The following is a 56,180-nucleotide window of genomic DNA, read 5'->3' on the forward strand; positions in this document are numbered from 1 at the left end:
GCGGTCGGGCCGCTACCGGTGGACGGTGGTGGTGGACGAGGGGAAGTCCGCGCACGGGTGGGCGGAGACGGAGGCGGAGGGGTGGTGGTTCGTGAAGGAGGCGGTGAACCGGCCGTTCCGCGGCACCCACCACCGCAGGCCCCGCGGGTTGTGGGCCCGGCCTCCCCAGTAGGAACCTGCGGAATGCCGCTCCCGAGGCCGCAGTTGGTTGAACCGTGAAGAAGATTGGCTTCCTGTCCTTCGGGCACTGGTCGGACTCGCCGCACTCGATGGTGCGGTCGGCCGCCGACGCCCTGCAGCAGTCGATCGAGCTCGCCGTGGCCGCGGAGGAGGTGGGCGCCGACGGCGCCTACTTCCGGGTCCACCACTTCGCCCAGCAGCTCGCCTCCCCGTTCCCGCTGCTGGCCGCGGCCGGCGCCCGCACCAGCCGGATCGAGCTGGGCACGGCCGTGATCGACATGCGCTACGAGAACCCGCTCTACATGGCCGAGGACGCGGGTGCGGCCGACCTCATCTCCGGTGGGCGGCTCCAGCTGGGGATCAGCCGGGGGTCGCCGGAGCAGGTGATCGACGGCTTCCGCTACTTCGGCTACGCACCGGCGGAGGGCCAGACCGACGCCGACATGGCCCGCGAGCACGCCCGGGTGTTCCTCGAGGTCATCAAGGGTGAGGGGTTCGCCCGCCCCAACCCGCGGCCGATGTTCCCCAACCCGCCGGGCCTGCTGCGGATCGAGCCGCACTCGCCGGGCCTGCGCGACCGGATCTGGTGGGGCGCGGGCACCAGGGCGACCGCCGAGTGGACGGCCGAGCAGGGGTTGAACCTGATGAGCTCGACGCTGCTCACCGAGGACACCGGCGTGCCGTTCCACCAGCTGCAGGCCGAGCAGATCCAGCGGTTCCGCGACGCGTGGAAGGCCGCCGGGCACACCCGCGAGCCGCGCGTCTCGGTCAGCCGCAGCATCTTCCCGATCGTCAACGACCTCGACCGCCGGCTGTTCTGGCGGGAGCGCGACAGCACCGACCAGGTCGGCTTCCTCGACGGCGGCACCGCCCGGTTCGGCCGCACCTACGCGGGCGAGCCGGACAAGCTGGTGAAGGAGCTGGCCGAGGACGAGGCGATCGCCGCCGCCGACACGCTGCTGCTCACGGTGCCCAACCAGCTGGGCGTGGACTACAACGCCCACGTCCTCGAGGCCGTGCTGACCCACGTCGCCCCGGAGCTCGGCTGGCGGTGACCCGCCTGCAGACCGCGGGCACGCACCTGCGGTTCACCAGCCGCCGGTCGGACTCGCCGCGGATCGACGTCGTGTGGACGTGCACGAGCGAGCAGGTCGACGAGAGGACGTCGGTGGCGGGAACCCGGTGCGGGCTGGTCTTCTCGGAGCAGGACGGGCGGCACCGGGCGGTCACCGGCCCCGAGACCGCCGCGGGCACGGCCCCCGTCCCGAAGGAGGCCGTGTTCGTCGGCATCGAGTTCGCGATCGGCACCACGCTGCGCGGCCTGCCGATCGCCTCCCTGGTCGACGGCGAGGTGGAGCTGCCGGACACGACGGCGAGGTCGTTCCACCTCGCCGGTCCCGGGTGGGAGATGCCGCACCCCGGCGACGCGGAGGCCCTCGTCGAGCGCCTGGTCCGGTCCGGCGCCGCGGCCAGGGAGCCGATCGTCGCCGAGGTGCTGCACGGCGGCCGCACCGACCTGTCGGAACGCACGCTGGAGCGCAGGGGGCTCGCGCGGGCGCTGCGCCGCTACGTCGGGCGGACGGCCACGCAGCTGCGGTCGCGCCGCGGTGGCGCGCTCGCGCTGGACCTCGCTCAGCCCACCACGTCGTACAGCAGCTTCACGACGCCGTTGGGGTCGCTCTGCGATTCGCGCGGCCGCAGGTTCTGCTCGTCCCGGTCGGCGGCGCTGAACGGGCTCTTGCCCGCACCGGGCAGCACCGGGAAGACCAGCGGGTGGTAGCGGTCGAGCAGGCGTGCGTCGGAGAGCCTGCGGGCACGCTCGGCGCCGCCGCGGACGAAGATCGCTGCGCCGTCGCCCTCCTCGAGCTTCGCGACCTCGTCGGTGGAGCGCAGGATCGTCGTCTCCCCAGCCGTCGACGAGCGCGTCCTCACAAGAGCGTCGACGAGACGACGTACTTCGCCGCGTGGTCCTGCGAGTCGCGCCACGTCGGGGCGAACGCCTCGGGCACGAACCCGGCGTCCGCGAACACCCATCCACCGCTGCGGTGCTCCTCGCCCGGCCCGCGCCGCCGGGGGAGTCCACGACGCCGTCGAGCGACGTGAACGCGGTGTAGACCAACGTCGTCTGCCCGCGCACGGTGAGCGGCCCCGGGGCCGCCCGTCGTGGCCAGAACCGACACCCTCAACCGGCGAGGCGGGCGAAGCTGTCGAGCATGGCGCTGACCCCGAGCTCGAAGTGCCCGCAGGCGCCCGCGTCGTCGGCTCCCCGGGCGAGCAGGTTGTACTCCGGCGAGTCCGGTGGCGGCTTCCGGCTGCGCCGCTCGCCGCCGAGCCGGAGCGCGGCCAGGGTGAGGGCGTGGCCGACGGCGAACTCGCGCAGGCAGCGCAGGACGCGCACGGCGTCGCCCGGGGTGAAGCCCGCCTCGGTCATCACCGTGATCATGCGGTTGCCGGTCTCGATGGCCGCCGGTGAGCGGACGGGACGGGTGGCGAAGATGGTCACGGCGTGCGGGTGGGCGAGCAGCACGTCCCGCAGGCGGTGGGTGTACTGCTCGGCCAGGTCGCGCCACGGCCCGTCCCAGGGCAGCGACTCGACGTCGAGCTCGTCGAAGAGGACCTCGGCGATGCCGTCGAACAGCGCCTCCTGATCGGCGAAGTACCGGTAGACGGCCATCGGGTCGACACCGAGCTCGGCGCCGAGCTTGCGCATCGAGAACCGGTCCCGCCCGATGTCGTCGACCAGCGCGAGGGCCGTCGCCGCGATGTACTCACGGCTCAGCGTCGGCCGCATCGGCCGCCGGCGGGGGTGCGCGTCGTCGCTCACGGGGCCAGGAGCTCGGTCAGACGGCGGGCGAACTCCGCGGGGTGCCGCTGGTACGCGGTGTGCCCGCCGGGGAACTCGACGCAGGCCACGCCGAGCCGCTCGGCCAGCACGTGGGCGGGCCGGTGGTAGGGGCGGCCCACGCTGTCCCGGCCGGTGGCGAACCACCACCGCACCCCGCTCGATCCGAGCGCGGCGAGGTCGGGTTCGTAGTCGTAGCAGAAGGCGGGCAGCTCACGACGGAAGAGGATCTCGGCGTTGCCGAGGAGGCGCTGCATCCCGCCCGGCGCGCGCCCGGTCAGCCGGCGCGACACCGCGCCGACGGACAGCACGCCCCGCAGCACCCCGGCCAGCGCCGCGCGGCCCGGGCGGGTCCGGACCCACCGCGGCGGGCGGGGCATGGTCATCGCCGCGAAGGCGACGAACCCCCGCACCGGTCCTTCGGTCTCGGCGATGCGGCGCAGTTCGTCCAGTTCGCGGTGCTCCGGGCTGCCCGGCAGGACCTGCACCAGCGGCGGCTCGTGCACCACCGCGCCCAGCAGCCGGTCGCTGTGCCTCGCCAGGACCTCCAGCGCGATGACCGCCCCGCCGCTGCTGCCGAAGACGTGGGCTCGCTCGATCCCGTGGTGGTCCAGCACGGCCACCACGTCGGCCGCCTGGTCGGCGACCGCGACGGGGACGCGAGCGTCGTCGAGCCTGCTGCGGGAGTTGCCCCGGCGGTCGTAGGTGATCACCGTGAACCGCGTCGCCAGCAACGGTACGACCTCGGCGTACATCTCGGCGTCACCGCCACCGCCGGGGACCAGCACCAGCGGCGGGCCGGTACCGGTCGTCTCCGTGTGCAACCACGCACCGGCGGACCGGACGGCGTCTACGCTGTAGACCACGTCTACAGCGTAGACGACCCGTGCCCGGCAGCGACCGACGCGGCTTTCGCCGCGGGCGAACCCGGGGCTCGGAGCCCGGTCAGACGTTGAAGCGGAACTCCACCACGTCGCCGTCGGCCATGACGTAGTCCTTGCCCTCCATGCGGACCTTGCCCGCCGCCTTGGCCGCCGCCATCGACCCGGCCTCGACGAGGTCGTCGTAGGAGACGATCTCGGCCTTGATGAACCCGCGCTCGAAGTCGGTGTGGATCACGCCGGCGGCCTGGGGCGCGGTGGCGCCCTTCTTGATCGTCCAGGCGCGGGCCTCCTTGGGTCCGGCCGTGAGGAACGTCTGCAGGCCGAGGGTGTGGAAGCCGGCGCGGGCGAGCGCGTGCAGGCCGGGCTCCTCCTGGCCGATCGACTCCAGCAGCTCCCGGGCCGACTCCTCGTCCAGCTCGAGCAGCTCGGCCTCGACCTTCGCGTCGAGGAAGACGGCGTCGGCGGGGGCGACGAGCGAGGCGAGCTCCTTGCGACGGGCCTCGTCGGAGAGCACGTCCTCGTCGGCGTTGAAGACGTAGAGGAACGGCTTCGTCGTGAGCAGCGACAGCTCGCGCAGCGGCGCCCGGTCGACGCCGGCCGCGAACAGCGTCCTGCCCCCGTTGAGGATCTCGACGGCCTGCTCGGCGGCCTCCAACGCCGGGCGGCGGTCCTTGTGGGTGCGCGCCTCCTTCTGCAGGCGCGGCAGGGCCTTCTCCAGGGTCTGCAGGTCGGCGAGGATCAGCTCGGTGGAGATCGTCTCGATGTCGCCCGCTGCGTCGATGCGGCCCTCGACGTGGACGACGTCCGGGTCGTCGAACACGCGCACGACCTGGCAGATGGCGTCCGACTCGCGGATGTTCGCGAGGAACTTGTTGCCCAGCCCCGCGCCCTCGGACGCGCCCTTGACGATGCCCGCGATGTCGACGAACGACACGGTGGCCGGCACGGTCCGGGCCGACGAGAACATCTTCGCCAGCACGTCGAGGCGGGGGTCGGGAAGCGGCACCACCCCGACGTTCGGCTCGATCGTGGCGAACGGGTAGTTCGCGGCGAGCACGTCGTTGCGGGTCAGGGCGTTGAACAGCGTCGATTTGCCGACGTTGGGCAGCCCGACGATGCCGAGGGTGAGTGACACGGGACTCCAGCGTAGTCCCGACGCTGATGAGGGTTCTCCCGTCGGGGGCTACCCCGTCTCGCGGGGCCGCGGCGAACCGGGCACGACGCTCGCCGCCACCGCCGGGGCCCGCATCGCCGAGAGGCCGCGGTGCTCGCCGGGCCAGGCGTGCGGGTCGGGCTGCGGCGGGGCACCGCTCGTCGCGCCTGTTCGCCCGTTCGCGGACCCCGCCATAACGCGTCCGGAGCCGGATCGATGGTCTGGGTGGAGCTGTCGCCGGTGTGGAAAGGTGATCTTGTGCGGTTCCCACCCCGACTCGCGCTCGCAGCCTCGGCGCTCGGCATGGTCGTCGCGAGCAGCGGCGCCGTGCTGTTGATGCCCGACCAGGACGAGGCCGTGGCCGTGCCGGTCCCCGAGATCACGTCCCCGCCGCAGCCGCAGGCGCCCGCCCCCGTCGAGCCGGTGGCGGCGCCCGCGCCCGGGATCACGGGCGCCCAGATCGCCGAGATCGCCCTCGCCCCCGCGCGCGAGCGCGCCGCCGCGATCATCGAGGAACAAGCCCGCGCCGAGCAGCGCGAGCGCGAGGAGGTGCGGGAGCGCGCGAGGCGGGGCGACGACGGCGACCGCTGGGACGAGCTGCGCGAACGGATCCGCGAGGCCTGCGAGGACGGGCGTATCCGCGGCCAGATCTGCCGCGCCGGCTAGCGCTCCCCTCCGCCCACGACCCTTCCGGCGGGCCGCGTCCGATTTCCGCCAGTGCGGGCGCGTCGGCGGTGGCAGAGTCCATGTCGTGCTGCTGGACCAGGACGTCTGCTACCGCGCCGTCGCCTCGCGCGACGCCCGTTTCGACGGGCGCTTCATCACGGCCGTGCGCACGACCGGCATCTACTGCAGGCCGTCGTGCCCCGCCGTCACGCCGAAGCGGCACAACGTCGAGTTCCTGCCGACGGCGGGCGCGGCGCAGCAGCGCGGGTACCGCGCGTGCCGGCGCTGCCAGCCCGACGCCGTGCCGGGCTCGCCCGACTGGAACCTGCGCGCCGACCTCGCCGCCCGCGCGATGCGGCTCATCGCCGACGGCGTCGTCGAGCGGCAGGGCGTGCCGGGGCTCGCGGCCCGGCTCGGCTACTCGGAGCGGCACCTCAACCGGGTGCTGACCGCGGAGCTCGGGGCGGGGCCGCTGGCGCTCGCGCGGGCGCACCGGGCCCACACGGCCCGGCTGCTGGTCGAGACGACGCCGATGGCGATGGCCGACATCGCGTTCGCGGCCGGCTTCTCCAGCGTGCGCCAGTTCAACGACACCGTGCGCGAGGTGTACGGCGTGCCCCCGTCGACGCTGCGCGCAGAGGCGCGGCGGCGCCGGGGCGGGGCCGTGCCCACCGCAGCCGGCACGCTCGTGCTGCGACTGCCGTACCGCCCACCGTTCGACGCCGAGGGGCTGCTCGCGTACTTCGCCGCCCGCGCGATCGAGGGCGTCGAGGCGGTCGAGGGCTCCACGTACCGGCGCACGCTGCGGCTGCCGCACGGCGCGGCCACGGTGGCGCTCGATCTCACGCCCGCGCCGCGCAACGGGCACGTCGTCGCCACGCTGCGGCTCGCGGACCCGCGCGACCTCGGGCCCGCGGTCGCCCGGCTGCGCAGGCTGCTCGACCTCGACGCCGACCCGGTCGCGGTCGACGCCGTCCTCGGCGCCGACCCGGACCTCGGGCGGTCCGTCGCCGCGGTGCCGGGGATCCGGCTGCCGGGCACCGTCGACGGCGTCGAGACGGCGCTGCGCGCGGTGCTCGGGCAACAGGTGTCCGTGGCCGCGGCCCGCACCGCGGCGGGCAGGCTCGCCGCCGCGCTCGGGGACCGGCTCCCGGACACGCTCGCGGGTGACGGCCCCGCCCTGCTGTTCCCCTCGCCCGAGGCGATCGCCGAGCGCGGCGCCGAGGTGCTCACCGGGCCGCGGCGGCGGATCGAGACCGTCCGGCGGCTGGCGGGGGCGGTGGCCGACGGCGCGCTGCTGCTCGACCCCGGCTGCGACCCCGCCGAGTTGCGCGCCACGCTGTGCGCGCTGCCCGGCGTCGGGCCGTGGACGGCGGGCTACCTCGCGATGCGGCTGCTCGGCGACCCCGACGAGCTGCTCGCCACCGACCTCGGCGTGCGCCGCGGCGCCGCCGCGCTGGGCCTCCCGTCCGACCTCCCCGGGCTCACGGCCCGGGGCGCCGGCTGGGCGCCGTGGCGCTCCTACGCCGCCACCCACCTCTGGCGGGCCGCGCCCGCCACCACCTCGAACCGGAGGACGTCATGAGCACCGCCACCTGGGCCACGATCGACACGGGGATCGGCCCGTTCACCGCCGTCGTCGCCACGGACGGGGCCGTGCTGGCCTCGGGCTGGACGCGCAGGCTCGACGAGCTGCTCCCGCAGGTCCACCCGACGCTGCGGCCCACCGAGCTGGTCGAGGGCGACCTCGGTCCCGTGGCCGACGCGATCGTGCGCTACCACGACGGCGACCTCGGCGCGATCGACGACGTGCCCGTCCGGCAGCGGTCGGGCGCGTTCCTCGAGCACGCGTGGGAGGTGCTGCGCACGGTGCCGCCGGGCGCGCCGGTGACCTACACCGAGTACGCCGCCAAGTCCGGCCGCCCCGCCGCCGTGCGCGCGGCCGCGTCGGCCTGCGCCCGCAACGCGGCGGCGCTGTTCGTGCCGTGCCACCGGGTGCTGCGCACCGACGGCAGCCTCGGCGGCTTCCGCTGGGGGGTGGACGTGAAGCGGGCGCTGCTGGCCCACGAGTCGGGGCGAGGCTGACCCCACCCCGGCGAGTCGCGCTCTCGGTGCGCGCGAGTCGCGCGCTGAGTGTGCGCGAGTCGCGCGCTGGGTGTCGGCGAGTCGCGCGCTCGGTGTCGGCGAGTCGCAGCTCGGGGCGCAGCGGCGCTGCGCGTCAGTCGAACAGCGCGTAGCTCACGAAGCCGTACCGGGCGACGGTGCGCGCGAGCGGCTGGTAGGTGGAGGCCCTGCCGAGCAGGGGGAACTCGTGCGCGAAGCGGTCGATCACCCCGGCGAGCCGGGTGCAGACCGACGACGGTTCGTCGCGCAGAACCGATCCGATCGGCTCGTCGGGCTCGGCCCGCAGGATGCGCTCCAGCAGGCCGCGCGCCTCCGAGGGGCAGCTGACGATCCCGGCGATGAGCAACGCCGCGGCCTGGAACCGCCCGCCGCGCTCGTCGCCGAGGAACGCGTCGAGCTCGTCGTCGGGGATCCCCGCGCGCAGCAGGACGTAGAGGTTCACGGCCTTCTTCACGGCCCGCGGCGTGTCCAGGAGCGAGGCGATGCGCGGGAGGAACTCGGCCTCTTCCGGCCGGATGCGCAGCTGCTGGGGAGCGACCCCCTCCACCGACGGCGCGTCGTCCCGAGGCTCGGCTGCCACCGCCGCCGGTTCGCTCCGCTCGATCTCGGGGTGCTCGGCCGGCGCGGGCTCGCTCGCACCGTCCCCCGAGGGCGGGGCCGGCGGCGCGGCGGCGTCCGGTTCGACGTCCGGGAGCAACGAACGGAGGTACTCCCCGGCCCGGTCGTTCATCGGCCGCACCGCGAACGGCACGTGGAAGATCTTGTCGAGGTAGTCCAGCGCCCGGACCCGACCGTCGAGCGGCTTGCCGTAGTGCTCCTCCAACGCGGCGAGCAGCCAGCGCGGGTCGACGGCCACGACGACGATGAACAGCGACGTGCTCAGCAGCAGGTTCACCGCCTGCAGCACGTGGACGACGCGATCGGACGTGCACCGGTCGAGGTCGTCGACGTAGAGGACGATCCGTGGGCGGGTGCGCTCGTCGAGCTTGCTCATCTGCTCGTCGAGCCGGCTGAGGTCCTGGTGGATCTGGCCGGTGAGCCCGCGGAACGGCTTGTACCGGTCGCCCGCGTTGAGCTCGTCGACGACCGCTTTCAGGCCGCGCACCGGGTCGGCGTGCTGGAGCTCGGCCTCGAGCGCGGCGATCTCCTCGGTCAGCCGCTCCTTGTCCGCGACGAGCTTGCGGTGCGCGGACGTCGTGATCTCGTTCGCCCTGCGCCAGACCGACACGACCGGCGCGACCAGCCCGGCCACCACCGGTACCGCCGCGAACCACGTGACCACCGTCGACCCGAGCGCCGTCCCGGCGACGAACACGACCGCGGCGAGGGCCGCCCACGCGGCCGCGTACCGAACCGCGCGCCACCGGACGCCGTGGACGGCCTGTCGGCTCGCCGCCCGCGCGATCAGGGCGAGGCGCCGCGGCTGCCACAGCCAGCCCCACCAGCCGCGCTCGGGCTCCAGCTCGTCGATCTGCCGCAGCTCGCCCGCCAGCCGGTCCCGTTTGCTCCGCGCGGCGTCGAGCCGGGCTTCGAGCTCGACCACCGACGGCGCCTCCTCCGAGCGGTTCGGCGCCTCCTCGCGCAGCGCCCGGAACAGGTGCTCGACGAGGCCGACCCAGACGTGGTCGTCGCTGTAGTGCCACGCGTTGAACCGGACCTGGCGGATCGTCGGCGAGTACGGGCTGTCCGGATCGGCCGCGGCGTGCCCGCACAACACGGCGACCCGCCGGCTCACGAGGTTCATGAACGTCGACTTGCCGCTGCCCCAGTCGCCCAACAGCGCCACCGACAGCGGCGGCGACGTGGTCGTCGACGCCAGCAGTGCCGCCATCGCGTTGACGTCCGCGGTGACGCCGAGCCGGTCCTCCGCGCTCTCGGCATCGCTCCGCACGTCGGCGTACCGGACGCCCGACGGCGTCGACCTGACGGCCCGTCCCCCGCCGGTCCACACCGCGGCCCACGCCTCGGCCGACTCGTCCCGCCGATGGCGTTCGACGCCGTCGCGCAGGGCGTCCCGCAACTCCTGCCGGCTCGCCCCCAGCGCGTCGAGCACCGGCCCGGGGATCTCCGCGTCGACGGCGACGACCGCGACGTGGTGCGGGCGCACCTCGCTGCTGCCGACCTGCCGAGCGATCCGCTCGGCGGCGCCGACCACGTCGGCCAGCTCCGGCGCGTCCGCCACCGGGGCGGGTACGGCATCGGAGTCGAGGCCGACCGCACCCGCACGGGTGAGCGCGCGGGTGATCCGCTCGGCCGGCTCGTCCGGAAGCGCCCGCACCAGTGCGGCGGTGACGTCCTGGTTCGGCGCGCGGCGGCCGGCCGAGAGGACCCCGAGCAGGACGTCGAGGGCGGTCGCCCGGGGCGCGTACCTCGCCCGCGTGACGGTGAGGACGGCGCGAAGCAGCCGCTCGGCGGCCGGTGACACGGGCAGCCTTCGCCCGACGGGATCCCAGAGGTCCCACGCCTGGCGGATCGCGCGTTCGGCGACGTCGTCCCGGCACACGAAGACGACCGACCGCAGGTTCGCCACGTCGCGGACGACGGCGCGAACCCGGGCCACGACCGCGGCGGCGACCTCCTCGACCGGCAGCCCGGCCGCCTCGCCGCCGAGCAGCGGCAGCCCCAGCGCACCCACCGGCCGCGCATCCGCCATCCGCACCACGGCCGCAGCCGCCCGCACCGCGGCCTCGACCGTCGCGCGCCCGCCCCGGGAACCCCCGCCCGGTTCCCGGACCGTCGCGACCGCGATGCTGCGCAGCCGGGTTCGCAGCGTCCGCGCGTACGGCTCGGGGACGGGCAGCTCGACGGGCGTGTCGGGGGTGAGGGCGCCGTAGTCGATGTCCGCCCAGCCGAGATCCGGCATGGCGGCCCGGACGGCCCGGCCGAGCACGCCGAGGTGAGGCGCCGGGCTCGCCGAGATCGTCAGCACGTCGATCGGCAGCGTCCACGGCTCGCTCGTCCTGCCGATCGCGAACTCGACACCGCCGACGTGACCGAGCCGAAGCAGCCCCGACCTGCGCACGGAAGTCGCCGACATGCCCGATCTCCTCATTCGACCGGGCGAGACCCTCTCACGAACGACACGGAGGCGATCTGGCCCATCGGCGAGTCGCGCCCTCGGTGCGCCCGAGTCGCGCGCTGGGTGCGCGTTCGACCGTCCGTTCGACCGTTCGGCGATCAGTCCGCCCCCGCGCCCGCGTGCCTCCCACGGATCGTCGGAGGTGTCCGTGACGCTGGTCGGATGGACACCGCGACCGTATCCGTGCTGCTGATCGGCGTGATCGTGGGCGCAGTGCTGGGCGCGGGGGCCGCGTGGCTGGTCCTGTCGACCCGCACCCGGGTCTCCGCGGCCGAGGCGGCGAAGGCCGCAGCCGACGCCACCGCGATGCTGCGGGCGGACGCCGCGGGCCTGCGCGCCGAGCGGGCCGGCCTCGTGCAGCGCCTCGACGAGCTGACCGAGACCTACGAGCGCACGGTCGAGCGGCTGCGCAAGGCCGAGGCCGACGCGGCGGCCGCGGAGGCGGCGCTGCGCAGCGAGCGGGAGGCGAGCGCCCAGCGGGAGGCCCTGCTCACCCGGCGCGACGCGGAGCTCAAGCAGGCGTTCCAGGCGCTGTCGGCCGACGCGCTCGCCCGCAACAACGAGCAGTTCGTCGCGCTGGCCGAGGGCCGGATCAAGGAGGCGACCGCCGCGCTCGCCGCGAAGGCCGACGGCGACGCGGCGGAACGGGCCCAGGCGATCGGCAAGCTGCTCGACCCGGTGGCCGCGGCGCTGCAGCGGGTGGAGGGGCAGCTGCGCACCGTCGAGAAGGAGCGGGAGTCGGCGTACGCGAGCCTGCGCGAGCAGGTCAGCGCGATGCGCAACAGCTCGGAGCGGTTGCAGGACGAGACCAAGCAGCTGGTCAACGCGCTGCGCGCGCCGCAGGTCCGCGGTCGGTGGGGCGAACTGCAACTGGAGCGGATCGTGCAGCTCGCCGGCATGGTCGAGCACTGCGACTTCTCCACCCAGGTCGTCGGGCAGGGCGAGGACGGCGGCGTGCGCCCCGACCTCGTGGTGCACCTCGCGGGCGGCAAGCAGATCGTGGTGGACGCGAAGGTGCCGTTCGCCGCGTACCTGGAGGCGGTGGAGTCGCGCGACCCCGAGGTCCACCGGGAGCGCCTCGCCGCCCACGCCCGCCAGCTGCGCCAGCACGTCGACGCGCTGAGCGCGAAGAGCTACTGGGCGGCGTTCCAACCGTCGCCGGAGTTCGTGGTGCTGTTCGTGCCGGGCGACCCGTTCCTCGAGGCCGCGCTGCAGGCCGACCCGGCGCTGCTCGAGCACGCGTTCTCGAACAACGTCGTGATCGCCACCCCCACCACGCTCATCGCGCTGCTGCGCACCGTCGCCTACACGTGGCGGCAGGAGGCCCTCGCCCGCAACGCCGCGCAGGTGCACCAGCTGGGCAAGGAGCTGCACAGCAGGCTCGCGACGATGGGCACGCACGTGGCCAAGCTCGGCCGGAGCCTCGACACCGCGGTGGCGAGCTACAACCAGACGGTGTCGTCGCTGGAGGCGCGCGTGCTGGTGACGGCCCGCAAGCTCACCGACCTCGGGGCGGCCGACGGCACGATCGACGAGCTCAGCCAGGTCGAGCGCGCGCCGCGCACGGTCGCCGCGCCCGAGCTGGTGGCATCGGCCGCGGACTCGCTGGTCGCGCTGCACGAGCTGAACCGGGTCGACCGGCCGGGTGAACGGGCCGGCGGCGACGGACGCGATGAGTCGCGGGCTACCGTGACGGGATGACCGACCCGGCAGGCGAGCGCATCCCCCGACGCCGCCCGTCCGCCGACTCCGCGCGCGGCGGCGGCTCCCGCCCCCGGTCCGGCTCGCCGAGCCGGGGTTCCCGCACGGCGGCGGATCCGGGCCGGACGCCGCGATCCCCGCGCGCGGCCGAGCCGGCGACGGCGGGCGCGCGCAGGTCCTCGACGGGCACGAAGCCTGCGGCGGCCCCGGAACGCCCGTTGCGGGAGCGAACCGCGAGCGGCCAGTGGCCGATGGCCGACCGATCCCTGATCCCCAGCGTGCTGGGGATACCGCCGATCGCGGCGGTCGGGATCGCGGTCGCGCTCACCGCGATCGGCGTGGTCGTCGACCTGACGCGGATCGGCACCCCGGGCACGGTGTTCACGATCTGCCACATCGCCGGCTGCGTGCTCGCGGTGGTCTGGGTGCGCCGCAGCGGCCTGTTCGGGCCGATGGTGCAGCCGCCGCTGCTGGTGGCGGCAACGGTACCGGTCGTGGTGCTGCTGTCCGGCTCACCGCGGCCCGGTCAGGGGGTGGCCGAGCGGCTGCTCGTGATCGGGGCGCCACTGGTCAACGCGTTCCCGGTGATGGCGTGGGCCACCGGGACGGTCCTCGCGCTCGGCCTGCTGCGGATCGCGCTGCAACGGCCGCGCCGCTAGCGCGCGGCCCGGGCGGGGCGCAGCTCGCGCGGCAGCGAGAACCGGAGCGTCTCCTCCGCGGTGGTGACCTCCTCGACCGACTCCCAGCCCCGCTCGGCGAGGTGGTCGAGCACGCCGCGCACGAGCACCTCGGGCACGGACGCGCCGCTGGTGAGCCCGATCGTGGTGACGCCCTCGAGCCAGGCGTCGTCGATCTCGCGCGCGTAGTCGATGAGGCGGGCCGCGCCGGCGCCCGCGGTGAGGGCGACCTCGACCAGCCGCACCGAGTTGGACGAGTTCTTGGAGCCGACGACGAGCACGAGGTCGCAGTGCGGCGCCATCGCCTTGACCGCCACCTGCCGGTTCTGGGTGGCGTAGCAGATGTCGTCGCTCGGCGGGTCCTGCAGCGACGGGAACCGCTCGCGCAGCGCCCGCACGGTCTCCATCGTCTCGTCGACCGACAGCGTGGTCTGCGACAGCCACACGACCTTCTCCGGGTCGCGGACCTTCACGTTCGCGACGTCCGCCGCGGTCTCGACGAGCTGGATGTGCTCGGGTGCCTCGCCGGAGGTGCCCTCGACCTCCTCGTGCCCGTGGTGGCCGACGAGCAGGATGTCGTAGTCCTCGCGGGCGAACCGCTTGGCCTCGCCGTGCACCTTCGTGACGAGCGGGCAGGTGGCGTCGATGGTGCGCAGCCCGCGCTCCTTGGCCTGCTCGCGCACCGCGGGCGAGACGCCGTGGGCGGAGAACACGACGAGCGCGCCCTCCGGCACCTCGTCGGTCTCGTCGACGAAGATCGCGCCCCGCTCGCTCAGCGTCTCGACGACGTGCACGTTGTGCACGATCTGCTTGCGCACGTAGACCGGCGGGCCGTGCTGCTCGAGCGCCCGCTCGACCGCCTCGACGGCGCGGTCGACACCGGCGCAGTACCCGCGCGGCGCGGCCAGCAGGACGCGCTTCGTAGCACCCGACATGCCCCCAGCCTACGGACCGGGCCGCCGCCGGGCCGCCGACAGGGACGAACGGCACTTCCCGCGGCGGGCCCCGGGTTGTTCCGGCGCCGCTGCGGGGGAGACTGTGGGTATGAGTCCGCTGCCGCTGCCGGTCCGTGTCGCCGCCGGCCTCGTCGTGTCCGCCGTGGAACAGGCCAGGGAGCTGCCGCGCCTCGTGGTCGAGCTGCCGGTCACCGCCGTCAGCCAGGCCCTGCAGGCGTCCATGCGCGTGCAGCAGAAGGTCACCGAGCTGGCGATCAAGGGCGACCAGGCCTTGAGCACGCTGCGGCCGGTCGAGGAGCGGCCGAGCTGGGCGACGTTCGACGACGAGGACGAGACGCCCGCGTCGGGCAACGGCGCGGTCACCGAGCTGCGCCCGCACCGGGACCCGGAGCCGCAGGCCGACACCGCGGTGGAGACGGCGGCTGCGGCCACCGCGTCGGCCGCGGCCGGCGACACCTCGGGTGAGCCGGCGGGCGACACGGCGGGTGACGCAGGCGAGCGCACCGACTCCGCCGACGACGAGGCCACCGGGCCGAACGTGCTGCCGAACTACCAGGAGCTCACGATCCCGCAGCTGCGCGGGCGGCTGCGCCGCCTGAGCGTCGACGAGCTCCGGGCGCTGCTCGAGTGGGAGACCACGCACGCCAACCGCGCCCCGTACGTCACGATGCTCTCCAACCGGATCACCACGGTCACCGAAGGGTGAGCGGCTCCCCGACCTCACCGGAGCAGCCGTGGCCGGTGCGCACGGTGGCCCGCAAGATCGCCGAGTGGGTCGACCGCCTCGGCGCGGTGTGGGTCGAGGGCCAGCTCGCCCAGGTCACGGCCCGGGCAGGCACGGGCACGGCGTTCCTCGTGCTGCGCGACCCGGCTGCGGACGTGTCGCTGCAGCTCACCGCCCCGATCGGGCTGGTCCGCGACGCCGGTCCCGCGGTGGCGGAGGGCAACCGGGTCGTGGTGCACGGCAAGCCGTCGTTCTTCCTCGGCCGCGGCACGCTGTCGCTGCGCGTCGACGACATCCGCGCCGTCGGGATCGGGGAGCTGCTCGCGCGCATCGAGCGGCTGCGCAGGCTGCTCGCGGCGGAGGGCCTGTTCGACCCGGCCCGCAAGCGCCGCCCCCCGTTCCTCCCCCGCTGCATCGGGCTGATCACCGGGCGCGCGTCGGCCGCCGAGCGCGACGTCGTCACGAACGCCCAGGCCCGCTGGCCCGCGGTCCGGTTCCGGATCGAGCCGGTGGCGGTGCAGGGACCGCTCGCGGTGCCGCAGATCGTCGACGCGCTGGGGGCGCTCGACCGCGACCCCGAGGTCGACGTCATCGTGCTGGCGCGCGGCGGCGGCAGCGTCGAGGACCTGCTGCCGTTCTCCGACGAGACGCTCTGCCGCGCGGTCGCCGACTGCCGCACCCCGGTGGTCTCGGCGATCGGGCACGAGCCCGACACCCCGCTGGTCGACCACGTGGCCGACGTGCGCTGCTCCACCCCCACGGAGGCGGGCCGCAGGCTGGTGCCGGACATCGCGGAGGAGACCGCTCGCATCGCCGAGCTGCGCAACCGCGCCCGCCGAGCCCTCGCGGGCTGGGTGGACCGGGAGGAACGGCTCCTCTCGGCGTTGCGCAACCGCCCGGTGCTGGCCGAGCCGCTGCGCGCCATCGACGCCCGCGCCGAGGAGGTCGAGCGGCTGCGCGCCGCGGCGCGCGCGTGCATCGAGCGCGGGCTGGAGCGGCGCACCCACGACCTCGAGCACGTCCGCGCCCGGCTGGCCGCGCTCGGCCCGGCCGCCACCCTCGCCCGCGGCTACGCGATCGTCCAGCGGGTCACGGACGGCGCGGGCCCGCTGCCGGTGCTGCGGTCGGTCGACGAGGTCGCGCCGGGTGACCGGCTGCGGATCCGGGTCTGCGACGGCGCGGTCGGCGCCACCGTGGGCGAACCGGACGCGGTGCGGGACGGCGCTGGTACGACGAGGACGAAGGCGAGCACGACATGACCGAACGACCCGTCGACGAGCTGGGCTACGAGCAGGCCCGCGACGAGCTCGCCGAGGTGGTCCGCGCCCTCGAGGCGGGCGGCCTCGGCCTGGACGAGTCCGTGGCGCTGTGGGAGCGCGGGGAGGCGCTCGCCCGCCGCTGCGAGGAGCAGCTCGCGGGCGCCCGGGAACGGGTGCAGAAGGTGCTGGGCGAGGCCGGGTCGTCCGACTGACCCCGAGGCCGACGACCAGGGTCGGGTCGGGGTCGATCCCCGATCACGGCGCCCGCCCCGGGCGGCAGGATCGCGGTCGTGCCCGGAAACGATCGAACCTGGCGCCAGCTGACGGTGTGGCTGCACGCCGTGTCGTCCATCGGCTGGATGGCGCTGGCGCTCTCCCTGGTGGCGCTGCTCGTCCACGCCGTCACGCACCCGCAGGACGCCGCGGCGGCGACGGCGATGGCGCACGTCCTCGACGCCGACCTGCTCGCCCCGTTGGCCAACGCCTCGGCGTCCACCGGGATCGTGCTGTCCCTCGGCACGGCGTGGGGGCTCGCCCAGCACTGGTGGGTGCTGACCAAGTTCGCCATCACGCTGGTCCAGCTCTACGCCGGGATCTTCCTGCTCTCGGACGCGCTCGACCAGACCGCCGCCACCGCCGCGCCGGGGCCCGCCCTCATCGGCGGCACGATCGCGATGGCGAGCGCGCTGGGTTTCCAGGCGTGGCTGTCGGTCGTCAAGCCGTGGCCGCGCACCCGCTGGGCGAAGCGGCGCGGGAACGGGCGCGCGACCCGGCTCCCGACCGCGCCCGCCGGGCTGTTCGCCGTAGCCGTGATCGGCCCCCTCGTCGACATCGCCGTCGGCGCCGTCGTGGGGTTCCCCTTGCCCGTGCTCGCGTCCGCGTCGGTGATCGCCGCGGTGGTCGTGCGCAGGCGCGCGTTGCGGGCTCGGGCGACGACCGGACGGGCGCACACCGGCGACACCGCGGCCGCGATCGGCCAGACTCGTCCCTGACGTCCGCTTCGGGAGCGAGCGAGGTGAGTGCGGTGGGCCTGTCGAACGTGTGGGTGCAGACCCATTCGGACGGGCTGGTGCGGGCCGACCAGGTCATCGGCATCGAGGCCCATTCGACGGCGGGCGTGGGCGACACGCCGTCGCATTGGCTGCTCGACGTCGTGCTGACCACCTCCGTCGGCAGCGGGTTCCGCGACGGCTGGAACGTCACGGCGTTGCACCGCACCCTGGCCCAGACCGCGTTCCCGCCCGAGGGCGCCGCCACCGCGCTGGCCCGGCTGCTCGCACGGCTGGACGCGATCAACGCGAGCGGGGTCGTCACCCTCGAGAAGCACGGTCGCGGCGACGCCGACACCGACGCGTTCACCTCGAGCGCGGGCGGCCTCCGCTTCCGGTTCGCGCCGTTCCCGACCACCGGGCCCGACGATCGCAGCGACGGGGAGTACCTGTAGCGGTGGCGGGCTTGCGGGTGGCCGTGGTCGGGGCCGGCGTGGTGGGGCTCGCGACCACCGCGGCCCTGCTGGAGCGCGGGGCCGACGTGGTCTGCTTCGAGCGCGCCGACGCGCCGATGGCGGAGCGCTCGGTCGGGTCGTCGCGGATCTTCCGCTACGCCCACCGCGACCCGGAGCTGGTGGCGCGGGCGGTCGACGCGCGCGCCGGCTTCGACCGCTGGGCCGAGCGCGCGGGGCGCCCCATGATCGTCCCGTCCGGGTGCGTGATCAGCGGGGCGGACGTGGTGGAGTGGGCGCGGGCCATGGCCGCGGCCGGCGTGCCGGTCGAGACGCCCGTCGAGCCGCAGCGGCTCCTGTTGCCGGCCCACCGGCCGCCGGAGGAGGCGCTGCTCGACCCCTCCGGCGGGGTCGTCGACGTCGACGCGGTGCGCGAGCACCTCGTGGGGGCCACCGCGCGGGCGCTGCGCCACGAACCCGTCGACGCGGTCGAGGCGGACGGGCACGTGTGGACCCGCAGCGGGCCCGCCCGGTTCGACGCGGTCGTGCTGGCGGCCGGGGCGGGCACGCCGGCGCTGGCCGCGGAGGTGGGGATCGCGCTGCCCGCCGCGCTCGAGCACCACGCCCGGTTCACGTTCCCGGTCGACGCGAGCGTGCGGTGGCGGAGCTGGATCGACCTGCCCGCCACCGGGCTGGGCACCTACCAGCACGCCGGGGGGCCAGGGCGGTGGGCCGTCGGCGCCCACCTCGACCCGGCCGCCACGGCGTGGGAGGTCGGGCGGGACGCCGCCACCGCGGCCGCCCGGGAGGCGGTGCTGGGCTACGCCCGCGAGCACCTCGCCGTGGAGCCGCGGATCGTCGAAACCGTCTACTGCACGCCGACGCCGGGTCTCGGCGACGGGTACGACCTGCACCGGGCCGGCCGCGTGGTCGCGGTGCACGGGGAGAACCTGTTCAAGTTCGCCCCCGTCCTGGGCGCCACCCTCGCGGCGGCGTGCGAGGCGGGCTGAGCGGCCGGCCTCACCGGTTCGGTGCGAGGACCTCCCCGCGCACGGCGGCGCCGGCGAGCGTGCGGAAGTCCGCCTCGCTCCCGCTGCCGGTGAGGAGCATGCGCACCCCGTCGACCTCGGTGGTCCAGATCGGTTCGCCGCGTCGGCCGTCGTAGGCCACCCACCGCTGGCCGTCGACGTCGACCGGTCCCCGCGCGGCCACCGGCCCGTCTCCCACCTCCGCGTGCAGCATCGCCTCCTCGGTGGCGTCGCCCTGCTGGAGGCGCAGGTAGCGCCCGTCGGGGGTGAGGAACCCGGCGCTCACCACGCGGCCGCCCTCGGGCAGCGACGCGCGGTCCACCGCGTTGGCCCGCCAGCCCTCGGGGACCGCGGGGACGCGCAACGGGAACGTCGAGTCCGGCGCGAGCCGGGTGAGCTCGGCGGGGACGTCGACGACCGGCAGCCGGGATGGGTCGACGGTGGGCCCCGTCGGCGCGAACGTGCACGAACCCGAGAGCCCCGCCGCGCCGAGGACCACCAGCGCGAGCACGACGAGCGCACCGACCATGTCGCGCATGGTGAGCGCGGATCGCGGTGGCTTCGCCGGTGGGCTGGGTTGGGAGCTCACCGTCCCATCGTGCACCACGGCCCCCTGCCCACCGCTGCTGTGCCCTTCGACACCACGTCGTACCCCGCGCGCATCTGCGAGGATCGGGTTCGAGACGGCCCGCGCCGCCGGTGCCGCGGGGGAAGGAGGGCGTAATGACGACATCCGAGGGTGTGGTGAGACCGCGCGAGAGCCGCCGCGAGGCACCCGACCGCAACCTGGCCATGGAGCTCGTGCGGGTCACCGAGGCCGCGGCGATGGCCGCGGGCCGCTGGGTGGGGCGCGGCGACAAGAACGGGGGCGACGGCGCAGCGGTGGACGCGATGCGCCAGCTCATCGGCACCGTGTCCATGCGGGGCGTCGTCGTGATCGGCGAGGGCGAGAAGGACGAGGCGCCCATGCTGTACAACGGCGAGCACGTCGGCGACGGCACCGGCCCCGAGTGCGACGTGGCGGTGGACCCGATCGACGGGACCACGCTCATGTCGAAGGGCATGCCGGGCGCGGTGTCGGTGCTCGCGGTCGCCGAGCGCGGCGCGATGTTCGACCCGTCCGCGGTCTTCTACATGGAGAAGCTCGCCGTCGGCCCCGAGGCGGCCGACGTCATCGACATCACCGCCCCGATCGGGGAGAACATCCGCCGCGTCGCGCGCGCCAAGCACCTCGACGTCGCCGACGTCACGGTGTGCGTGCTCGACCGGCCCCGCCACGAGACGATCGTCAAGGAGATCCGCGCGACCGGGGCGCGCATCCAGTTCATCACCGACGGCGACGTGGGCGGCGCGATCTCCGCGGCCCGCCCGAACACGGGCATCGACCTGCTCATCGGCATCGGCGGCACCCCGGAGGGCATCATCAGCGCCGCGGCGCTGAAGTGCATGGGCGGCGCCATCCAGGGCAGGCTGTGGCCGCGCGACGACGAGGAGCGGGAGAAGGCCAAGGCCGCGGGGCACGACCTGGACGAGGTGCTCACCACCGACGACCTCGTGTCCGGGGACAACGTGTTCTTCTGCGCCACCGGCGTCACCGACGGCGACCTGCTGCAGGGCGTGCGCTACTGGGCGGGCGGCTGCACCACGCAGTCGATCGTCATGCGCTCCAAGTCGGGCACGGTGCGCATGATCGAGGGCTACCACCGGCTCACGAAGCTGCGCGAGTACTCGTCGGTGAACTTCGACCTCTCGCCCGAGCAGCTCGCCGCGCAGGAGCACACACCGCCGCCCCTCCCCTGACAGGCGCGCCCCGGGGGCGCATCCGTCTCAGGCGCGCTCGGCGCGCCTGCGCCCCCACCGCGCCAGGAAGAACAGCACCACGCCGACGGCGAGCAGGGCCGCCGCGAACAGCCACACGAGCGGCTCCTGCTGGGTGAGCAGCAGGACGCAGGACGCGACGCCCAGCACGGGCACGAACGTCCAGACGCGGAAGTGGTCGTGCTCCACCTCGTCGCGGCGCAGCACGAGCACCGACGCGTTCGCGCTGATGAACACGATCAAAGCAGCAGCACGACGGTCTCGGCGAGGGTCCCGAGGTCGCCGACGAGCGTGAGGAGCACGGCCACGACCGTGGTCGCCGCGATCGCCACCCACGGGGTGCGCCGGTTCGGCAGCACCACGGCGAGCACGTCGGGCAGCAGCCCCTGGTCGGCCATGCCGTAGGCGAGCCGGCTGGACATGATCATCGTCAGCAGCGCGCCGTTCGCCACCGCGACCAGCGCGATGAGGCTGAACAGCCACGACGGCACCGCGACGCCGCTGGCCTCGACGACGTCGAGCAGCGGGCCGCTCGACTCGACCAGCTCGGACGCGGGCAGCGCGATCGCGCTGGCGAGGCCGACGAGCACGTACACGACGCCGGCCGTGACGAGCGACGCGAACAGCGCCCGCGGGTAGTCCCTGCTGGGGTTGCGGACCTCCTCGATGACGTTGGCCGAGGTCTCGAACCCGACGAACGAGTAGTAGGCGACGATCGCGCCGCCGAGCACGGCGGTGGCGAGGCCCGCGCCCTCCGGCAGCTCCGCGACCCGGGACGGCTCGCCACCGCCGGAGGCCAGCATCGCCGCGACGACCGCGACCACGATCACGAGGCCGCTCAGTTCGACCGCGGTCATGACGAGGTTCGCGCCCATCGACTCCCGGATGCCGCGGGCGTTCAGCGCACCGACGAGCACGAGGAACGCCATGGCCACCGGGATCGGCGGCAGGTCGACGAAGGTGGCGAAGTAGTCGCCCGCGAACGCGAGGGCGAGCCCGGCGGCGCTGACGACGCCCGCGGCGAGCATGCTGAACCCGACGAGGAACGACACCACCGGTGACTTGAACGCCCGCTCGGCGAACACGGCGGCGCCGCCCGCCCGCGGGTACTTCGTGACGAGCTCCGCGTACGACCCGGCGGTCAGCAGCGCGAGCAGCAGGGCGACCGCCAGCGGGGCCCACAGCATCCCGCCGACCTCGCCGGCGAGCACGCCCATGAGCGCGTAGATGCCGGCGCCGAGCACGTCGCCGAGGATGAACGCGAACAGCAGCAGGCCGGTGATGCCGCGGCGCAGCTTCTCGGTGGCGGGCGCGGGCGCGGCGGTCTCGTCGGTGGCCATCCCGCAACCCTAAGAAGGTCGCGGGCAACTCGCTGGCCTCGAACGGGGAGGTCTCAGGCCGGGCGCGCCAGGAGCTCCCGGATCGCATCCCCGATGACGTCGTTGTCCTTCGGGTTCGCGCCCCGGCCCGCGAGGTGCCCCCAGATGCCCGGGATCACCCGCACCTCCCCGCGCCGGATGTACCCCGACGCCCACCGTTCGTCCTCCGGCGGGAAGTAGAGGTCCTTCTCCGCGGGCAGCGACAGCACCGGCGCCTCGATCGCACCGAGCGCCGACTCGAGGCTGCCGCCGTGCCCCGGCGTGCCGCCGACGTCGGCCGCCTGCCAGGTGTCGAGCATCGCGAGCAGGTCGTTGGCGTCATGGCCGAGGAACGTGGCCTCCCACCAGTTCGCGATGAAGTCCTCGAGCGAGGAGAAGCCGAGGTCGCGCCACTGCTCGTGCCAGTAGAACGCCTGGGAGAAGCCCCACCCGGCGTAGACGCGGGCGAACGCGCGCAGCCCGGTCGTCGGGGACCGGTCGTAGCGTCCGGCGGCGAACGCCGCGTCGGCGGTGAGCGCCGCGCGCAGGCCCTCGATGAACACCTTGTTGTGCGGCGAGGTGCGCGGCGACCCGCAGAACGGCAGGGCCCGCTCCACCAGGTCGGGGTGGCTGACCGCCCACTGGTAGGTCTGCGCGGCGCCCATCGACCAGCCGGTGACGAGCGCCAGGCGCGTGATGCCGAGGTGCTCGACGAGCCGCCGCTGCGCCGCGACGTTGTCGCGCACGGTCACGCGGGGGAAGTGCGGGCCGTCGTACGGGGCGGGCGTGTTCGACGGCGAGGAGGACAGGCCGTTGCCGAACAGGTTCGGCACCACCACGAAGTAGCGGTCGGTGTCGAGCGGGGCGCCGGGGCCGATCAGCCACTCGTTGTTCGGGTGCCGGTCGGCGTACGCGGTCGGGTAGAGGATCGCGTTGGCGCCCCGTTCGTCGAGGGTGCCGTAGGTGCGGTAGGCCAGCCGGGCCGGCCGCAACGTCGCCCCGCCCTCCAGCACGAAGTCGTCGAGGTCGAGGAAGTCGACGGGCATCGGGGGTCCTCCTTATCGCGGGCCGGCCAGGCGGCGGGCCGTGGTGAAGAGCAGTGCCTCGTCGCCGGGGCGGCAGACGAGCTGGAGCCCGACGGGCAGGCCGTCGGCGCGGCCCGCCGGGACGGTGAGGGCCGGCAGGCCGAAGAGGTTCCAGGTGCAGGTCAGCCCGAGCAGGGCGGCCCGCACCGGGGTGGGCGTGCCGTCGACGTCGACGGTGCGCTGGTCGAGCGGTGGTGCGACGACGGCGGTCGTGGGCGTCGCGAGCACGTCGAGGTCCGCGAAGAGCTCCTCGACCCGTGGGCGCAGCGCATCGCGGGCCTCGACGGCGCGCGCGTGGTCGCGCTCGGACGTGCGGGCGGCCGCGCGCAAGCGGTCGCGCACCTCGGGGTCGAACAGCTCCGGGGAGCGGTCGAGCCGCTCCGCGTGCACGGACACGGCCTCGAAGCTCTGGATCGCGGTGAAGGCCTCGATCGCGGCCTGCGCCCACGGGGCGGTGAGCGGCCGGACCGGCCCGGGCAGCGCGGCGCGCGCCACGGCGGCCACCGCCTCGGCGGTGCGGGCGAACGGCGCCGGGTCGAGCCAGCCGACGCGGGCGGTGGGCGCGTCCCCGACCGCCCGCCCGACGAGCGCGCCGTAGGCGGCGGCGCAGTCGGCCGCGGTCGCCGCGAGGACCCCGACGTGGTCGAGCGAGACCGCGAGCGGGAACACCCCGTCCGTCGGGAGCGCGTCGAACGCCGGCTTGAAGCCGGCCACCCCGCACAGCGCAGCGGGGATGCGGACCGAGCCTCCCGTGTCGGTGCCCAGCGCGAGCGGCACCATGCCGGCGGCGACCGCGGCCGCGCTGCCACCGCTGGAGCCACCGGTGATCCGGCCGGGGTCGGCCGGGTTGCGGGCGGGCGGCCCGCCGGTGCGGTCGCCGGTGGGGCCGTAGGCGAACTGGTGGGTCGCCGTCTTCCCGATCACGACGGCACCCAGATCCCGCAGGGTGGCCACGACGGCCGCGTCGCGGTCGGGGACCCGCCCGCGCAGGTGGGCCGACCCGACCTCGCACGGCAGGCAGGCGACGTCGATGTTGTCCTTCACCGCGATCGGCACGCCGTGCAGCGGCCCGCGGTACCGCCCGGCCGCGAGCTCGGTGGCCGCGGCCCGGGCGGCGGCGAGCGCCCCGGCCGCGTCGACGTGCACGAACGCGCCCAGTTCCGCGTTGCGCGCGCCGATCGCGTGCAGGGCGCGCTCGACGAGTTCGACCGAGCTCACCCGGCGCTCGCGCACCCGCTCGGCGAGCTCCACCAGCCCGGCCGTCACGCCAGCACCCCGATCAGCGGGACGATCGTGAGCCCGCACAGCGTCATCGCCATGACGTAGCCCACGTACGGGTGGCAGTGCGCGGGCACGCGCGCCCCCAGCGCGGCGCCGAGCGGCGGCGCGACGACGGCCCCCGCGACGGCTCCCGCGATCACCGACGTGGCGCTGCCGCCCGCGGCGAGCACGGCCGCGGGAGCGACCGACACGATCGGGATGAACGTGGGGTACCAGCCCCTGCGGGCCCACTGGCGCCGCCACAGCGCCACCGAGAGGGCGGCCGTGAGCAGCTGCGCGGCGAGCACCTGCGGCAGCAGGCCGGTGCCGTAGACCGCGAGCGACGGGTCGAGCAGGTAGCCGATCAGGAGCCCGGCGAGCAGGCCCGCCCCGGCGAGCTCGTTGCCGTGGAACGGCGCCTCGGTGAAGTCGGCGAGCATCCGCCGCAGCCCCCAGCCGGCGCCCTGCGCGCGTTCGGCCGCGGCCACCGCCGCCTCGTCCCGCTCCGGCCGCGGCGCGAGCGCGAACGGCGGCAGCCACGGCAGCCGCCTGCAGACCGCGAACCCGGCGAGGCCGCCGGCCCACATGCCGGTGGTCGCAGCGACCAGCGAGGACAGCCCGAGCGGCACGCACACCGCGTTGTGCACCAGCAGCGCGATCGGGGTGGCGACGCCCGCCCCGAGCGCGGCGCCGGTCAGCGCGACGGGCCAGCCGGGGCCGTAGCAGAGCACGACGGCCGGGGCGACGGAGACGAACGCGACGAACAGCGGCTGCCACGACCCGGTCACCGGAACGACCCACCCCCACAGCAGGTGGGCGGCGAGCACGCCGAGCAGGGCGCTCGCGGTGAGCCACGGCCACAGGCCGCTGCCGCAGCCGACGTCGAAGCCGCGCCAGCGCCGCCCCCGCCGGTACGCCCGGTGCGCCACGCCCGCCCCGGCGAGCATCAGCGCGGCCCCGAGCGCGCTGCGGTGGAACTGGGCGTCGGTGGCGTCGGCGAGCACCCAGGTGAGGAACGACGGGACCCGGTCGTACGAGCCGAGCCACGCCGCGAACCCCGGGCTGTCCGCCGGCGCGGGCGGGATGCCCCACACCGCGGCCACGACGACCGCCGCCACCACCGCGGCGACGGCCCACGGGCCGACCGGGCGCGCGGTCCACGCCACCGCCTGCACGCCGCTCACCGGGGGAACACCGATCCGCCGCGGTAGCCGAGCAGCGCGTCGTAGAGGTCGGTGCGCCGGTCGCGCAGCAGGTCGTTGAGCTCGTTCCACACGGGGGCGCTGCGCGCGGTGGCGAGGTCGACGTCGGCGTGGAGGATCTGCTCGTCCTCCGCGCTCGCGACCTCCCCGACCGGCCAGCCGTTCGTCCCGGCCACCAGCGAGCAGCCGAGGAACTTCGCGCCGCGCTCCACGCCGACCCGGTCGGCCGCGGCGATGAAGACGTTGTTGACGTGCGCGGCGGTCATCGTGAGGTAGGCGGCCATCGGGCGGCCGCTCGCGTCGAACAGCGGCGGCGGGGTCCACACCCAGTTGTTCACGCTGCAGATCAGGTCGGCGCCCTGTTGGGCGAGCAGCCGCGGCACCTCGGGGAACCAGATGTCCCAGCAGATCAGCAGGCCGATCCGGCCGATCGGCGTCTCGAACACGGGGAAGCCCTCGTCACCGGGGGTGAACCACAGCTTCTCGCGGTACCAGAGGTGGGTCTTGCGGTAGCGGCCGACGTAGCCGTCCGGGCCGACGAGGACCGCCGTGTCGTAGAGGCGCACCCCGTCCCGCTCGGCCAGGCCGGCGACGACGTGCACGCCGTGCTCGGCCGCGAACGCCTCCCACATCCGGACGGTGTCGCCGTCCGGCACGGGCTCGGCGTGCGCGTACGCCTCGGCCCGGTTCTCGAACGAGTAGCCGGTCGTGGCGAGCTCGGGGAGCACGACGACGTCCGCCCCCTGCGCGACGGCGCGGCCCGCGGCCTCCACCGCGTGCTCGGCGTTGGCCTTGAGCCGCTCCACCCCGACCCGCGGATCGAGCTGGACCACGGCGATCCGCACCGGGCTGACCGGTGCGGCGGTGCGCTGGTCGGTCACCGCTGACCTCCTCTACCCAAACGTTTGCGCCAAACGATTGCGTGTATCCTGCGGTGACATCCGCACCGGCGTCAAGAGGAGGTCCCCGGGTGGCCAGAGCGCGGCCCGCGACGCTCAAGGCGATCGCCGACCAGCTGGGCCTGCACGTCTCCACCGTGTCGCGGGTGCTCAACGGGCCGCCGGAGGGCAGCGAGCGGGCGGCGTCGGGCGCCACCGCCGAGCGCATCCGCAGGCTCGCCGACGAGCTCGGCTACCGGCGCAACCCGCACGCGAAGAGCCTGCGCACGGCGCGCAGCGACCTCGTCGGCGTCCTCGTCCCGCAGCTGGCCGACCTGGTGCTCGCACTGGTCTACGAGGGCATCGAGGAGGCGGCCGCGGAGCGCGGCCTGTCGACGTTCGTCATGAACACCCGCGACGACGAGCCCACCCAGCGGGCGCGCACGGAGCTCGCGATCGGCCGCCGGGTCGACGGGCTGATCTTCGCCGACGGCCGCGAGGACACCGAGCTGCTCGCCGAGGTCGCCGCGAGGGAGGTGCCGTTCGTCCTGGTCAACCGGCCCGCCGGGGACTTCCCGGTGGTGGCGTGCGACAACCGCGCCGGCGGGCGGATGGTGGCCGAGCACCTCCTCGAACGGGGCCACCAGCGCGTCGCCGTCGTCGCAGGCCCCGCCTACGCGCGGACCGCGCGCGAGCGCACCGCCGGCTTCGTCGAGCGCTACCGGGAGGCGGGCTTCCCGGTGCCGGAGGAGCTCGTGGTCCACTCGCGGTTCGACACCGGCGGCGGCCGCGAGGCGACGGCCCGGATCATGCAGGCGGCGGGCGCCGAGCCGCCGACCGCGCTGTTCGCGGTGAACGACTTCGCCGCGATCGGCGCCGCGGGCTGCGCGCGCGAGCACGGACTGCTCATCGGGCGCGACATCGCCGTAGCGGGCTTCAACGACACCCCGCTCGCCGCCGAGCTGCCCGTGCCCCTGACCTCCGTGCGGGTCCCCGTGCACGAGATGGGCAGGCGCGCGCTCGGGCTGCTCGCAGACCTGATCGGCGGCCGCTCGGTCGGGTCGGTGCACCTGCCGCCGGAGCTGGTCGTGCGGGCCTCGACCACCGGCGGCGCGTGAGGCCCGCTCACCGGGCCCGCAGCAGCCCCAACCGCTGGGCGGCGAGCACCGCGGCCAGCCGGTCGCCCACGCCGAGCTTGGTGTAGAGCCGCTCCAGGTGCTTGTGCACCGTGCGCTCGGTGATCAGGAGCCTGCGGCCGATCGCGGCGGCGGTGAGGCCCTCGGCGAGCGCGGCGAGCACGGCGAGCTCGCGCGGCGTGAGGTGCACGGCGGACGCCACGTCCCGCGCCGTGGGGTCGAACCAGGTGCGCACCACCACGATCCGGCGGTCGACCCCGCGCAGCACGTGCTGGATGGTCCGGGCGAGGCGCACCTCGTCGGCGGTGAAGCGGTCCGCGCGGCCCAGGACGAACGCGCGGTGGCTGCGCGGCCCGACGTGCAGCGGCAGCGCCAGGTGCGCGGGCGTCCCCCAGGCCCGGGTCACCTCCCGCCAGCGCGCCTGCAACGCCGCGTCGACGTATCGCGCGGGCACGTCGGCGACCTGGATCGCCCGCCAGTCCCGGGTGGCGAGGTAGTAGCGCAGGATCGGGTGCTCGACCGGCGCGCGGCACACGCCCCAGTGGTCGACCTCGGCGCGGTGCCCGCGGAACTGCTCGCCGGGCGGCCACACCAGCTGCCCCGGGCCCCCGCCCGGCTCGCGGTGGTTGTAGGCGACGGCGCGCAGCCGGAAGCTGGCGACGAGCTGCGCGGCGATCCGCTCCGCGGGCAGCTCCGCGAGCGGCGCCTCCAGCAGGTCGCCCACCAGGTCCAGCCACTCCCGCTCGCAGGTCGCGCGGTCCACGGCGGTGGCCTCGCCCCGGGCGCGCCCCCGGTTAGCGCGGCCTGGCCGGTCTCACCCGCGCGGCGGCGCGGTTCCCACCATCAGCGGACACCAGTAGCGCGGGGCCGTCCTCCCGCAGCAGGGCGGCACCCGGGGCACGTCCGCGCCGTCGGGCCCGGACGTCCCCCGCCCGCTCGGCGCCTCCTCCTCCGTCCCCGCACCCGGCCGCTCGCGGGGGCGGCGACGGGAGAACGGCATGCGCCGATGGTGGCCCCCGGCCCCCGGGAGAGGGGATACGCAGATGTGCGTATCCCCGCGGGGTGGGCGCCGCCACCTCCTGCTGCACGCACCCGCAGGTGGGGCGAGACTGGCCTCATGTCCACCGATGACCGGTTCCGGATCGAGCACGACACGATGGGCGAGGTCAAGGTGCCCGTCGACGCCCTCTGGCGCGCGCAGACCCAACGCGCCGTCGAGAACTTCCCGATCTCCGGCCGAGGCCTCGAGCGCGCGCAGATCCGCGCGCTCGGGCTCGTGAAGGCGGCCGCCGCGCGGGTGAACAAGCAGATCGGGGTGCTGCCGGAGGAGCTGGCGGACGCGATCGCGGCCGCCGCGGACGAGGTCGCCGAGGGCAAGCACGACGACCACTTCCCCGTCGACGTGTTCCAGACCGGCTCGGGCACCAGCTCCAACATGAACGCCAACGAGGTGATCGCCTCGGTCGCCGGCCGCTCCGGCGTAGAGGTGCACCCGAACGACCACGTCAACGCCTCGCAGTCGTCCAACGACGTCTTCCCGACCACGATCCACGTCGCCGCCACCGAGGCACTGGTGGGCGACGTCATCCCCGCGCTGGAGCACCTCGCCGCCACGCTGCGCCGCCGCTCGGCCGACTGGGCCGACGTCGTCAAGGCCGGGCGCACCCACCTCATGGACGCCGTGCCCATCACGCTCGGCCAGGAGGCGGGCGGCTGGGCGACGCAGGTGGAGTACGGCGCGGCGCGGGTTCGCGACGTGCTCCCCCGGCTGGCCCAGCTCCCGATCGGCGGCACCGCCGTCGGCACCGGGCTCAACGCGCCCGAGGGATTCGCCGCGCGGGTGGTCGAGGAGCTGCGCGCCGCCACCGGCCTCGAGATGCTGACCGAGGCCGAGGACCACATCGAGGCGCAGGGCGCGCGCGACGGGCTCGTGGAGGCCTCCGGCGCGCTGCGGACCGTCGCCGTCTCCCTGTTCAAGGTCGCCAACGACATCCGCTGGCTGGGCTCCGGCCCGCGCACCGGCCTCGCCGAGCTGCGCCTGCCCGACCTGCAGCCGGGCAGCTCGATCATGCCGGGGAAGGTCAACCCGGTGATCTGCGAGGCCACGATGATGGTGGCCGCCCAGGTGATGGGCAACGACGCCGCCGTGGCCTTCGCGGGCTCGCAGGGCAACCTCGAGCTGAACGTGATGATGCCGGTGATGGCGCGCAACATCCTGGAGTCGGCGCGGCTCATCGCCGCGGCCGCGCGGCTGCTCGCCGACAAGGTCGTGGCGGGCGCGGAGCCGGACCTGGAGCGCACCCGCGAGCTGGCCGAGTCCTCGCCGTCGATCGTCACGCCGCTCAACCGCTACCTCGGCTACGAGGAGGCTGCCTCGATCGCCAAGCAGTCGCTCAAGGAGCGCAAGACGATCCGCGAGGTCGTGCTCGAGCGCGGGCACGTCGAGAGCGGCAGGATCACGATCGAGCAGCTCGACGCCGCCCTCGACGTGCTGGCGATGGCGCGCGGCGGCCGGTAGCCGCCGCCCCGCACAGGGGAGACGGCCGCCCGGTCGGCCCGAGGTGCTGTGCTGCCGGGCGCGCGCGGGGAGATCGCCCACGTCGCGCGCACCTGTTCGCGGGGCGCGCGCCGGCTCGCCGGGTTCGACCCGGGCATCGCCATCGCCTCGGTGCCGCACGCGACCGACCACGACGCCACCGGGCCGCTGCACGTCGACGTGCTCGCCGACACCGTGGTGACGGCACGGCGGCGGATGGCGCAGCCGCGCGGCACGCTGCCCACCCGCGACCGCAGCCACCCGGCCCCGCCGGTCCGGCCGGAGATCACCGCACTCAGCCCGCGACTCGCCGACATCCAGAGCGCGACTCGCCGGAGCCCTGGGCGGGTCACGCTCTGGCTGCGCGCCCGCCGACCGCGCCGCCGCGTCAGGGGACGAGGACGGCGGCGCCGGTGATGCGGTCCTCGGCGAGGTCGACGAGCGCGCGGTCGGCCTCCGCGAGCGGGCGGGGCGACGCGGTCGGCCGCACCCGCAGCGCCGCGGCGAGCCGCAGGAACTCCTCGCCGTCGGCGCGGGTGTTCGCGGTGACGCTGCGCACCTGCTTCTCCCGGAACAGCTCGTCGGCGTAGACCAGGCGCGGGACGTCGGTGAGGTGGATCCCGGCGATCGCGAGCGTGCCGCCCTGGTCGAGCGCGCGCAGCGCGACCGGGACGAGGTCGCCCACCGGCGCGAAGAGGATCGCCGAGTCCAGCGGCTCCGGCGGCGCGTCGGACCCGGCGGACGCGGCGCCCAGCTCGCGGGCCAGTTCCTGCGCGGCGGGCGAGCGGGTGACGACGTGCACCGTGGCGCCTTGCGCGATCGCCACCTGCGCGACGACGTGCGCGGATGCCCCGAACCCGTAGATGCCCAGCCGCCCGCCCGGCGGCACCTCGGCCCGCACCAGCGCGCGGTAGCCGACGATCCCGGCGCACAGCAGCGGCGCGGCCGTCACGTCGTCGAGCGCGTCGGGCAGGCGGTAGGCGTAGGCCTCGGGGACCACGGCGTACTCGGCGTAGCCCCCGTCGGCGTCCCAGCCGGTGAACACCGCGGACGGGCAGAGGTTCTCCCGCCCGGTCCGGCACCAGCGGCACCGCCCGCACGTGCCGCGCAGCCACGCGATGCCGATCCGCTCCCCCGGCGCGAACCGCTCGGCGCCGGGGCCGACGGCGTCCACCACGCCGACCACCTCGTGCCCCGGCACGGTCCGCGGCCGCCGCGGCTGCAGGTCGCCCTCGGCGAGGTGCAGGTCGGTGCGGCACACGCCGCACGCGCTCACCCGCACCCGCACCTCCCCCGGCCCCGGCTGCGGGTCGGGCAGCGTGACGGATCGCAGCGGTCCCCGATCGAGCGGCCCCGGCCGCTCCACCACCCATGCGCGCACGCCTCCATCCTGGCGCGCACCCGGCCCCGACTCACGCGCACCGAGAGCGCGACTCGCCCGCATCCGGAGCGCGACTCGCCGGGTGCGCTGCCAGGATGGAAACGTGCTGCTCGCCGACGTCGTCGCCACCTCCGCCGCGGTCGGGGCCACCCGCTCCCGCAAGGCGAAGACGGCCGCGCTCGCCGACCTCCTGCGCCGCGCCGGGCACGACGAGATCGAACCGGCCACCGCGTGGCTGGCCGGCGAGCCGCGCCAGAGCCGGCTCGGCACCGGGTGGCGCACGCTCGCCGGCATCGACGCCGCGCCGGCCGAGCGGCCCGCGCTCCAGGTCGCCGCCGTCGAGCGGGCCCTCGACCGCCTCGCCGCCACCACCGGCGCGGGCTCCACGGCCCGGCGCGCGGCGCTGCTCGGCGAGCTGTTCGGCGCGGCCACCGCCGAGGAGCAGCACTTCCTGCGCCGGCTGCTCACCGGCGAGCTGCGCCAGGGCGCGCTCGACGGCGTCATGCTCGAGGCGATCGCCGCGGCCGCGGAGGTCCCGGCCGCGGCCGTCCGGCGCGCGTTCATGCTCTCCGGGCAGCTCCCGGCCACGGCCCGGCTCGCGCTCACGCGGGGCATCGCCGGGCTCGAGGCCGTCTCGCTGCAGGTCGGCCGCCCGGTGCGCCCGATGCTCGCCTCCCCCGCCGACGACCTCGGCTCCGCGCTCGCCGAGCTCGGGCCGGACGCGCACGTGGAGTACAAGCTGGACGGCGCTCGCATCCAGGTCCACCGCGACGGCCGAGAGGTGCGGGTGTGGACGCGCACGCTGCGCGAGATCACCCCGAGCGTGCCCGAGCTGGTCGAGCTGGTGCGCGGGCTGCCCTGCCGTTCGGTCGTGCTCGACGGCGAGACGCTCGCGCTGCGCGACGACGGCAGGCCGCGCCCGTTCCAGGAGACGATGAGCCGCTTCGGCGCGGCGGCGGGCGAGCTGCTGCTGCAGCCGTTCTTCTTCGACTGCCTCCACCTCGACGGCACCGACCTGCTCGACGAGCCCCTGCACGTCCGGCTCGACGCGCTGGCGCAGGTCGCCGACGGCCACCGCATGCCCGCCGCGCTGCGGCCCTCCGCCGAGGAGGCCGCCGAGCTGCTCGACCGCGCGCTCGACGCGGGCCACGAGGGCGTCATGGTCAAGTCGCTGACCGCCCCGTACGCCGCGGGCAGGCGGGGCCGGGCGTGGCAGAAGGTCAAGCCGGTGCACACCCTCGACCTGGTCGTGATCGGCGCCGAGTGGGGCTACGGCAGGCGCACCGGGTCGCTGTCGAACATCCACCTCGGCGCCCGCGACCCCGACGGCGGCGAGCCGATCATGGTCGGCAAGACGTTCAAGGGCATGACCGACGAGCTGCTCGCCTGGCAGACGGCCACGTTCCCCGCGCTCGCCCGCGAGCACCGCGGCCACGAGGTGCTGCTGCGGCCCGAGCTGGTGGTCGAGATCGAGCTCGACGGGGTGCAGCGCAGCCCGCGCTACCCGGGCGGCGTCGCGCTGCGGTTCGCCCGGGTGCTGCGCTACCGCCCGGACAAGACGCCCGCGGAGGCCGACACGATCGACGCGGTGCGGGCGCTGCTGCGCGAGTGAGGAAACGCGTTGCGGCGCCCGCGCGCCGACGTGAGGGTGGGGCCGTGGGCGAGGTGCTGCTGTGGTCGTTCCAGCCGGCGGCACGGCTGGGCGAGCTGCACACCACCGGTCAGCTGGTCGGCTCGTGGGAGCGCGTCCCGCCCAGCCCGGGCGACGCGTGCCTGCGGGCGTACCGGGCGATGGTGGCCGCGATGGAGCGGGCCGGCATCCCCACGCACGGCCGCCCGCCGGTGTGGGCGTGGGGCGGGTCCTGCGGGGTCACGGTGCACGACGCGCACATGCTGCTCGGGGATGCCGCCCGCGACCACGTCACCATCGAGTTCACCGCGCCCGCCGAGCTGGTCCTCGCCAGCGACTACGGGGCGTGGAACGACCACCTCGCGGAGCGCGTCGGCGGCGGGCCCGCCGACGCGCGGTGGGACGTGCCGACCCCGATCGGCGACGAGCTGGTTCAGGCGTGCCTGCCCGCCCTGCGCCTGGAACGGGTCCGGGCGATCCGGCCGCTCCCCGCCTCCGCCGACCAGGTCACGCACCCGGCCGCACGCGCGTAGACTCGTCTTCTCGTGCGCTTCCTCGACGGGCAAGAGCCCAACCACGACCTCACCTACGACGACGTCTTCCTCGTCCCGGGGCGGTCGTCGGTGGCCTCCCGGTTCGACGTCGACCTCACCACCGCCGACGGCTCGGGCGCCACGGTCCCGGTGATCGCCGCGAACATGACCGCGGTGGCCGGGCGCCGGATGGCCGAGACGCTGGCCCGCCGCGGTGGCCTCACGGTGCTGCCGCAGGACGTGGCGCCGGAGGCGGTGGCCGAGATCGTCTCGTGGATCAAGTCCCGGCACCCGGTGTGGGACACGCCGCTTGTGCTCACGCCGGACGACGCCGTCGCCGACGCGATCAACCTGCTCCCGAAGCGGGCCCACGGCGCCGTTGTCGTGGTGGACGAGGGCGGCCGCCCGGTCGGCACCGTCGACGAGGCGGCGTGCACCGGGGTCGACCGCTTCACCCGCCTGTCCGAGGTGCTCGACCCCGACCCGCTCACGCTGCCGCTGGACACGCCGCCGCGGCAGGTGTTCGAGGCGCTCGGGTCGCGGCGCGTCGCGCTCGGCCTCGACGCCGAAGGCCGGCTCGCCGGCCTGCTCACCGCGCTCGGCGCGCTGCGGGCGGAGCTGTACCGGCCCACCCTCGACGCGGCCGGGCGGCTGCGCACCGCGGCCGCCATCGGGATCAACGGCGACGTGGGGGTCAAGGCGAAGGCCCTGCTGGACGCGGGCGTCGACGTGCTCGTGGTCGACACCGCGCACGGCCACCAGGACAAGATGCTCGACGCGCTGCGCGCGGTCCGGAAGGCGGTCTCCGACGCCGGGGCCTCGGTTCCGATCGCGGCGGGCAACGTCGTCACCGCCGAGGGCGTGCGCGACCTCGCCGCGGCGGGCGCCGACATCGTCAAGGTCGGCGTCGGCCCGGGCGCGATGTGCACGACGCGGATGATGACCGGGGTCGGGCGCCCCCAGTTCTCGGCCGTGCTGGAGTGCGCGGCGGCGGGCCGCGAGGTCGGGGTGCGGGTCTGGGCCGACGGCGGCGTGCGCCACCCCCGCGACGTGGCGCTGGCCCTGGCCGCGGGCGCGTCCGCGGTGATGATCGGCTCCTGGCTGGCGGGAACCTACGAGTCGCCCGGCGACCTGCAGCGCGACGAGAACGGCCGGCCGTACAAGGAGTCGTTCGGCATGGCGTCCAAGCGCGCCGTGACCGCCCGCACCCGCGGCGAGAGCGCGTTCGACCGGGCCCGCAAGGCGCTGTTCGAGGAGGGCATCTCCTCGTCGAAGCAGCTGCTCGACCCGATCCGCCCCGGCGTCGAGGACGTGCTGGACGAGATCTGCTCCGGCGTCCGCTCGGCCTGCACCTACGCGGGCGCGCGCACCCTCGACGAGCTGCACGAGCGCGCCGTCGTCGGGGTGCAGACCACGGCCGGCTTCACCGAAGGCACTCCGCACGGCCTCTGAGCCCCGTCGCAGCACGGCCGCCTCCACGCCATGAAGGTGGCCGTGCTGCGATCCGGGTGGCTCAGGCCGCCGGGCCCTCCAGCATCTCCGTCACGAGCGCGGCGATCGGGCTGCGCTCGCTGCGGGTGAGCGTGATGTGGGCGAACAGCGGGTGGCCCTTCAGCGCCTCGATCACCGCCGCGACGCCGTCGTGCCGGCCGACCCGCAGGTTGTCGCGCTGGGCCACGTCGTGGGTGAGCACGACCCGGGACGCGGCGCCGAGCCGCGAGAGCACCGTGAGCAGCACGTTGCGCTCCAGGGACTGCGCCTCGTCCACGATCACGAACGAGTCGTGCAGCGACCGCCCGCGGATGTGGGTGAGCGGCAGCACCTCGAGCATGCCGCGGGCGATGACCTCCTCGAGCACGTTCTGACTGACCAACGCCCCGAGCGTGTCGAAGACGGCCTGCGCCCAGGGAGCCATCTTCTCGCTCTCGCTCCCCGGCAGGTAGCCGAGGTCCTGCCCGCCGACCGCGTAGAGCGGCCGGAACACGACGACCTTGCGGTGCTGCTGGCGCTCCATCACCGCTTCGAGGCCGGCGCACAGCGCGAGAGCCGACTTGCCGGTGCCCGCCCGGCCGCCGAGGGAGATGATCCCGACCTCGGGGTCGAGCAGCAGGTCGAGCGCGACCCGCTGCTCCGCGGACCGCCCGTGCAGGCCGAACGCCTCCCGGTCGCCGCGCACGAGGCGCACCCGCTTGTCCGCGGTGACCCGGCCCAGGGCCGCCGACCCGCCGCCGGTCAGCCGCAGCCCGGTGTTGGCGGGCAGGTCGCGGGCGGCGTCGTGGTCGATCACGCCCTCGCGGAACAGGGCGTCCACGTCCTCGGACGTGACCTCCAGGTCGGCCATGCCGGTCCAGCCGGAGGGCACCACGTCGAGCGCGTGGTACTCGTCGGCCTGCAGCCCGACCGCCGCGGCCTTGACGCGCAGCGGCATGTCCTTGCTGACCAGCACGACCTCGCCACGCCCTTCGCGCTTGCGCTCCGCGGCGAGGTTGAGGGCGCAGGCCAGGATCCGGCTGTCGTTGGAGTCGGTGCGGAAGCCCGCGGGGAGCACCTCCGGGTCGCTGTGGTTGAGCTCGACGTGCAGGGTTCCGCCCGCGGTGCCGATCGGCACCGGCGCGTCCAGGCGGCCGTGTTCGATGCGCAGCTCGTCCAGCATGCGCAGCGCCGTGCGGGCGAACCACCCGAGTTCCGGGTGGTGCCGCTTGCCCTCGAGCTCGGAGATCACCACGAGCGGCAGGACGACTTCGTGCTCGTCGAACCTGGTCATCGACCACGGGTCCGACAGCAGCACCGAGGTGTCGAGCACGTAGCAGCGGGTGGTGGGCGAAGCGGGGGCAGTACGACGGTCGGTCACGGAGGCTCCTCGCTAGCGCTCGCTACGGCCGCCGTCCGGGCCCGTGGCGTCAGCGACGGGGCATCGAGCCAGGGCGGACGGCCGACGAGTGCTCCCTGGTGGACACGGCACCGCGTCCACGTCACCGGTGGGCCGGTCGGCCCTGGCTCGGGCGTATCCGGCGGTCTGGTTCTCACCGCCGCCCACGCCCACGAGGGCCGGGTGCCGACCCCCTCTGGTGCAACAGACACCACGACCAGGGCCTCCCCAGCGGTCCGCATCGGGTACGGGCCGCCGCCCCGAACGCTACCGGCGGTCACCCGGGTGCGGTCAACAGCAACTGTCCGCTGTCCTTCGTCAGCGAACCGAGAATTAACAGAACGGACTACCGCTCATCGCTCCACAGACACCGCCCGTCGTGGCTCGCGTGCCGCCCTGACCCATTCGGCCGCGCCTCCCACGACCGCCCGGCGCACCCGGCCGCACCCGCCGCCCGCGCGCCCGCGCCCGGCCGGCGGCACACACCCCGCTCGCACCGCGAGGGGCGCAACACGGTCGCGAAAGGTCTTCGAGAAGGGTCGAACACGGACCGTCGTCAGCAAAAAGGATACGCGCACATTCGGGTGATTATGCATTACGCGGCGTGTCGATCAAGGCCGGAACCGGGGGTGCGAGCCGGCCTCGACAGTCACCGGAAAGAGGGCGTAACCAAACGCAGAGTATTCGATTCATCCGATGGTGGTAGGCGATTTGTTCTCGCCCGCCGCGGCCCGCTAGCTTTTTCCGCAGTCAGCGAGGGCTCCCCGGTCATAAACGCTGACTCTGAATGGGATCGGCTCCGGTCGACTCCGGACACTCAACAGGAGATGAACTGTGCTGAAGAAGGCTGGAATTGTCGTGGCTACGGCCGCTGCCGGTCTGCTCGCGGTGAGCCCGCTCGCCTTCGCTGGCGACAAGGATGACCACCACAAGGGGCACCACCACGGCAGCAAGACCAAGGTCGAGGACGTCAACAGCATCGACGGCTCGAACGAGGGCCTGATCAACGTCGCCGGCAACAACATCGCAGTTCCGGTCAACGTCTGCGACAACCAGGTCCCGGTGAACGTCCTGGGCGTCCAGGTCCCGCTGAACGACACCTCCGTGCTCGCCGACCTGACCGGCGCGCTCGGCCTGGGCATCCTGGGCGGGGCCGACGTCGACGCGGACGACGACGGCGACAACAACATCGACGACTCCTGCACCGCGGCCGCCAAGTCGGGCGACAGCGCCGAGATCGACGACTGATCGTCGGATCGCGCGTGCCACAACGGCGCCGGGCCTTCGGGTCCGGCGCCGTTTTCGCGTGCCCCGGGCCCGTGGGACGCGGGTGCTAAGAACCGAAGCGGCGGTGCCGGGCGGCGTAGTCGCGCAGGGCCCGCAGGAAGTCGACGCGCCGGAACTCCGGCCAGTACGCCTCGCAGAACCAGAACTCGGAGTGCGCGGACTGCCAGAGCAGGAAACCGGACAGGCGCTGTTCTCCCGAGGTTCGGATGACCAGGTCCGGATCCGGCTGGCCGGAGGTGTAGAGGTGCGCAGCGATGTGGTCGACGTCGAGCACCTCCGCGAGCTCCTCGATGGTGGTGCCCGCCTCGGCGTGCTGCAGCAGCAGCTTGCGCACCGCGTCGGCGATCTCCTGCCGGCCGCCGTACCCGACCGCGACGTTGAGCTCCAGCCCCGGCCGGTCCTGCGTGCGGGCGGCGGCGGCCGAGAGCCGCTCGGACATGTCTCCCGGGAGCAGCTCGAGGGCGCCCACGACGCGCAGCCGCCAGCGCGCCGACGGCCCGGACAGCTCGTCGACGACGTTGGTGATGATCTCCAGGAGCGGTTCGAGCTCCTCGCGCGGCCGCTTGAGGTTGTCGGTCGACAACAGCCAGAGCGTCACGACCTCGACACCGGCTTCCTCGCACCACGCGAGGAACTCGGTGATCTTCGCTGCGCCCGCCCGGTGCCCGTCGTTGACGTCGACGAAGCCCGCCTCCCTCGCCCAGCGGCGGTTGCCGTCGAGCATCACGGCCACGTGGCGGGGCCGGGCGGCCGCACCGGCCAGCTCTCGGCTCAGCTTGCGCTCGTACACCGAGTACAGCAGGTCGCGGACGCCCACGGCGGAACAGCGTACGCCGGGCCGATTCCCCGCCTGCAGACGAGCGGGTGGGTTCACGCACAGGACCCCACGCAGCCCCCCGAGCTGCCGTAACCTCGCTCGGGTGACCGGCTCCCCCCTCGACTCGCCTCGCCCCGGCGAGACGATGCTCAAGCCGCGGATGCGTGGCTGGTTGCACTTCTGGTCGTTCACCGTCTCGATCGCGGCGGGCGCGACCATGATCGCCGTCTCGGCGGCGCTCGTCGGCGCGGTCGCCGCGCTCGCGGTCGCGGTGTACGCGGTGACGACGCTCGGCCTGTTCGGGGTGAGCGCGCTGTACCACCGGCGCACCTGGCGCACCGCGCGCAGCCGAGCCGTCATGCGCAGGCTCGACCACTCGATGATCTTCCTGTTCATCGCGGGCACCTACACCCCGGTGGCGGTGCTGGCCATGGACCCGGCCACCGCCCGCACCGTGCTCACCGTCGTGTGGGTGGGCGCGCTCGCCGGTGTGGTGCTGAAGACGGTCTGGCCGCACGCGCCCGCGTGGATCGGCGTCCCGGTCTACATCGCCCTGGGCTGGGTGGCCATCTTCGTCCTCCCCGCGATCCTCGAAGGCGGCGGGCCCGCGCCGCTCGTGTTGATCCTCGCGGGCGGCCTGTTCTACACGGTCGGCGCGATCTTCTACGCCACGCGCAGGCCCAACCCGTGGCCCGCGACGTTCGGGTTCCACGAGTTCTTCCACGCCGCCACGGTGGTCGCCGCGATCTGCCACCACGTCGCGATCTGGCTCCTGCTGTTCTGATCGACCTCGATGGACGGAATGCGCGGCGACCGCGGCCGGTTGGCCCGGATATGACCAGCAGCACAGCGGATTTCGACCCCCACGCCCTGCTCGCCGAGAGCCGGATCGGCGTGCTCGCCACGATCCGCGCCGACGGTCGTCCCCAGCTGTCGCCCGTCACGCCGTACTACGACCGCGACAAGGGGATCATCTACGTCTCGATGACGGAGGGCCGCGCGAAGACGAGGAACCTCCGCCGCGACCCGCGCGCCGCGCTGGAGGTGACCAGCGCGGACGGTTGGTCGTGGGCCACCGCCGACGGCACCGCCGAGCTGATCGGGCCGGGCACGGACCCGCACGGGCCCGAGGTGGAGGCCCTCGTGGACTACTACCGCAACGCGGCCGGCGAGCACCCGGACTGGGACGAGTACCGCTCGGTGATGGTCGCCGACAAGCGCGTGCTGCTCCTCCTGCACGTCGAGCACGTGTACGGCGAGAAGATCCGCTGAGCGGGGCTCGCGGAGCGCGTCAGGCCGACTCGTCCTTCTTGTCGGTGTCGACGATGGGGCCCTTCGCGCGCAGCTCGTCCACGCGCGCCATGGCCTCCCGCAGCTCCGCGAGCCACTCGTCGGCGTGCTGGCCGACCAGGCGCACCGCCCAGGCCAGCGCGTCGGAGCGGGAGCGGGCGACGCCCGCGTCGACGAGCGTGTCCAGCACGATCCGCTCCGGCTGCCGCAGCCGCGTCATCACCGGCACCGAGGCCGTCGTGAACAGCTCGACGGTGTCGCCGATGCGCGCGCCCCAGGCGACCTTCCGCTGGTAGCGGTGTTCGGCCTGGCGGGCGATCTCGATCCGCTCCTCCCGGGTGCTCTCCCGGAACCGGGAGATCCGCCCCGCGATGGCCGCCGCGCGGTCGGCCCGGCCGGCCTCGGTGTCGGGGAAGTCGCCCTCCACCGGGGGCAGCTCGCCGACGATGACGATCTCCTCGCGGTCGATCGTGACCTCCGGCGGCCCGACGAACCACCCGTCCGGCAGCCGCCCCTGCAGCCACGCCTGCGCGTCGTCCGCGGGCGGCAGGTCGGCCTGCTGCCAGCCGCCGCGTCCCGGCCCGCGCCCCCGCCCGCCTGGCCATCCCCGGTGCATCCGTCCGCTCATCATCGCAACCTCCGCTGTGGGTGCTTACGAGATTACATCGCAAAAGCGCAGGCCGCGCGAGTCGCGGGCTGAGCGTCGGCGAGTCGTGCCCTCAGTGCAGGCGAGTCGCGCCCGGGGTGTCCGCGAGTCGCGGGCTGGGTGCGGGCGAGTCGTGGGCCGGGTGCGCTGGTCAGGGGCGCAGCAGGAGGCTCGCGGTGAGCTCCTCCACCGTGGTCGCCGGGCGGTCGCACACGAACCCCCGGCAGACGTACGCCGCGGCCCCGCCGTCGACGAGCGGCCGCCCCGCCAACAGCGGAACCCCGGGCTCGTCGGGACGGCCGGCCACGATCACGGTGCCGCCCGCCGCCAGCCGGCGGGCGTGGGCGAGCAGCTCGTCGCGCGCCGGGTCGCCGTCCTCGCCGACGACCGCGACCTGCAGCGGGCCGCGCACCATCGCCTCGGCCGCGGTGAGCCAGTGACCGGCGAACCGGGGGTGCTTCTCCGCGAGGACGCCCGCGGACCGCAGCGCGGCCTCGGCGGCGGTGCGGTACCGGTCCGGCTCGGCCACCAGCACCGACGCCGTGAGCAGCGCGGACGCGAGCGACGACCCGCCGCACGGCGACGCGTTGTCGGTGACGTCGCGGGGCCGGTGCAGCAGCGCCTCGGCGTCGTCGGCGGTGTCGAAGAACGAGCCGGGCTGGCCGGGATCGGCGAAGTGCGCGAGCGCCGTGTCGAGCAGCTCGGCTCCCGCGGCCAGCCACCGCGCCTCGCCCGTGGCCTGGTGCAACGCGAAAAGCCCATCGGCGAGGCAGCCGTGGTCCTCCAGCACGCCGGCCGCGGCGCCCACCACCCCGCCCCGCGACGAGCGGCGCAACCGCCCGTCCACCAGGTGCAGGCGCAGCAGCAGGTCGGCGGCCTCCGCCGCGGCGGCCACCCACTCGGGGTGCCCGAGGGCCGCGCCGGCCTCGGCGAGCGCGAGGATCGCGAGCCCGTTCCAGGACGTGATGACCTTGTCGTCGCGCGCGGGTTGCGGGCGCTTCGCCCGCGCGGCGAGCAGCGCGGCCCGCACCCGTTCCCAGCGCGCCGGGTCGTCGGGGTCGGCGAGCAGCTGCAGGGTGGACGAGCCGTGCTCGAACGTCCCGGCCTCGGTGACGGTGAGCAGCTCGGCGGCCCACCGCCCGTCGGAGTCGCCGAGGACGTCCCGGAGCTGCTGCGGCGTCCAGGCGTAGGTGAGGCCCTCCACGCCATCGGCGTCGGCGTCGAGCGCCGAGGCGAAGCCGCCCTCCTCGGTGCGCAGGTCGCGCAGCAGGAACGCCGCCGTCTCCTCGGCGATCCGCCGCGGGAGGGGATCCTCCGTCACCCGCGCGAGGTGCGCGTAGACGCGCAGCAGCAGCGCGTTGTCGTAGAGCATCTTCTCGAAGTGCGGCACGACCCAGCGCCCGTCGACGCTGTACCGGGCGAACCCGCCCGCGAGCTGGTCGTAGATCCCGCCGCGGGCCATGCGCTCGCACGTCACCCGGACGCTCGCGGGCAGCTCGTCGCCCCCCACGCGCTCGTGCCGGCGCAGCAGGAACTCCAACACCATCGACGGCGGGAACTTGGGCGCCGCGCCGAACCCGCCCGCCTGCGGGTCGAACTGCGCCTCGACGGTGGCCGCGGCCCGGTCCAGCAGGTCGGGGTGGATGTCGGCCGAGGGCAGCGCGGCCGCGGCGCTGTCGGCCAGCCGGGCCGCGATCTCCCCCGCCGCCCCGCGCACGCGCGCGCCGTCCTCCCGCCACGCGGTGGTGACGGCGTCGAGGAGCTGGCGGAAGCTGGGCAGCCCGCCCCGCGGGGTGGGCGGGTAGTAGGTGCCGCAGTGGAACGGCTCGCCCGCCGGGGTGAGGAAGCAGGTCATCGGCCAGCCGCCCTGCCCGGTCATGGCCTGGGTGGCCGCCATGTAGACCGCGTCGATGTCGGGCCGCTCCTCGCGGTCGACCTTGACGGCGACGAAGTCCCGGTTGATCTGCTCGGCGATCTCCGGGTCCTCGAAGGACTCGTGGGCCATGACGTGGCACCAGTGGCAGGCGGCGTACCCCACCGACAGCAGCACCGGGACGTCCCGGCGCGCGGCTTCGGCGAACGCCTCGTCCGACCACTCCCACCAGTCGACGGGGTTGTCGGCGTGCTGCAGCAGGTACGGGCTGGTGGCCGAGGCAAGGCGGTTCGGCATCGGGCAACCCTCTCAGGCCGAGGGGCCGTCCGCCGCTCCGCCCTTCGGCTCGCGCTTGTCGCCCTCCCGCTCGCCCTCCTCCTTGCCGGCGGCCTCGAAGCTCGCGGGGAGGCGGCTGATGCGCTTGCTCATGCCACGGATCAGCAGGATCGTGACCACCGCCAGCGCCAGGATGACGACGAGCGCGACGGGTGACGCCTTGCCGAACTCCTCGCCCCGGTCCGGCGGCGGCGCGGGATCTTGCACCGGTACGGCGACGTACGACGTGCCGGCGGGAACGGCCTCGGCCAGCAGCGGACTCATCCGGCAAACGGTACGCGCCCGTCAGACCGCCGGCCGCACCGCCACGGGCTCGCGGAGGCCCGCGAACAGGTCGTCCTCCGGGACGGTGGAATCGACGAGGCTGCGGACGAGCTCGTAGTCCTCGGTGGGCCAGATCTCGCGCTGGACCTCCAGCGGCACGGCGAACCAGCGGCTCTTCGGGTCGATCTGCGTCTCGTGGGCGAGCAGCGCCTTGTCGCGGGTCTCGAACCAGTCGGCGCAGTGCACCCGGGTGGTGACGCGCTCGCCGGGGTCGGGCCGGTCGGCGGGCCAGTTCGCGAGCCACTCCTCGTACGGCGACTCGAGCCCGCGCGCGACCAGCGCCTCGTGGAAGGCCTCGATGCGCTTCCGCGAGAAGCCGTGGGAGTAGTACAGCTTGAGCGGCTGCCACGGGTCGCCGGACTCCGGGAAGCGGTCGGGGTCGCCCGCGGCGTCGAAGGCCGCCACCGAGATCTCGTGGCAGCGGATGTGGTCCGGGTGCGGGTACCCGCCGTTCTCGTCGTAGGTGACCAGGACGTGCGGCCGGAACTCGCGGACGACCCGCACCAGGCGCTCGGTGGCGACGTCGAGCGGCTGCCGGGCGAAGCACCCCTCCGGCAGCGGCGGCTTGGGGTCGCCCTCGGGCAGGCCGGAGTCGACGAAGCCGAGCCAGCGGTGCTGCACGCCGAGGATCTCGGCCGCGCGCGCCATCTCGGCGCGGCGGATCTCGGCCATGTTCTCCAGCACCTCGGGGCGGTCCATGGCCGGGTTGAGGATGCTCCCCGCCTCGCCCCCGGTGCACGTGACGACCATCACCTCGTGGCCCTCGGCGACGTAGCGCGCCGTGGTGGCGGCACCTTTGCTCGACTCGTCGTCGGGGTGCGCGTGCACCGTCATGAGGCGCAGCGGGCCGGCGCTGCTCGGATGGATCGAGGACATGGGAACGGCCGCGTTCCTTCCAACTCGGGCCCCACGGGGATGGGCCGGACGACTCGTCAGTCGGGATGTCGATGGTCGCAGACACGCCCGACGGTTCATGCAACGCCGCCCGGCCCCCGCTCGTTCCCCCGGCCGCGGTGGTCACGGTGCGTGTTCGACCACTCCCACCGACCGGCCCGAGGACGCACCCGGTAGTGGGCTCCCCCGGCTGGATGCCGCGCTGAGGCCCGTTCGCCGCAGTTCAAGGCCGCCATTCGCCCCCCGATGCGGTTACCATCCGTCGAATCCGGCCACCGAGCGGGCCGGGATCGTTCCGGGGGGAATCGATGACAACGCTCTCGCCGCCCCGTGCCGGGCGCACACCGTTGCGCGGGCTCGCGGGCGTCGCATCCGCACTCGTCTGGATCGCCGCGGTGCCCGGGCCCACCGCCGTGTTCCTGTCGTCGTTCACGTTCGGCAACCACGCCGGCAGCGCCCCGGCGCAGGTCGGGATGGTGCTGCTCATCGGGGGCATGGTGCTGACCGGCATCGCCGGCACCTGCGCGGGCGTGGTCGTCGTGGTCTGGCTCCGGCGCGCCCGCGCGGCCGCGGCGGAGGCCGGGACGTGGCCGCAGCGGTGGTCCGAGGGGTGGGCCGTCGCCGCCTGGTTCGTCCCGGTGCTGAACCTGTGGGTTCCCGCGGCCGTGGTCTCGGACGTCGCGCGGGCGGCCGACCCGGGGTCCGACCGGCTCCGCACGTCGTGCCGGATCTGGTGGGCCGCCTGGCTCGGTGCCGGCTTCGCGCTGTGGATCGCGTTCGTCGGCGTCCCGTTGTTCGGTCCCGGCGCACCCGCGCTCATCGTCTGGTTCGCCACCTTCTCGTTCCTGTCGGCCGGGTTCTTCGCGGTGGCGGCCGCGACGTTCACGCAGGTGGTGCGGCGGGTGACCGAGTGGCACGACGCGTCGCGGGCAGCGGCCACCGGTGTCCTGGGCACCGCCGCGGCCGCCACCGCCGCGACGACCGTCACCGCCCCGGTTCCGACGCCCGGGGCCGAGGCGCAGCCCGAGCGGCGGACCGAGGAACAGGCCGCGAACCGGGCCGGCGCCGAGCCCGAGGCCGACAGCGGTGCGACCGGCGGCGGGCCCGGGCCCGGCGGGACGGGGCACGAGGCCGGCGAGCCCACGAGCGAGCACGCCGGCGAGGGCGGCCCCGCGCCCGACGCGGCCGCCGGGTCGGGCCCCGTCCCGACGGGCGCGGAGGCCGGAGCTGGTGCACCCGTCCAAGCGCCCGCGGGTGCACCGGTCGCGGGGCCCGCGCTCCCGTCGACCGCGATCTGGCCACTCCCACCGGGGACACCGCCTCCCGCGCAGCCGCCCGCCGGGTCGTCCAGCGGCCGGACGGGGCTCGTCGTCGCCGGCGTCGCGATCGCCGCGGTGGCGGTGCTCGGGATCGGGACGGCCCTGGTCCTCGCCGACGACCCGCCCGCCGACGTCGTGGCGGAGGCCGTGGCGGATGCCCGCGAGTGGAGCGGTGTGAACTACCGGGGCAGCGCGCCGAACGCCGTCGGCGGCCCGATCGAGTACGACATCACGGTCACCGCGACGGGGGCGCGGGGCACCCTGACCCGCAGCGACGGCGGGCGCGCGGAGATCGCCGAGGACGCATCGGGCCTGCTCCTCAAGGGCAACCGGCAGTGGTGGCAGCGCAGCCAGCCGGAGCGGGCCGACCTGCTCGCCGACAAGTGGGTGGCCGACCCGGGGAGCGAGACGGCGGCCATCGAACCCGTGCTGCGAATGGACCCGGGGGAGCTGGCCGGGGACGTGCACCCGGAGCTCGGGTCGCTGTGGGAGGAGGTCGGCGAGCGGACGGTGGACGGCGAGCCCGCGGTGGTGCTGTCCAACGGGTTCCAGGTGCTCGTCGTCACCGCGGAGGAGCCCCGCCGGCTGCTCCTCATCGACCTCCTGGCACCGGGCGGCCGGGAGGACGACCCGATCCGGGTCACCGCGATCACGCCCGAGGAGGCCGAAGAGGTGGCCCAGGCGGCCGAACGGGTGAGGATCGTCGAGGCGCCGCGGACCCTCATGCAGTGGCTGGTGGAGCAGCCGCGGGGCGACGTCCAGATCAACCCGGAACCGCTGTGCACGAGCCCCAGCTGCACCGCGACGGTCACGGTCACGAACACGGGCCTGATCCCCATCGTCGGCAGCCTCGTGACCACGGCCGACGGGCGGGACGCCGGGACCTTCCCCCTCTCCCTGCAACCAGGCGAGTCCGCGACGTTCACCGCCAGAACGCCGAACCCGGCCTACAACACCCCGGGCGCCCGCGGCGAGATCTACTGGGTGGCGCAGGTCGAGCCGTACTGACCGTCGCGGGCCCGGGGAGACGCGACCCCGGCGCTCCCGCGCGACTCGCGTGATCGCTACGATGAACGGTCGCCGAGCGCCGCGGTGGGTGCCCCGCGGCGCGCGCGCAGATGCACGTGCAACGGCCTGACCAGCGCGGATGGGGGTTCCGGGAACTCCCGTGGGCACCCGACCGTTCGTCGAAAGGAAGCGACGAGCGGCATGACCCGTGTTACGGTGGACACCACACGGCCCGCAGGCGGGTCGTGTTTTTCCTTACTCGGGGCTTTGCCGCCCTCGAACGGGGCCGCCCATCCAGGGCGGTCGTGGCCGCGGGCGCAGTGGTCCGTGTGCCACATGGACCCAGACAGGCTGGAGGAGTGATGACCGTGACGGACACCCAGGCGACCTGGCTGACCCAGGAAGCCTACGACCGGCTCAAGCAGGAACTCGACGAGCTGATCGCCAACCGCCCGGTTATCGCAGCTGAGATCAACGCCCGCCGCGAAGAGGGCGACCTCAAGGAGAACGGCGGCTACCACGCCGCGCGCGAGGAGCAGGGCCAGCAGGAGGCCCGCATCCGCCAGCTGCAGGAGCTGCTGCGCACCGCCAAGGTGGGGGTGGCGCCCACCGACACCGACACCGCAGCGCCCGGGATGGTGCTGAAGATCCGCTACGACGGCGACGACGAGACCGAGACGGTGCTGCTCGGCTCGCGCGAGGAGGGCAGCAAGGGCGACCTGGAGGTCGTGTCCCCGAACAGCCCCCTCGGCGCCGCCCTGATGGGCGCCCGTCCCGGCGACACCCGCAGCTACCAGCTGCCCGACGGCGGCAGCATGGAGGTCACCCTGGTCTCGGCCGAGCCGTACCGGGCCTGATCACGCTTCCCCGGCCCGCGGGTGGACGCCGTCCGCCCGCGGGCCGGCGGCGTGTCGGGGCCCGTTCACCCGCCCGAGACGATCGCGTGGCCCGCGGCGCGCAGCGCCTCCACCAGCTCGGCGCAGTGCTCGGGGCCGCGCGTCTCCATCGACAGCGCCACCTCCACGTCGCCGAGCGGGAGGGAGCCGGAGATGCGGGAGTGCGACACGTCCAGCACGTTCGCCCCGAGCTCGCCCACGAGGCCGAGGAGCTCGGCGAGCGCGCCGGGCCGGTCCGCGACCCGCAGCCGCAGCGACAGGTAGCGGGCGGCGGCCGCCATGCCGTGCTCGATGACGTGCAGGAGCACGAGCGGGTCGATGTTCCCGCCCGACAGCACGGCCACGGCGGGCGTCGCGAACCGCTGCGGGTGCTCCAGCAGCGCGGCCACCCCGGCCGCCCCGGCCGGTTCGACCAACAGCTTCGCCCGTTCGAGGCAGTGCAGCAGGGCGCGGGAGAGCGCGTCGTCCCCCACCGTCACGATCTCGTCGACGAGCGCCACCACCTGCGGGAAGGTGACCTCGCCCGGCCGCCCGACGGCGATGCCGTCGGCCACGGTGCGCAGCTCGGTGAGCGCGCGCGGCTCGCCCGCCTCCAGCGACGGCGGCCACGCGGCGGCGCCCTCGGCCTGGACGCCCACCACGGCGACGTCCGGCCGCTGCCCCTTCACCGCGGCGGCGATCCCGCCGAGCAGCCCGCCCCCGCCGGTGCAGACGAGCACCGTGCGCACGTCGGGCACCTGCTCGAGGAGCTCCAGGCCGACCGTGCCCTGGCCCGCGATCACGTCGGGGTGGTCGAACGGGTGGACGAACACGGCGCCGGTGCGCTCGGCGAACTCGGTGGCGGCCGCGATGCTGCCGTCGATCGTCTCCCCGACCAGGTGGACCTCGGCGCCGTAGCCGCGGGTGGCGCCGACCTTCGGGATCGCGGCCCGCGCGGGCATGAAGACGGTGGCCCTGGTCCCCAGCATCTTCGCGGCGAGCGCCACGCCCTGCGCGTGGTTGCCCGCGCTGGCCGCCACCACGCCGCGGGCCCGCTCGGCCGGGTCCAACCGGGCGATGCGCGTGTACGCGCCGCGGATCTTGAACGATCCGGTGCGCTGCAGGTTCTCGCACTTGAACCACACCGGCCCGCCGCACAGCTCGGACAACGCGCGGGACCCGGCCACCGGCGTGGCGGTCACGACACCGGCGAGCAGCTCGCGGGCCGCCCGCACGTCCTCCACCCCGACCGGCGGAACGGGGGTGTCGACGGCGCCCATACCGGCATCCTCGCACCGCCCCCGGGAGCACCGTCGCGGCACCACGACGAACCTCCCGGTAACCTCGGTGCGGTGAGATTGCGGTGAGCCGCACGGGCCGCCGCTTCGGGGGAGGTCGGAATGACACGGCTGCGGGCGATCGCTCCGCTGCTCGTGGCCGCGGTGCTCACCGCCATCGCGGTGATCACGGTCAAGAGCGCGGGCTGCGACGACCCCGGGCGCTACGAGCTCGTGGCAGGCGGGTACCAGCTGGTCGGGGGCTGCATCGCCCCCGGCGACATCGTCGTGCCCGAGCCGGCGCCCGCGCCCGCACCGCCGCCGGCCCCGTACAGCGCACCCGCCAAGGGCTGACCCGCGGCCGGCCTCAGCCGGTGGCCGCCAGCGCTTCCCGCAGGTCCTCGGCGAGGTCCTCGACGTCCTCGATGCCCACCGACAGGCGCACCAGATCGCCCGGCACCTCGAGCGCCGAACCGGCCACGGACGCGTGCGTCATCGCGGCGGGGTGCTCGATCAGCGACTCGACGCCGCCGAGCGACTCCGCGAGGGTGAAGATCTTCGTGGCCGCGCACACCCGCAGCGCCGCCTCCCGGCCGCCCGCCACGGTGAACGAGACCATCCCGCCGAAGCGGCGCATCTGCTTGGCGGCCACCTCGTGGCCGGGGTGCTCGGCGAGCCCCGGGTAGAACACGCGGGTCACGGCCGGATGGGCGGCGAGCAGCTCGGCGATCCGCTCGGCGTTGTCGCTGTGGCGCTCCATCCGCACGGCGAGCGTCTTCACGCCGCGCAGGGTGAGCCACGCGTCGAACGGCCCCGGCACCGAGCCGACCGCGTTCTGCGTGAAGCGCAGCCGCTCGGCCAGCTCGTCGTCGCTGGTGACAACCGCCCCGCCGACCACGTCGGAGTGCCCGCCGATGTACTTGGTGGTGGAGTGCAGCACCACGTCCGCGCCGAGGGAGAGGGGCTGCTGCAGGTACGGCGAGGCGAACGTGTTGTCCACGACGAGCCGCGCGCCCGCCGAGCGCGCCACGTCGGCGACCGCGGCGATGTCGGCGATCCCGAGCAGCGGGTTCGTGGGCGTCTCGCACCACACGGCGCGCGTGGTGGGCCGCAAGGCGGCGCGCAGCGCGGCGACGTCGGAGAGGTCGACCGGCGTGTACTCCACGCCCCAGTGCGCGAGCACCTTGTCGACCAGCCGGAACGTGCCGCCGTAGGCGTCGTGCGGGATGACGAGGTGGTCCCCCGGCTTGAGCAGCACCCGCAGCAGCACGTCGGACGCGCCCATCCCGGACCCGAACGCGACCGCGTGGCGGCCGCCCTCCAGCGCGGCGAGGCACTCCTGCAGCGCGGTGCGGGTGGGGTTGGCGCTGCGCGAGTACTCGTACCCCGACCGCAGGCCGCCGACGCCGTCCTGGGCGAACGTCGACGACACGTGGATCGGCGGGATCACGTCCCCCGTCGTGGGGTCCGGGTCCTGGCCCGCGTGGATCGCGTTGGTCGAGAAGCCGCGCATGCTGCCACGCTAACCCTCGCCGCGACGGGCGTCCCGTCGGGCCGGCCCCGTCAGCTGCCCAGGAACGCCAGCACGTCGGAGCGGGTCACCACCCCGGCCGGCTTGCCGTCGACCAGCACCAGCGCGGCGTCGGCCTCGGCGAACGCGCGCATCGCCGTCTCGAGCGGCTCCCCCGCCCCGAGCGTGGGCAGCGGCGGCGACACGTGCTTCTCCAGCCGGTCGGACAGCTGGGCGCGCCCGGTGAACAGCGCGTCGAGCAGGTCGCGCTCCACCACGGCCCCGACGACCTCGGCCGCCATCACCGGCGGCTCGGCGCGCACCACCGGCATCTGCGAGACGCCGAACTCGCGCAGGTACTGCACGGCGTCGGCCACGGTCTCGTTCGGGTGGGCGTGCACGAGGTCGGGGATCGTGCCGTCCTTGCGCCGCAGCACGTCGCCGACGGTCGCCCCCTCGGTGGGCGGCAGGAAGCCGTAGCTCGCCATCCACTTGTCGTTGAAGACCTTGCCCAGGTAACCGCGGCCGCCGTCGGGCAGCAGGACGACGACCACCGCGTCCGCGGGCAGCTCGCGCGCCACCCGCAGCGCCGCCACCACCGCCATCCCGCACGAGCCGCCGACCAGCAGCGCCTCCTCGCGGGCGAGCCGGCGCGTCATCGCGAAGGAGTCGGCGTCGGAGACGGCCACGATCCGGTCGCAGATGCCCTTGTCGTAGGTGGCGGGCCAGAAGTCCTCGCCAACGCCCTCCACGAGGTAGGGCCGCCCGCTGCCGCCGCTGTAGACCGATCCCTCCGGGTCGGCGCCGATCACCTGCACCCGGCCGTCCGAGACCTCCTTGAGGTAGCGCCCGGTGCCGCTGATGGTGCCGCCCGTACCGATACCGGCGACGAAGTGGGTGACCCGGCCCTCGGTCTGCTCCCAGATCTCCGGCCCGGTGCTCAGGTAGTGCGATTCCGGGTTGTGCTCGTTGGCGTACTGGTTGGGCTTCCAGGCGCCGTCGATCTCCTGCACCAGCCGGTCGGAGACCTTGTAGTAGGAGTCGGGGTGGTCCGGGTCGACGGCCGTGGGGCACACGACGACCTCGGCGCCGTAGGCGCGCAGGACGTTGCGTTTGTCCTCGCTGACCTTGTCCGGGCAGACGAACACGCACTTGTAGCCCTTGCGCTGCGCGATCATCGCGAGCCCGACCCCGGTGTTGCCCGAGGTGGGCTCGACGATCGTGCCGCCGGGTCGCAGCTCGCCGGACGCCTCGGCCGCCTCGACCATCCGCAGCGCGATACGGTCCTTCACGCTGCCGCCGGGGTTGAAGTACTCGACCTTGGCCAGCACCGGTGCGGCGATGCCCTCGGCCACCGCGCCGAGCCGGACGAGCGGGGTGTTCCCGACCAGATCGGCGACGTGCTCGACGTATCGCATGGGCCAATCGTCGCACCCCACCCGGAATCGCCGAGCGGCGTACCGGCCCACCGTTGCCCCAGGCGAAGGTCACGATCCCGACCGGACGCCGTGTCCTGACTCCGAACGGAAGCGCGGATGGCCGCGTACGGACTACTGTTCGCCGTCGAAGCACTACCCGGTCGTGGGTGTGGCGGCCGGATTGAGTGATACCCGATCCGGCGCGGCCCGCCCGCCGCGCCCCCGATCCGACCGTTCCGCGAGCTGCAGGAGGGGCGCCGGTGTCAGCCACCGGGGACGAGGTGATCGGTGCCCAGGACACCGACCGGGCCGATCTCGCCCGGTCCGCCCGTCGCGACGCCGAGCTCAACCGCCTCGCCGGGCTGGCCGCACGGGGCGACCAGCGGGCGCTGGAGACCCTCCTCGCGATGATCCGCCCGATGGTGGTGCAGTACTGCCGCGCCCGGGTCGGCGCCGGCCTGGTCGGCTCGCAGTCCGCGGAGGACATCGCCCAGGACACCCTGGTCGCGGTCGTCGGGGCGCTGGAGCGGTGGCGGCCGGAGAAGCGGGTGATGGCGTTCGTCTACGGCATCGCCGGGAACAAGGTGGTCGATGCCTACCGCGCGGCGGGGCGGGACCGCTCGGTGCCCACCGAGAACGTGCCGGACGAGCCGGACCTCGACCACGGCCCCGAGCAGGCGGCGTTGCGCGGCGGGCTGGTCGCGGAGCTGCGGACGCTGCTCGACGAGCTGCCCGAGCAGCACCGGGAGATCCTCGTGCTGCGCATCGCGCTCGGGATGTCCGCGGTGGAGACGGCCACCGCCATCGGGTCGACGTCGGGGGCCGTCCGGGTCGCCCAGCACCGGGCGCTGAACCGGCTGCGGGAGCTCATCGCGCGCCGCAGCGCCTGACCGGCCTCGCCGCGTCCCCCCTCAGGGCCGCTCGAACTCGTGCACCGGGCGAACCTCGATCCGGCTGCCGTGCTTCGCGCCGGGGCAGCGGGCCGCCCAGTCCAGCGCGGCGTCGAGGTCGGGCACGTCGACGAGGTAGTACCCGCCCAGGACCTCGCGGGTCTCGGCGAACGGGCCGTCGGTGACGATCCGCTCGCCGTCGTCGCGCACCTGCACCGTCGTGGCCGTCTCGACGCCCTGCAGCGCCTGGCTCGCGATGAACACGCCCGCGTCCTCGGCGGCGGCCTCGTAGGCCCAGTACTCGTCGACCAGCTCCTGGACGGCCTCCGGCGTCTGCGGCTCCGCCTCCGGCGCCCCGTAGATCAACAGCAGGTACTTCACGTCGCGGCTCCTCGTCCTCTCGCCGGTGGCCGGGCGGCCACCACCCTGACGACGTTCGAGGCCGCCGGAAATCGACAGCTCAGGCGCGCTCGACGCGCCGCAGCCCCCTGGCGGGCGTCCAGGACTCGATCACCAGCTTGGTGGCGTCGGCGTTGAGCCCGGTGTGGACGACCTCCTCGATGTCGGCCCGGAACAGCTCGCCCTCGGTGCCGCCGCCGACCGGCCCTGCCGGGTACGCGCGGCCGGAGATCTTCGCGTCGCCCGGCCAGGCGGCCGGGTTGCCCTCCGGTGGGTCCACCGACGGGCTGTGCAGCGCGAACCGCGGATCGCGATGCAGGTCGGCGCCCTTGCGCGCACCGGGCATCGAGCCGAACGTGAGCTCGCCGTCGGAGAAGTCGGCCTCGATGCCGGAGATGCGGGGCGAGCCGTCCGCGCGCAGCGTCGCGATCGTCTTGTGCTTGTGCGCGTCGAAGATCGCGCGCACCCGGGCGGCGAACTCCGGCACGGCCGCCTCGACGTCCTTCCAGGAGGTCATGGCGACGAGGATCGCGCAGAACGTTGCCAGCGGCTGTCAGATTTCCCACCGCCACCGGGTGGTTACCGACGCGTACCCTCCGGATGAGCCACCGTGCGAGGAGGAGACGATGCCCGAAGCCGTGATCGTCGCAGCGGCCCGGTCCCCGATCGGCCGCGCCAACAAGGGATCGCTCACCACGATCCGTCCCGACGACCTGACCGTGCAGATGGTGCGCGCCGCGCTCGCCCAGGTCCCGCAGCTCGACCCGACCGAGATCGACGACATCATGCTCGGCTGCGGGCTGCCGGGCGGTGAGCAGGGCTTCAACATGGCCCGCGTGGTCGCGGTCCTGCTCGGCCTCGACACGGTGCCCGGCACCACGATCACCCGCTACTGCTCCTCCTCGCTGCAGACCACCCGGATGGCCATGCACGCGATCAAGGCGGGCGAGGGCGACGTGTTCGTCTCGGCCGGCGTGGAGACGGTGTCCCGCTTCGTGAAGGGCACCTCCGACTCGCTGCCCGACACCCACAACCCCGTCTTCTCCGATGCGGAGGACCGCACCCGCCACATCGCCGAGAACGGCGCCGACTCGTGGAACGACCCGCGCGAGGACGGGCACCTGCCCGACGTCTACATCGCGATGGGCCAGACCGCGGAGAACGTCGCCCGCCTCAAGGACGTCAGCCGCGAGGACATGGACCGCTTCGGCGTCCGGTCCCAGAACCTCGCCGAGAAGGCGATCGCCAACGGGTTCTTCGCCCGCGAGATCAGCCCGGTCACGCTGCCCGACGGCACCGTGGTCGACAAGGACGACGGCCCGCGCTCCGGCGTCACCTACGAGGCCGTCGCCGCGCTCAAGCCGGTGTTCCGCCCCGACGGCCGGGTCACCGCGGGCAACTGCTGCCCGCTCAACGACGGCGCGGCCGCGCTCGTGATCATGTCCGACACCAAGGCGGCCGAGCTGGGCATCACGCCGCTCGCCCGGGTGGTGTCGACCGGGGTCTCCGCCCTCTCCCCCGAGATCATGGGCCTCGGGCCGGTCGAGGCGTCCCAGCAGGCGCTCGCCCGCGCCGGCATGACGATCGACGACGTCGACCTCGTCGAGCTCAACGAGGCCTTCGCCGCGCAGGTCCTGCCGTCGGCCCGAGAGCTGGGGATCGACCCGTTCGGCGACAAGCTCAACGTCAACGGCGGCGCGATCGCGCTCGGCCACCCGTTCGGCATGACCGGCGCCCGCATCACCACCACCCTGCTCAACGGCCTGCGCACGCACGACAAGACCATCGGCCTCGAGACGATGTGCGTCGGCGGTGGCCAGGGCATGGCGATGATCGTCGAACGGTTGAGCTGACCCCTTGCCCGGCGGGTGGCGCCGGAGGAGGGTGTGGGGCTCCGGCGGCGCCGCCGGGGCGCTGCTCCGACCCCGAGGGGGTGGGTCGTGCACGCACGCTCCACCACGATCCGCGCGCACCCGGAGTCGCTCGACGCGGGTGTCGCGCTCGTCCGCGACGAGGTCATGCCCGAGGTGCTGGCCATGGAGGGCTGCGTCGGGATGTCCATGCTCGTCGATCGGATGACGGGCTACTGCATCGTCACGACGGCGTGGCAGTCCGAGGAGGCGATGGAGGCCACGGCGCAGCGGGTCCAACCGTTGCGGGAGCGGGTCGCCGATGCGCTCGGCGGGCGACCGCAGGTCGACGGGTGGGAGATCGCGGTCATGCACCGCGACCACACCTCGGCACCGGGCGCCTGCGTCCGCGCCACCTGGGTGCGCACGCCACCCGACGAGGTGGACCGCGGCATCGACGTCTACCGGATGGGGGTCATGCCGCAGATGCAGGAGTTCGAGGGCTTCTGCAGCGCCAGCCTGATGGTGGACCGCCGCGAGGGGTACGCGGTGTCCTCCGTGGTGTTCGACAGCCGGGAGGCGATGGCGCGCAGCCGCGTCGCCGCCGACGAGATGCGCGAACGCGCGGCGCAGGAGGCCGGGGGCGAGGTCGTGGAGGTCGCCGAGTTCGAGCTCGCGCTCGCCCACCTGCGCGTGCCCGAGATGGCCTGAAACGACGAGCGGCGCCCGCCCCGGGCGGGGCGGGCGCCGCTCGTTTCACGCGTGGGTCATTCCTGCCGCAGGTAGGACAGCAGCCGCAGGATCTCGATGTACAGCCAGACCAGCGTGGTCATCAGGCCGAACGCGATGTACCAGGAGAACCGCGCCGGGGCGCCGTCGCGGACCGCGCGGTCGGCCATGTCGAAGTCGAGCAGCAGGCTGAACGCCGCCACCCCGATGCAGACGATGCTGAACAGGTAGGCGAGCGGCGAGCCGTCGCGCAGGCCCAGGCCACCGGTGGTGAAGAAGCTGACGACCAGGTTGACGATCATCAGGATCGCCACGCCGATCATGGCGCCCATCAGCCACTTCGTGAACTTCGGCGTGACCCGCACCGCGCCGGTCTTGTAGACGACCAGCATCCCGACGAACACGCCGGCCGTGCCGACCACGGCCTGGAAGCCGATGCCCTCGAACTGGGTGCCGGACAGCTCCAGCGCGCCGGTGATGCCGCCGAGCGCCACCCCCATCGCGGCCGAGTACGTGAGCACCAGGCCGGGGTTGCTGCTCTGCTTGAAGATGACGATCAGCGAGACGACGAGCCCGACGATGAACGCCGGGAGCACGAGCCAGTACATCCCGCTGAGTGCGGTGAGGACGCCCGCTGCGAGCGCCACGCCGCCGGTGATCGCCGTCTTGGTGACGACGTCGTCCATGGTGAGCGGGCGCTCTTCGACCCCCGCGCGCCCATAGCCGACCTGCGCTGCCTGGGCGTCGGCGTAGGCGGTTGCGCCGCCCAACGCACCGCCCTGGCGGTCGAACGTGGCGTACCCACCCTGCCCGACGGGCAGGTTGCGGAACGCCGGGTTGCTACTGGTGCGCACCTGGGTCCTCCTCGGAAGCGTGTCATGCGTCCGTGCAGTCCAACGAGGGAATGCTCGTCAGCGTTCCCCATGAGTAAAGAAAACTTTACTGCGATCAGGTCACGGTACGTCCAGAACGATCCCGGCGTTTTCCAATGCGGCCTCGGTGAGGAGCCGGGCGTACGGCCGGTCGTCGGGGGCGGCC

The 56,180-nt window shown here is 74.6% G+C and carries 56 protein-coding genes (1 of these 56 running past the window's edge); 28 read left to right on the forward strand and 28 right to left on the reverse strand.

What is annotated here, in order from left to right; all coding sequences use genetic code 11:
• Window positions 1-215: 215 nt before the first annotated feature.
• Window positions 216-1,235: an LLM class flavin-dependent oxidoreductase gene (locus VKZ81_RS22585; protein ID WP_324243645.1), complete on the forward strand. Its 1,020-nt coding sequence runs from the start codon at window positions 216-218 to the stop codon at window positions 1,233-1,235.
• A 577-nt stretch (window positions 1,236-1,812) separates the two neighbouring features.
• On the opposite strand, the gene VKZ81_RS22590 is transcribed toward VKZ81_RS22585, so the two are convergent.
• The 4 genes from VKZ81_RS22590 to ychF form a co-directional block, all read right to left on the reverse strand.
• Window positions 1,813-2,112, reverse strand: coding sequence for a dihydrofolate reductase family protein (locus VKZ81_RS22590; protein WP_324243646.1), 300 nt, complete (start codon window positions 2,110-2,112; stop codon window positions 1,813-1,815).
• Window positions 2,113-2,362: 250 nt separating this feature from the next.
• The gene (locus VKZ81_RS22595) at window positions 2,363-3,004 is read right to left on the reverse strand and encodes a TetR/AcrR family transcriptional regulator C-terminal domain-containing protein (protein WP_324243647.1); all 642 of its coding nucleotides are present in this window, start codon (window positions 3,002-3,004) and stop codon (window positions 2,363-2,365) included.
• On the reverse strand, window positions 3,001-3,888 hold the full coding sequence (locus VKZ81_RS22600; protein WP_324243648.1) for an alpha/beta fold hydrolase: 888 nt from the start codon (window positions 3,886-3,888) through the stop codon (window positions 3,001-3,003). Before VKZ81_RS22600 ends, VKZ81_RS22595 begins: the two co-directional genes overlap by 4 nt.
• A 79-nt stretch (window positions 3,889-3,967) precedes the next feature.
• Entirely contained in the window at window positions 3,968-5,041 is a 1,074-nt protein-coding gene (ychF, locus tag VKZ81_RS22605) for a redox-regulated ATPase YchF (protein WP_324243649.1), read from the reverse strand.
• Between the two features lie 276 nt (window positions 5,042-5,317).
• On the opposite strand from ychF, the gene VKZ81_RS22610 reads away from it, so the two are divergent.
• The 3 genes from VKZ81_RS22610 (at window position 5,318) to VKZ81_RS22620 (ending at window position 7,810) form a co-directional block, all read left to right on the forward strand.
• Window positions 5,318-5,725: a hypothetical protein gene (locus tag VKZ81_RS22610; protein ID WP_324243650.1), complete on the forward strand. Its 408-nt coding sequence runs from the start codon at window positions 5,318-5,320 to the stop codon at window positions 5,723-5,725.
• Between the two features lie 85 nt (window positions 5,726-5,810).
• Window positions 5,811-7,310, forward strand: coding sequence for a DNA-3-methyladenine glycosylase 2 family protein (locus VKZ81_RS22615; RefSeq protein ID WP_324243651.1), 1,500 nt, complete (start codon window positions 5,811-5,813; stop codon window positions 7,308-7,310).
• Complete coding sequence (locus VKZ81_RS22620; protein WP_324243652.1) at window positions 7,307-7,810, forward strand: methylated-DNA--[protein]-cysteine S-methyltransferase; 504 nt, start codon at window positions 7,307-7,309, stop codon at window positions 7,808-7,810. The genes VKZ81_RS22615 and VKZ81_RS22620 overlap by 4 nt, the downstream gene beginning before the upstream one ends.
• 133 nt (window positions 7,811-7,943) lie before the next feature.
• Here VKZ81_RS22620 and VKZ81_RS22625 read toward each other — a convergent pair whose 3' ends face one another.
• Window positions 7,944-10,886, reverse strand: a complete 2,943-nt coding sequence (locus VKZ81_RS22625) for a P-loop NTPase fold protein (RefSeq protein ID WP_324243653.1) — start codon at window positions 10,884-10,886, stop codon at window positions 7,944-7,946.
• A gap of 204 nt (window positions 10,887-11,090) precedes the next feature.
• Between VKZ81_RS22625 and VKZ81_RS22630 the strand changes: the two genes are divergently transcribed.
• Both VKZ81_RS22630 and VKZ81_RS22635 read left to right on the forward strand, forming a co-directional pair.
• Window positions 11,091-12,629 (forward strand): DNA recombination protein RmuC, encoded by a 1,539-nt coding sequence (locus VKZ81_RS22630; RefSeq protein WP_324243654.1) that lies wholly within the window; start codon window positions 11,091-11,093, stop codon window positions 12,627-12,629.
• 251 nt (window positions 12,630-12,880) lie between these two features.
• Window positions 12,881-13,288: a DUF6542 domain-containing protein gene (locus VKZ81_RS22635; protein ID WP_324243655.1), complete on the forward strand. Its 408-nt coding sequence runs from the start codon at window positions 12,881-12,883 to the stop codon at window positions 13,286-13,288.
• Here the strand turns inward: VKZ81_RS22635 and VKZ81_RS22640 are convergent.
• Window positions 13,285-14,241, reverse strand: coding sequence for a 4-hydroxy-3-methylbut-2-enyl diphosphate reductase (locus VKZ81_RS22640; protein WP_324243656.1), 957 nt, complete (start codon window positions 14,239-14,241; stop codon window positions 13,285-13,287). The genes VKZ81_RS22635 and VKZ81_RS22640 overlap by 4 nt on opposite strands.
• A 109-nt stretch (window positions 14,242-14,350) precedes the next feature.
• Here VKZ81_RS22640 and VKZ81_RS22645 point away from each other — a divergent pair, with 109 nt between their 5' ends.
• The 6 genes from VKZ81_RS22645 to VKZ81_RS22670 all read left to right on the forward strand — a co-directional run bounded on the left by VKZ81_RS22645 (window position 14,351) and on the right by VKZ81_RS22670 (window position 18,696).
• Window positions 14,351-14,968: a lipid droplet-associated protein gene (locus VKZ81_RS22645; RefSeq protein WP_324243657.1), complete on the forward strand. Its 618-nt coding sequence runs from the start codon at window positions 14,351-14,353 to the stop codon at window positions 14,966-14,968.
• Window positions 14,965-16,245, forward strand: a complete 1,281-nt coding sequence (gene xseA, locus VKZ81_RS22650; protein WP_324243658.1) for an exodeoxyribonuclease VII large subunit — start codon at window positions 14,965-14,967, stop codon at window positions 16,243-16,245. The genes VKZ81_RS22645 and xseA overlap by 4 nt, the downstream gene beginning before the upstream one ends.
• Window positions 16,242-16,457: an exodeoxyribonuclease VII small subunit gene (locus VKZ81_RS22655; protein WP_324243659.1), complete on the forward strand. Its 216-nt coding sequence runs from the start codon at window positions 16,242-16,244 to the stop codon at window positions 16,455-16,457. Before xseA ends, VKZ81_RS22655 begins: the two co-directional genes overlap by 4 nt.
• Before the next feature lie 78 nt (window positions 16,458-16,535).
• Window positions 16,536-17,237: a hypothetical protein gene (locus VKZ81_RS22660; RefSeq protein ID WP_324243660.1), complete on the forward strand. Its 702-nt coding sequence runs from the start codon at window positions 16,536-16,538 to the stop codon at window positions 17,235-17,237.
• Between the two features lie 32 nt (window positions 17,238-17,269).
• The gene (locus VKZ81_RS22665; RefSeq protein ID WP_324243661.1) at window positions 17,270-17,689 is read left to right on the forward strand and encodes a hypothetical protein; all 420 of its coding nucleotides are present in this window, start codon (window positions 17,270-17,272) and stop codon (window positions 17,687-17,689) included.
• 2 nt (window positions 17,690-17,691) lie between these two features.
• Entirely contained in the window at window positions 17,692-18,696 is a 1,005-nt protein-coding gene (locus tag VKZ81_RS22670; protein ID WP_324243662.1) for an FAD-dependent oxidoreductase, read from the forward strand.
• A 10-nt stretch (window positions 18,697-18,706) separates the two neighbouring features.
• Here the strand turns inward: VKZ81_RS22670 and VKZ81_RS22675 are convergent, their stop codons facing one another.
• Window positions 18,707-19,303: a DUF4245 domain-containing protein gene (locus VKZ81_RS22675; RefSeq protein WP_324243663.1), complete on the reverse strand. Its 597-nt coding sequence runs from the start codon at window positions 19,301-19,303 to the stop codon at window positions 18,707-18,709.
• Between the two features lie 134 nt (window positions 19,304-19,437).
• Between VKZ81_RS22675 and glpX the strand changes: the two genes are divergently transcribed.
• Entirely contained in the window at window positions 19,438-20,514 is a 1,077-nt protein-coding gene (gene glpX / locus VKZ81_RS22680; RefSeq protein WP_324243664.1) for a class II fructose-bisphosphatase, read from the forward strand.
• 27 nt (window positions 20,515-20,541) lie between these two features.
• Here the strand turns inward: glpX and VKZ81_RS22685 are convergent, their stop codons facing one another.
• Genes VKZ81_RS22685 through VKZ81_RS22710 form a run of 6 tightly spaced genes read right to left on the reverse strand, consistent with a single transcriptional unit; the run spans window position 20,542 to window position 26,318 of the window.
• Window positions 20,542-20,769, reverse strand: a complete 228-nt coding sequence (locus VKZ81_RS22685) for a hypothetical protein (protein ID WP_324243665.1) — start codon at window positions 20,767-20,769, stop codon at window positions 20,542-20,544.
• Window positions 20,770-20,771: 2 nt separating this feature from the next.
• Complete coding sequence (locus VKZ81_RS22690) at window positions 20,772-21,872, reverse strand: APC family permease (RefSeq protein WP_324243666.1); 1,101 nt, start codon at window positions 21,870-21,872, stop codon at window positions 20,772-20,774.
• 53 nt (window positions 21,873-21,925) lie between these two features.
• A complete protein-coding gene (locus VKZ81_RS22695; RefSeq protein ID WP_324243667.1) occupies window positions 21,926-22,936 on the reverse strand; it encodes an alpha/beta fold hydrolase in 1,011 nt (336 codons plus the stop codon).
• Between the two features lie 12 nt (window positions 22,937-22,948).
• On the reverse strand, window positions 22,949-24,241 hold the full coding sequence (locus tag VKZ81_RS22700) for an amidase (protein ID WP_324243668.1): 1,293 nt from the start codon (window positions 24,239-24,241) through the stop codon (window positions 22,949-22,951).
• Window positions 24,238-25,419, reverse strand: a complete 1,182-nt coding sequence (locus VKZ81_RS22705; protein ID WP_324243669.1) for a hypothetical protein — start codon at window positions 25,417-25,419, stop codon at window positions 24,238-24,240. Before VKZ81_RS22705 ends, VKZ81_RS22700 begins: the two co-directional genes overlap by 4 nt.
• Window positions 25,416-26,318 carry a nitrilase family protein gene (locus VKZ81_RS22710; protein ID WP_324243670.1) on the reverse strand — a complete coding sequence of 301 codons (903 nt, stop codon included), beginning with the start codon at window positions 26,316-26,318 and terminating at the stop codon, window positions 25,416-25,418. Before VKZ81_RS22710 ends, VKZ81_RS22705 begins: the two co-directional genes overlap by 4 nt.
• Window positions 26,319-26,407: 89 nt before the next feature.
• Between VKZ81_RS22710 and VKZ81_RS22715 the strand changes: the two genes are divergently transcribed.
• Window positions 26,408-27,433: a LacI family DNA-binding transcriptional regulator gene (locus VKZ81_RS22715; protein WP_324243671.1), complete on the forward strand. Its 1,026-nt coding sequence runs from the start codon at window positions 26,408-26,410 to the stop codon at window positions 27,431-27,433.
• Between the two features lie 7 nt (window positions 27,434-27,440).
• Here VKZ81_RS22715 and VKZ81_RS22720 read toward each other — a convergent pair whose 3' ends face one another.
• The gene (locus VKZ81_RS22720; RefSeq protein WP_324243672.1) at window positions 27,441-28,214 is read right to left on the reverse strand and encodes a helix-turn-helix transcriptional regulator; all 774 of its coding nucleotides are present in this window, start codon (window positions 28,212-28,214) and stop codon (window positions 27,441-27,443) included.
• Between the two features lie 354 nt (window positions 28,215-28,568).
• Here VKZ81_RS22720 and VKZ81_RS22725 point away from each other — a divergent pair, with 354 nt between their 5' ends.
• Entirely contained in the window at window positions 28,569-29,969 is a 1,401-nt protein-coding gene (locus VKZ81_RS22725; protein WP_324243673.1) for a class II fumarate hydratase, read from the forward strand.
• A 48-nt stretch (window positions 29,970-30,017) separates the two neighbouring features.
• Complete coding sequence (locus VKZ81_RS22730; protein WP_324243674.1) at window positions 30,018-30,404, forward strand: hypothetical protein; 387 nt, start codon at window positions 30,018-30,020, stop codon at window positions 30,402-30,404.
• On the opposite strand, the gene VKZ81_RS22735 is transcribed toward VKZ81_RS22730, so the two are convergent.
• Window positions 30,376-31,368, reverse strand: a complete 993-nt coding sequence (locus tag VKZ81_RS22735) for a zinc-dependent alcohol dehydrogenase family protein (protein WP_324243675.1) — start codon at window positions 31,366-31,368, stop codon at window positions 30,376-30,378. The two genes, VKZ81_RS22730 and VKZ81_RS22735, sit on opposite strands and share 29 nt — an antisense overlap.
• Window positions 31,369-31,471: 103 nt before the next feature.
• Here VKZ81_RS22735 and VKZ81_RS22740 point away from each other — a divergent pair, with 103 nt between their 5' ends.
• From VKZ81_RS22740 to VKZ81_RS22750, 3 genes are read left to right on the forward strand one after another with little or no spacing between them, the layout of a single operon-like run.
• Window positions 31,472-32,980, forward strand: a complete 1,509-nt coding sequence (locus VKZ81_RS22740) for an ATP-dependent DNA ligase (RefSeq protein WP_324243676.1) — start codon at window positions 31,472-31,474, stop codon at window positions 32,978-32,980.
• A gap of 44 nt (window positions 32,981-33,024) precedes the next feature.
• Window positions 33,025-33,531: a hypothetical protein gene (locus tag VKZ81_RS22745; protein ID WP_324243677.1), complete on the forward strand. Its 507-nt coding sequence runs from the start codon at window positions 33,025-33,027 to the stop codon at window positions 33,529-33,531.
• A gap of 12 nt (window positions 33,532-33,543) precedes the next feature.
• Window positions 33,544-34,983, forward strand: coding sequence for a GuaB1 family IMP dehydrogenase-related protein (locus VKZ81_RS22750; protein ID WP_324243678.1), 1,440 nt, complete (start codon window positions 33,544-33,546; stop codon window positions 34,981-34,983).
• Between the two features lie 61 nt (window positions 34,984-35,044).
• Here VKZ81_RS22750 and phoH2 read toward each other — a convergent pair whose 3' ends face one another.
• A complete protein-coding gene (gene phoH2 / locus VKZ81_RS22755; protein WP_324243679.1) occupies window positions 35,045-36,382 on the reverse strand; it encodes an RNA 5'-3' helicase PhoH2 in 1,338 nt (445 codons plus the stop codon).
• Window positions 36,383-37,234: 852 nt separating this feature from the next.
• On the opposite strand from phoH2, the gene VKZ81_RS22760 reads away from it, so the two are divergent.
• Entirely contained in the window at window positions 37,235-37,648 is a 414-nt protein-coding gene (locus tag VKZ81_RS22760; RefSeq protein ID WP_324243680.1) for a hypothetical protein, read from the forward strand.
• Between the two features lie 85 nt (window positions 37,649-37,733).
• On the opposite strand, the gene VKZ81_RS22765 is transcribed toward VKZ81_RS22760, so the two are convergent.
• Window positions 37,734-38,504: an isoprenyl transferase gene (locus VKZ81_RS22765; RefSeq protein WP_324243681.1), complete on the reverse strand. Its 771-nt coding sequence runs from the start codon at window positions 38,502-38,504 to the stop codon at window positions 37,734-37,736.
• Between the two features lie 145 nt (window positions 38,505-38,649).
• Between VKZ81_RS22765 and trhA the strand changes: the two genes are divergently transcribed.
• A complete protein-coding gene (trhA, locus tag VKZ81_RS22770; RefSeq protein WP_324243797.1) occupies window positions 38,650-39,288 on the forward strand; it encodes a PAQR family membrane homeostasis protein TrhA in 639 nt (212 codons plus the stop codon).
• A 50-nt stretch (window positions 39,289-39,338) separates the two neighbouring features.
• The gene (locus VKZ81_RS22775) at window positions 39,339-39,776 is read left to right on the forward strand and encodes a PPOX class F420-dependent oxidoreductase (RefSeq protein WP_324243682.1); all 438 of its coding nucleotides are present in this window, start codon (window positions 39,339-39,341) and stop codon (window positions 39,774-39,776) included.
• A gap of 19 nt (window positions 39,777-39,795) precedes the next feature.
• Here the strand turns inward: VKZ81_RS22775 and abmR are convergent, their stop codons facing one another.
• The 4 genes from abmR to mca all read right to left on the reverse strand — a co-directional run bounded on the left by abmR (window position 39,796) and on the right by mca (window position 43,849).
• Complete coding sequence (abmR, locus tag VKZ81_RS22780) at window positions 39,796-40,410, reverse strand: ATP-binding transcription factor AbmR (protein WP_324243798.1); 615 nt, start codon at window positions 40,408-40,410, stop codon at window positions 39,796-39,798.
• A 181-nt stretch (window positions 40,411-40,591) separates the two neighbouring features.
• The gene (locus VKZ81_RS22785; RefSeq protein ID WP_324243683.1) at window positions 40,592-42,610 is read right to left on the reverse strand and encodes a thioredoxin domain-containing protein; all 2,019 of its coding nucleotides are present in this window, start codon (window positions 42,608-42,610) and stop codon (window positions 40,592-40,594) included.
• Between the two features lie 12 nt (window positions 42,611-42,622).
• Complete coding sequence (locus VKZ81_RS22790) at window positions 42,623-42,913, reverse strand: hypothetical protein (RefSeq protein WP_324243684.1); 291 nt, start codon at window positions 42,911-42,913, stop codon at window positions 42,623-42,625.
• 21 nt (window positions 42,914-42,934) lie between these two features.
• Window positions 42,935-43,849: a mycothiol conjugate amidase Mca gene (gene mca, locus VKZ81_RS22795; protein ID WP_324243685.1), complete on the reverse strand. Its 915-nt coding sequence runs from the start codon at window positions 43,847-43,849 to the stop codon at window positions 42,935-42,937.
• Window positions 43,850-44,175: 326 nt separating this feature from the next.
• On the opposite strand from mca, the gene VKZ81_RS22800 reads away from it, so the two are divergent.
• Window positions 44,176-46,194, forward strand: coding sequence for a DUF4328 domain-containing protein (locus VKZ81_RS22800; RefSeq protein ID WP_324243686.1), 2,019 nt, complete (start codon window positions 44,176-44,178; stop codon window positions 46,192-46,194).
• A gap of 362 nt (window positions 46,195-46,556) precedes the next feature.
• Window positions 46,557-47,051 carry a transcription elongation factor GreA gene (gene greA, locus VKZ81_RS22805; RefSeq protein ID WP_324243687.1) on the forward strand — a complete coding sequence of 165 codons (495 nt, stop codon included), beginning with the start codon at window positions 46,557-46,559 and terminating at the stop codon, window positions 47,049-47,051.
• A gap of 65 nt (window positions 47,052-47,116) precedes the next feature.
• Here the strand turns inward: greA and ilvA are convergent, their stop codons facing one another.
• Window positions 47,117-48,349: a threonine ammonia-lyase gene (gene ilvA / locus VKZ81_RS22810; RefSeq protein ID WP_324243688.1), complete on the reverse strand. Its 1,233-nt coding sequence runs from the start codon at window positions 48,347-48,349 to the stop codon at window positions 47,117-47,119.
• A 120-nt stretch (window positions 48,350-48,469) separates the two neighbouring features.
• Between ilvA and VKZ81_RS22815 the strand changes: the two genes are divergently transcribed.
• Window positions 48,470-48,700 (forward strand): hypothetical protein, encoded by a 231-nt coding sequence (locus VKZ81_RS22815; protein WP_324243689.1) that lies wholly within the window; start codon window positions 48,470-48,472, stop codon window positions 48,698-48,700.
• 13 nt (window positions 48,701-48,713) lie between these two features.
• Here the strand turns inward: VKZ81_RS22815 and VKZ81_RS22820 are convergent, their stop codons facing one another.
• Together VKZ81_RS22820 and VKZ81_RS22825 are read right to left on the reverse strand one after the other, a co-directional pair.
• The gene (locus tag VKZ81_RS22820; RefSeq protein ID WP_324243690.1) at window positions 48,714-49,859 is read right to left on the reverse strand and encodes a cystathionine gamma-synthase; all 1,146 of its coding nucleotides are present in this window, start codon (window positions 49,857-49,859) and stop codon (window positions 48,714-48,716) included.
• Between the two features lie 50 nt (window positions 49,860-49,909).
• Window positions 49,910-51,274, reverse strand: coding sequence for a cystathionine beta-synthase (locus tag VKZ81_RS22825; protein ID WP_324243691.1), 1,365 nt, complete (start codon window positions 51,272-51,274; stop codon window positions 49,910-49,912).
• A 284-nt stretch (window positions 51,275-51,558) separates the two neighbouring features.
• Between VKZ81_RS22825 and shbA the strand changes: the two genes are divergently transcribed.
• Window positions 51,559-52,164, forward strand: coding sequence for an RNA polymerase sigma factor ShbA (gene shbA, locus VKZ81_RS22830; RefSeq protein ID WP_414709452.1), 606 nt, complete (start codon window positions 51,559-51,561; stop codon window positions 52,162-52,164).
• Between the two features lie 21 nt (window positions 52,165-52,185).
• Here the strand turns inward: shbA and VKZ81_RS22835 are convergent, their stop codons facing one another.
• Both VKZ81_RS22835 and VKZ81_RS22840 read right to left on the reverse strand, forming a co-directional pair.
• Window positions 52,186-52,545, reverse strand: a complete 360-nt coding sequence (locus VKZ81_RS22835) for a YciI family protein (protein ID WP_324243693.1) — start codon at window positions 52,543-52,545, stop codon at window positions 52,186-52,188.
• 79 nt (window positions 52,546-52,624) lie between these two features.
• Window positions 52,625-53,080: a pyridoxamine 5'-phosphate oxidase family protein gene (locus VKZ81_RS22840; protein WP_324243694.1), complete on the reverse strand. Its 456-nt coding sequence runs from the start codon at window positions 53,078-53,080 to the stop codon at window positions 52,625-52,627.
• A gap of 109 nt (window positions 53,081-53,189) precedes the next feature.
• Between VKZ81_RS22840 and VKZ81_RS22845 the strand changes: the two genes are divergently transcribed.
• Both VKZ81_RS22845 and VKZ81_RS22850 read left to right on the forward strand, forming a co-directional pair.
• Entirely contained in the window at window positions 53,190-54,416 is a 1,227-nt protein-coding gene (locus VKZ81_RS22845) for an acetyl-CoA C-acetyltransferase (protein WP_324243695.1), read from the forward strand.
• A gap of 87 nt (window positions 54,417-54,503) precedes the next feature.
• The gene (locus tag VKZ81_RS22850) at window positions 54,504-55,124 is read left to right on the forward strand and encodes an antibiotic biosynthesis monooxygenase (protein ID WP_324243696.1); all 621 of its coding nucleotides are present in this window, start codon (window positions 54,504-54,506) and stop codon (window positions 55,122-55,124) included.
• A gap of 56 nt (window positions 55,125-55,180) precedes the next feature.
• On the opposite strand, the gene VKZ81_RS22855 is transcribed toward VKZ81_RS22850, so the two are convergent.
• Together VKZ81_RS22855 and VKZ81_RS22860 are read right to left on the reverse strand one after the other, a co-directional pair.
• The gene (locus VKZ81_RS22855; protein WP_324243697.1) at window positions 55,181-55,996 is read right to left on the reverse strand and encodes a Bax inhibitor-1/YccA family protein; all 816 of its coding nucleotides are present in this window, start codon (window positions 55,994-55,996) and stop codon (window positions 55,181-55,183) included.
• Window positions 55,997-56,095: 99 nt separating this feature from the next.
• Window positions 56,096-56,180 carry the 3' portion of a hypothetical protein gene (locus VKZ81_RS22860; RefSeq protein WP_324243698.1) on the reverse strand. The gene runs 314 nt beyond the window's last position, so 85 of the gene's 399 nt are visible here — the last part of the coding sequence; its start codon lies off the right edge, out of view — the gene reads right to left on this strand; its stop codon occupies window positions 56,096-56,098.

The sequence above is a fragment of the Pseudonocardia sp. genome (assembly GCF_035305885.1).
Taxonomy (GTDB): Bacteria; Actinomycetota; Actinomycetes; order Mycobacteriales; family Pseudonocardiaceae; genus Pseudonocardia.

Coding starts and splice junctions, on each gene's coding strand:
- VKZ81_RS22845 (WP_324243695.1), top strand. CDS start 53,190: ATGCCCGAAGCCGTGATCGTCGCAGCGGCCCGGTCCCCGATCGGCCGC.
- abmR (WP_324243798.1), bottom strand. CDS start 40,410: ATGCACCGGGGATGGCCAGGCGGGCGGGGGCGCGGGCCGGGACGCGGC.
- mca (WP_324243685.1), bottom strand. CDS start 43,849: ATGTCCTCGATCCATCCGAGCAGCGCCGGCCCGCTGCGCCTCATGACG.
- VKZ81_RS22825 (WP_324243691.1), bottom strand. CDS start 51,274: ATGCGATACGTCGAGCACGTCGCCGATCTGGTCGGGAACACCCCGCTC.
- greA (WP_324243687.1), top strand. CDS start 46,557: ATGACCGTGACGGACACCCAGGCGACCTGGCTGACCCAGGAAGCCTAC.
- VKZ81_RS22785 (WP_324243683.1), bottom strand. CDS start 42,610: ATGCCGAACCGCCTTGCCTCGGCCACCAGCCCGTACCTGCTGCAGCAC.
- VKZ81_RS22775 (WP_324243682.1), top strand. CDS start 39,339: ATGACCAGCAGCACAGCGGATTTCGACCCCCACGCCCTGCTCGCCGAG.
- VKZ81_RS22820 (WP_324243690.1), bottom strand. CDS start 49,859: ATGCGCGGCTTCTCGACCAACGCGATCCACGCGGGCCAGGACCCGGAC.
- VKZ81_RS22635 (WP_324243655.1), top strand. CDS start 12,881: ATGGCCGACCGATCCCTGATCCCCAGCGTGCTGGGGATACCGCCGATC.
- VKZ81_RS22625 (WP_324243653.1), bottom strand. CDS start 10,886: ATGTCGGCGACTTCCGTGCGCAGGTCGGGGCTGCTTCGGCTCGGTCAC.
- VKZ81_RS22815 (WP_324243689.1), top strand. CDS start 48,470: ATGACACGGCTGCGGGCGATCGCTCCGCTGCTCGTGGCCGCGGTGCTC.
- VKZ81_RS22690 (WP_324243666.1), bottom strand. CDS start 21,872: ATGGCCACCGACGAGACCGCCGCGCCCGCGCCCGCCACCGAGAAGCTG.
- VKZ81_RS22640 (WP_324243656.1), bottom strand. CDS start 14,241: ATGTCGGGTGCTACGAAGCGCGTCCTGCTGGCCGCGCCGCGCGGGTAC.
- VKZ81_RS22645 (WP_324243657.1), top strand. CDS start 14,351: ATGAGTCCGCTGCCGCTGCCGGTCCGTGTCGCCGCCGGCCTCGTCGTG.
- VKZ81_RS22840 (WP_324243694.1), bottom strand. CDS start 53,080: ATGACCTCCTGGAAGGACGTCGAGGCGGCCGTGCCGGAGTTCGCCGCC.
- VKZ81_RS22655 (WP_324243659.1), top strand. CDS start 16,242: ATGACCGAACGACCCGTCGACGAGCTGGGCTACGAGCAGGCCCGCGAC.
- VKZ81_RS22725 (WP_324243673.1), top strand. CDS start 28,569: ATGTCCACCGATGACCGGTTCCGGATCGAGCACGACACGATGGGCGAG.
- glpX (WP_324243664.1), top strand. CDS start 19,438: ATGACGACATCCGAGGGTGTGGTGAGACCGCGCGAGAGCCGCCGCGAG.
- VKZ81_RS22695 (WP_324243667.1), bottom strand. CDS start 22,936: ATGCCCGTCGACTTCCTCGACCTCGACGACTTCGTGCTGGAGGGCGGG.
- VKZ81_RS22620 (WP_324243652.1), top strand. CDS start 7,307: ATGAGCACCGCCACCTGGGCCACGATCGACACGGGGATCGGCCCGTTC.
- VKZ81_RS22630 (WP_324243654.1), top strand. CDS start 11,091: ATGGACACCGCGACCGTATCCGTGCTGCTGATCGGCGTGATCGTGGGC.
- trhA (WP_324243797.1), top strand. CDS start 38,650: ATGCTCAAGCCGCGGATGCGTGGCTGGTTGCACTTCTGGTCGTTCACC.
- VKZ81_RS22800 (WP_324243686.1), top strand. CDS start 44,176: ATGACAACGCTCTCGCCGCCCCGTGCCGGGCGCACACCGTTGCGCGGG.
- VKZ81_RS22790 (WP_324243684.1), bottom strand. CDS start 42,913: ATGAGTCCGCTGCTGGCCGAGGCCGTTCCCGCCGGCACGTCGTACGTC.
- ilvA (WP_324243688.1), bottom strand. CDS start 48,349: ATGGGCGCCGTCGACACCCCCGTTCCGCCGGTCGGGGTGGAGGACGTG.